This window comes from Helicobacter zhangjianzhongii (assembly GCF_030249855.1).
Taxonomy (GTDB): Bacteria; Campylobacterota; Campylobacteria; order Campylobacterales; family Helicobacteraceae; genus Helicobacter_B; species Helicobacter_B zhangjianzhongii.
The window spans coordinates 1-53,854 of record NZ_JANURN010000006.1; the positions used below are offsets into that span (position 1 = coordinate 1).

The 53,854-nt window shown below is 43.3% G+C and carries 72 protein-coding genes and 1 pseudogene (1 of these 73 cut by a window edge); 41 read left to right on the forward strand and 32 right to left on the reverse strand.

The window, feature by feature from the left end; genetic code table 11:
• Positions 1-105: 105 nt before the first annotated feature.
• From NYG90_RS06790 to NYG90_RS06805, 4 genes are all read right to left on the reverse strand, one after another.
• Complete coding sequence (locus NYG90_RS06790; protein ID WP_285257345.1) at positions 106-246, reverse strand: hypothetical protein; 141 nt, start codon at positions 244-246, stop codon at positions 106-108.
• 171 nt (positions 247-417) lie between these two features.
• Positions 418-675 carry a hypothetical protein gene (locus NYG90_RS06795; RefSeq protein ID WP_285257344.1) on the reverse strand — a complete coding sequence of 86 codons (258 nt, stop codon included), beginning with the start codon at positions 673-675 and terminating at the stop codon, positions 418-420.
• A 134-nt stretch (positions 676-809) separates the two neighbouring features.
• Positions 810-1,493, reverse strand: coding sequence for an MBL fold metallo-hydrolase (locus NYG90_RS06800; protein ID WP_285257343.1), 684 nt, complete (start codon positions 1,491-1,493; stop codon positions 810-812).
• Between the two features lie 42 nt (positions 1,494-1,535).
• The gene (locus tag NYG90_RS06805; RefSeq protein ID WP_115011661.1) at positions 1,536-2,369 is read right to left on the reverse strand and encodes a flagellar hook-basal body protein; all 834 of its coding nucleotides are present in this window, start codon (positions 2,367-2,369) and stop codon (positions 1,536-1,538) included.
• Between the two features lie 345 nt (positions 2,370-2,714).
• Between NYG90_RS06805 and NYG90_RS06810 the strand changes: the two genes are divergently transcribed.
• A complete protein-coding gene (locus NYG90_RS06810) occupies positions 2,715-2,891 on the forward strand; it encodes a hypothetical protein (protein ID WP_285257342.1) in 177 nt (58 codons plus the stop codon).
• 86 nt (positions 2,892-2,977) lie between these two features.
• Here NYG90_RS06810 and NYG90_RS06815 read toward each other — a convergent pair whose 3' ends face one another.
• The 9 genes from NYG90_RS06815 to NYG90_RS06855 form a co-directional block, all read right to left on the reverse strand.
• Positions 2,978-4,222 (reverse strand): HP0729 family protein, encoded by a 1,245-nt coding sequence (locus NYG90_RS06815; RefSeq protein WP_285257341.1) that lies wholly within the window; start codon positions 4,220-4,222, stop codon positions 2,978-2,980.
• Between the two features lie 8 nt (positions 4,223-4,230).
• Complete coding sequence (locus NYG90_RS06820; RefSeq protein WP_285257340.1) at positions 4,231-4,404, reverse strand: hypothetical protein; 174 nt, start codon at positions 4,402-4,404, stop codon at positions 4,231-4,233.
• Between the two features lie 44 nt (positions 4,405-4,448).
• Complete coding sequence (locus NYG90_RS06825) at positions 4,449-4,652, reverse strand: hypothetical protein (RefSeq protein ID WP_285257339.1); 204 nt, start codon at positions 4,650-4,652, stop codon at positions 4,449-4,451.
• On the reverse strand, positions 4,649-4,888 hold the full coding sequence (locus tag NYG90_RS06830; protein WP_285257338.1) for a hypothetical protein: 240 nt from the start codon (positions 4,886-4,888) through the stop codon (positions 4,649-4,651). The genes NYG90_RS06825 and NYG90_RS06830 overlap by 4 nt, the downstream gene beginning before the upstream one ends.
• A 19-nt stretch (positions 4,889-4,907) precedes the next feature.
• The gene (locus tag NYG90_RS06835) at positions 4,908-5,204 is read right to left on the reverse strand and encodes a hypothetical protein (RefSeq protein ID WP_285257337.1); all 297 of its coding nucleotides are present in this window, start codon (positions 5,202-5,204) and stop codon (positions 4,908-4,910) included.
• Between the two features lie 270 nt (positions 5,205-5,474).
• Complete coding sequence (locus NYG90_RS06840; protein WP_285257336.1) at positions 5,475-6,317, reverse strand: hypothetical protein; 843 nt, start codon at positions 6,315-6,317, stop codon at positions 5,475-5,477.
• A 36-nt stretch (positions 6,318-6,353) separates the two neighbouring features.
• A complete protein-coding gene (locus tag NYG90_RS06845) occupies positions 6,354-6,812 on the reverse strand; it encodes a hypothetical protein (RefSeq protein WP_285257335.1) in 459 nt (152 codons plus the stop codon).
• Positions 6,813-7,472, reverse strand: coding sequence for a hypothetical protein (locus NYG90_RS06850; RefSeq protein ID WP_285257334.1), 660 nt, complete (start codon positions 7,470-7,472; stop codon positions 6,813-6,815). It lies immediately after the preceding gene.
• A gap of 105 nt (positions 7,473-7,577) precedes the next feature.
• On the reverse strand, positions 7,578-9,053 hold the full coding sequence (locus NYG90_RS06855; RefSeq protein ID WP_285264871.1) for a hypothetical protein: 1,476 nt from the start codon (positions 9,051-9,053) through the stop codon (positions 7,578-7,580).
• A gap of 29 nt (positions 9,054-9,082) precedes the next feature.
• Between NYG90_RS06855 and NYG90_RS06860 the strand changes: the two genes are divergently transcribed.
• Positions 9,083-9,214 carry a hypothetical protein gene (locus NYG90_RS06860; RefSeq protein WP_285257332.1) on the forward strand — a complete coding sequence of 44 codons (132 nt, stop codon included), beginning with the start codon at positions 9,083-9,085 and terminating at the stop codon, positions 9,212-9,214.
• A gap of 18 nt (positions 9,215-9,232) precedes the next feature.
• Here NYG90_RS06860 and NYG90_RS06865 read toward each other — a convergent pair whose 3' ends face one another.
• The 6 genes from NYG90_RS06865 to NYG90_RS06890 all read right to left on the reverse strand — a co-directional run bounded on the left by NYG90_RS06865 (position 9,233) and on the right by NYG90_RS06890 (position 16,037).
• Entirely contained in the window at positions 9,233-10,375 is a 1,143-nt protein-coding gene (locus NYG90_RS06865; RefSeq protein ID WP_285264872.1) for a hypothetical protein, read from the reverse strand.
• A 110-nt stretch (positions 10,376-10,485) separates the two neighbouring features.
• Positions 10,486-12,003 (reverse strand): coiled-coil domain-containing protein, encoded by a 1,518-nt coding sequence (locus tag NYG90_RS06870; RefSeq protein WP_285264873.1) that lies wholly within the window; start codon positions 12,001-12,003, stop codon positions 10,486-10,488.
• 12 nt (positions 12,004-12,015) lie between these two features.
• On the reverse strand, positions 12,016-13,668 hold the full coding sequence (locus NYG90_RS06875; protein ID WP_285257329.1) for a hypothetical protein: 1,653 nt from the start codon (positions 13,666-13,668) through the stop codon (positions 12,016-12,018).
• A gap of 105 nt (positions 13,669-13,773) precedes the next feature.
• A complete protein-coding gene (locus tag NYG90_RS06880) occupies positions 13,774-13,959 on the reverse strand; it encodes a hypothetical protein (RefSeq protein WP_285257328.1) in 186 nt (61 codons plus the stop codon).
• A gap of 35 nt (positions 13,960-13,994) precedes the next feature.
• Positions 13,995-14,999, reverse strand: a complete 1,005-nt coding sequence (locus NYG90_RS06885; protein WP_285257327.1) for a hypothetical protein — start codon at positions 14,997-14,999, stop codon at positions 13,995-13,997.
• 108 nt (positions 15,000-15,107) lie between these two features.
• Positions 15,108-16,037 (reverse strand): helix-turn-helix transcriptional regulator, encoded by a 930-nt coding sequence (locus NYG90_RS06890; protein ID WP_285257326.1) that lies wholly within the window; start codon positions 16,035-16,037, stop codon positions 15,108-15,110.
• A 150-nt stretch (positions 16,038-16,187) separates the two neighbouring features.
• On the opposite strand from NYG90_RS06890, the gene NYG90_RS06895 reads away from it, so the two are divergent.
• Genes NYG90_RS06895 through NYG90_RS06905 form a run of 3 tightly spaced genes read left to right on the forward strand, consistent with a single transcriptional unit; the run spans position 16,188 to position 17,010 of the window.
• Positions 16,188-16,565, forward strand: coding sequence for an ATP-binding cassette domain-containing protein (locus NYG90_RS06895; RefSeq protein WP_285264874.1), 378 nt, complete (start codon positions 16,188-16,190; stop codon positions 16,563-16,565).
• A gap of 2 nt (positions 16,566-16,567) precedes the next feature.
• Positions 16,568-16,852 carry an ATP-binding cassette domain-containing protein gene (locus NYG90_RS06900; RefSeq protein ID WP_285264911.1) on the forward strand — a complete coding sequence of 95 codons (285 nt, stop codon included), beginning with the start codon at positions 16,568-16,570 and terminating at the stop codon, positions 16,850-16,852.
• Positions 16,853-16,857: 5 nt separating this feature from the next.
• On the forward strand, positions 16,858-17,010 hold the full coding sequence (locus NYG90_RS06905) for a hypothetical protein (RefSeq protein ID WP_285257323.1): 153 nt from the start codon (positions 16,858-16,860) through the stop codon (positions 17,008-17,010).
• 366 nt (positions 17,011-17,376) lie between these two features.
• Here NYG90_RS06905 and NYG90_RS06910 read toward each other — a convergent pair whose 3' ends face one another.
• From NYG90_RS06910 to mltG, 3 genes are read right to left on the reverse strand one after another with little or no spacing between them, the layout of a single operon-like run.
• On the reverse strand, positions 17,377-17,784 hold the full coding sequence (locus tag NYG90_RS06910; RefSeq protein ID WP_285264875.1) for a hypothetical protein: 408 nt from the start codon (positions 17,782-17,784) through the stop codon (positions 17,377-17,379).
• Positions 17,781-18,725: an alpha/beta fold hydrolase gene (locus NYG90_RS06915; protein WP_285264876.1), complete on the reverse strand. Its 945-nt coding sequence runs from the start codon at positions 18,723-18,725 to the stop codon at positions 17,781-17,783. The genes NYG90_RS06910 and NYG90_RS06915 overlap by 4 nt, the downstream gene beginning before the upstream one ends.
• Positions 18,726-18,771: 46 nt before the next feature.
• Positions 18,772-19,743, reverse strand: coding sequence for an endolytic transglycosylase MltG (mltG, locus tag NYG90_RS06920; protein ID WP_115011693.1), 972 nt, complete (start codon positions 19,741-19,743; stop codon positions 18,772-18,774).
• Between mltG and NYG90_RS06925 the strand changes: the two genes are divergently transcribed.
• The 35 genes and pseudogenes from NYG90_RS06925 to NYG90_RS07095 all read left to right on the forward strand — a co-directional run bounded on the left by NYG90_RS06925 (position 19,709) and on the right by NYG90_RS07095 (position 43,601).
• A complete protein-coding gene (locus NYG90_RS06925; RefSeq protein WP_285264877.1) occupies positions 19,709-23,542 on the forward strand; it encodes a YhdP family protein in 3,834 nt (1,277 codons plus the stop codon). The genes mltG and NYG90_RS06925 overlap by 35 nt on opposite strands.
• Positions 23,542-25,563 (forward strand): ATP-dependent helicase, encoded by a 2,022-nt coding sequence (locus NYG90_RS06930; RefSeq protein WP_285264878.1) that lies wholly within the window; start codon positions 23,542-23,544, stop codon positions 25,561-25,563. The genes NYG90_RS06925 and NYG90_RS06930 overlap by 1 nt, the downstream gene beginning before the upstream one ends.
• A gap of 298 nt (positions 25,564-25,861) precedes the next feature.
• Positions 25,862-26,173: a 30S ribosomal protein S10 gene (rpsJ, locus tag NYG90_RS06935; protein ID WP_115011696.1), complete on the forward strand. Its 312-nt coding sequence runs from the start codon at positions 25,862-25,864 to the stop codon at positions 26,171-26,173.
• A gap of 36 nt (positions 26,174-26,209) precedes the next feature.
• Positions 26,210-26,788: a 50S ribosomal protein L3 gene (rplC, locus tag NYG90_RS06940; RefSeq protein WP_285264879.1), complete on the forward strand. Its 579-nt coding sequence runs from the start codon at positions 26,210-26,212 to the stop codon at positions 26,786-26,788.
• Positions 26,789-26,798: 10 nt separating this feature from the next.
• Complete coding sequence (gene rplD / locus NYG90_RS06945) at positions 26,799-27,428, forward strand: 50S ribosomal protein L4 (RefSeq protein WP_115011698.1); 630 nt, start codon at positions 26,799-26,801, stop codon at positions 27,426-27,428.
• Positions 27,429-27,710 carry a 50S ribosomal protein L23 gene (locus NYG90_RS06950; protein WP_285264880.1) on the forward strand — a complete coding sequence of 94 codons (282 nt, stop codon included), beginning with the start codon at positions 27,429-27,431 and terminating at the stop codon, positions 27,708-27,710.
• Between the two features lie 11 nt (positions 27,711-27,721).
• A complete protein-coding gene (gene rplB, locus NYG90_RS06955; RefSeq protein WP_285264881.1) occupies positions 27,722-28,549 on the forward strand; it encodes a 50S ribosomal protein L2 in 828 nt (275 codons plus the stop codon).
• Between the two features lie 9 nt (positions 28,550-28,558).
• On the forward strand, positions 28,559-28,840 hold the full coding sequence (rpsS, locus tag NYG90_RS06960; protein ID WP_285257315.1) for a 30S ribosomal protein S19: 282 nt from the start codon (positions 28,559-28,561) through the stop codon (positions 28,838-28,840).
• 9 nt (positions 28,841-28,849) lie between these two features.
• Positions 28,850-29,170: pseudogene (gene rplV / locus NYG90_RS10550) on the forward strand (50S ribosomal protein L22); the annotation flags it as partial.
• Between the two features lie 182 nt (positions 29,171-29,352).
• Positions 29,353-30,066 (forward strand): 30S ribosomal protein S3, encoded by a 714-nt coding sequence (gene rpsC, locus NYG90_RS06970; RefSeq protein WP_285257314.1) that lies wholly within the window; start codon positions 29,353-29,355, stop codon positions 30,064-30,066.
• Positions 30,067-30,068: 2 nt separating this feature from the next.
• Positions 30,069-30,494: a 50S ribosomal protein L16 gene (rplP, locus tag NYG90_RS06975; RefSeq protein WP_115011704.1), complete on the forward strand. Its 426-nt coding sequence runs from the start codon at positions 30,069-30,071 to the stop codon at positions 30,492-30,494.
• Positions 30,481-30,675 carry a 50S ribosomal protein L29 gene (gene rpmC, locus NYG90_RS06980; protein ID WP_181814222.1) on the forward strand — a complete coding sequence of 65 codons (195 nt, stop codon included), beginning with the start codon at positions 30,481-30,483 and terminating at the stop codon, positions 30,673-30,675. The genes rplP and rpmC overlap by 14 nt, the downstream gene beginning before the upstream one ends.
• The gene (rpsQ, locus tag NYG90_RS06985) at positions 30,672-30,932 is read left to right on the forward strand and encodes a 30S ribosomal protein S17 (RefSeq protein ID WP_115011706.1); all 261 of its coding nucleotides are present in this window, start codon (positions 30,672-30,674) and stop codon (positions 30,930-30,932) included. The genes rpmC and rpsQ overlap by 4 nt, the downstream gene beginning before the upstream one ends.
• Position 30,933: 1 nt before the next feature.
• Positions 30,934-31,302, forward strand: a complete 369-nt coding sequence (gene rplN / locus NYG90_RS06990) for a 50S ribosomal protein L14 (RefSeq protein WP_023930279.1) — start codon at positions 30,934-30,936, stop codon at positions 31,300-31,302.
• A 2-nt stretch (positions 31,303-31,304) separates the two neighbouring features.
• The gene (gene rplX / locus NYG90_RS06995) at positions 31,305-31,532 is read left to right on the forward strand and encodes a 50S ribosomal protein L24 (protein ID WP_115012331.1); all 228 of its coding nucleotides are present in this window, start codon (positions 31,305-31,307) and stop codon (positions 31,530-31,532) included.
• Positions 31,533-31,535: 3 nt separating this feature from the next.
• Entirely contained in the window at positions 31,536-32,081 is a 546-nt protein-coding gene (gene rplE / locus NYG90_RS07000) for a 50S ribosomal protein L5 (protein ID WP_115011707.1), read from the forward strand.
• A gap of 1 nt (position 32,082) precedes the next feature.
• Complete coding sequence (locus NYG90_RS07005) at positions 32,083-32,268, forward strand: type Z 30S ribosomal protein S14 (protein WP_034549599.1); 186 nt, start codon at positions 32,083-32,085, stop codon at positions 32,266-32,268.
• 14 nt (positions 32,269-32,282) lie between these two features.
• On the forward strand, positions 32,283-32,678 hold the full coding sequence (gene rpsH / locus NYG90_RS07010) for a 30S ribosomal protein S8 (RefSeq protein ID WP_115011708.1): 396 nt from the start codon (positions 32,283-32,285) through the stop codon (positions 32,676-32,678).
• Between the two features lie 12 nt (positions 32,679-32,690).
• Positions 32,691-33,227, forward strand: coding sequence for a 50S ribosomal protein L6 (gene rplF / locus NYG90_RS07015; RefSeq protein WP_115011709.1), 537 nt, complete (start codon positions 32,691-32,693; stop codon positions 33,225-33,227).
• 17 nt (positions 33,228-33,244) lie between these two features.
• A complete protein-coding gene (rplR, locus tag NYG90_RS07020) occupies positions 33,245-33,601 on the forward strand; it encodes a 50S ribosomal protein L18 (protein WP_285257313.1) in 357 nt (118 codons plus the stop codon).
• A 15-nt stretch (positions 33,602-33,616) separates the two neighbouring features.
• The gene (rpsE, locus tag NYG90_RS07025; RefSeq protein WP_023930286.1) at positions 33,617-34,057 is read left to right on the forward strand and encodes a 30S ribosomal protein S5; all 441 of its coding nucleotides are present in this window, start codon (positions 33,617-33,619) and stop codon (positions 34,055-34,057) included.
• Positions 34,058-34,075: 18 nt separating this feature from the next.
• Positions 34,076-34,510, forward strand: a complete 435-nt coding sequence (rplO, locus tag NYG90_RS07030) for a 50S ribosomal protein L15 (protein WP_285257312.1) — start codon at positions 34,076-34,078, stop codon at positions 34,508-34,510.
• Between the two features lie 18 nt (positions 34,511-34,528).
• Positions 34,529-35,788: a preprotein translocase subunit SecY gene (secY, locus tag NYG90_RS07035; protein ID WP_285257311.1), complete on the forward strand. Its 1,260-nt coding sequence runs from the start codon at positions 34,529-34,531 to the stop codon at positions 35,786-35,788.
• A gap of 29 nt (positions 35,789-35,817) precedes the next feature.
• Complete coding sequence (gene map, locus NYG90_RS07040; RefSeq protein WP_285264882.1) at positions 35,818-36,573, forward strand: type I methionyl aminopeptidase; 756 nt, start codon at positions 35,818-35,820, stop codon at positions 36,571-36,573.
• Positions 36,574-36,587: 14 nt separating this feature from the next.
• Positions 36,588-36,806 (forward strand): translation initiation factor IF-1, encoded by a 219-nt coding sequence (gene infA / locus NYG90_RS07045; protein ID WP_115011715.1) that lies wholly within the window; start codon positions 36,588-36,590, stop codon positions 36,804-36,806.
• 106 nt (positions 36,807-36,912) lie between these two features.
• Positions 36,913-37,026, forward strand: coding sequence for a 50S ribosomal protein L36 (gene rpmJ, locus NYG90_RS07050; RefSeq protein WP_115011716.1), 114 nt, complete (start codon positions 36,913-36,915; stop codon positions 37,024-37,026).
• Positions 37,027-37,029: 3 nt separating this feature from the next.
• The gene (gene rpsM, locus NYG90_RS07055) at positions 37,030-37,398 is read left to right on the forward strand and encodes a 30S ribosomal protein S13 (protein ID WP_115011717.1); all 369 of its coding nucleotides are present in this window, start codon (positions 37,030-37,032) and stop codon (positions 37,396-37,398) included.
• 21 nt (positions 37,399-37,419) lie between these two features.
• Positions 37,420-37,809, forward strand: a complete 390-nt coding sequence (gene rpsK / locus NYG90_RS07060; protein ID WP_115011718.1) for a 30S ribosomal protein S11 — start codon at positions 37,420-37,422, stop codon at positions 37,807-37,809.
• 9 nt (positions 37,810-37,818) lie between these two features.
• The gene (gene rpsD / locus NYG90_RS07065; RefSeq protein ID WP_285257309.1) at positions 37,819-38,445 is read left to right on the forward strand and encodes a 30S ribosomal protein S4; all 627 of its coding nucleotides are present in this window, start codon (positions 37,819-37,821) and stop codon (positions 38,443-38,445) included.
• Between the two features lie 18 nt (positions 38,446-38,463).
• Positions 38,464-39,477 carry a DNA-directed RNA polymerase subunit alpha gene (locus tag NYG90_RS07070; protein WP_115011720.1) on the forward strand — a complete coding sequence of 338 codons (1,014 nt, stop codon included), beginning with the start codon at positions 38,464-38,466 and terminating at the stop codon, positions 39,475-39,477.
• A gap of 22 nt (positions 39,478-39,499) precedes the next feature.
• Complete coding sequence (rplQ, locus tag NYG90_RS07075) at positions 39,500-39,850, forward strand: 50S ribosomal protein L17 (RefSeq protein ID WP_115011721.1); 351 nt, start codon at positions 39,500-39,502, stop codon at positions 39,848-39,850.
• 44 nt (positions 39,851-39,894) lie between these two features.
• Complete coding sequence (locus NYG90_RS07080) at positions 39,895-40,275, forward strand: rhodanese-like domain-containing protein (RefSeq protein WP_285257308.1); 381 nt, start codon at positions 39,895-39,897, stop codon at positions 40,273-40,275.
• Positions 40,272-41,171: a pyrroline-5-carboxylate reductase gene (locus NYG90_RS07085; RefSeq protein ID WP_285257307.1), complete on the forward strand. Its 900-nt coding sequence runs from the start codon at positions 40,272-40,274 to the stop codon at positions 41,169-41,171. Before NYG90_RS07080 ends, NYG90_RS07085 begins: the two co-directional genes overlap by 4 nt.
• Positions 41,164-42,870: an ABC transporter ATP-binding protein gene (locus tag NYG90_RS07090; RefSeq protein WP_285264883.1), complete on the forward strand. Its 1,707-nt coding sequence runs from the start codon at positions 41,164-41,166 to the stop codon at positions 42,868-42,870. The genes NYG90_RS07085 and NYG90_RS07090 overlap by 8 nt, the downstream gene beginning before the upstream one ends.
• 20 nt (positions 42,871-42,890) lie before the next feature.
• Complete coding sequence (locus tag NYG90_RS07095; protein WP_285257305.1) at positions 42,891-43,601, forward strand: pirin family protein; 711 nt, start codon at positions 42,891-42,893, stop codon at positions 43,599-43,601.
• A 260-nt stretch (positions 43,602-43,861) separates the two neighbouring features.
• Here the strand turns inward: NYG90_RS07095 and NYG90_RS07100 are convergent, their stop codons facing one another.
• From NYG90_RS07100 to NYG90_RS07120, 5 genes are all read right to left on the reverse strand, one after another.
• Positions 43,862-44,170 (reverse strand): hypothetical protein, encoded by a 309-nt coding sequence (locus NYG90_RS07100; protein ID WP_285257304.1) that lies wholly within the window; start codon positions 44,168-44,170, stop codon positions 43,862-43,864.
• Positions 44,171-44,290: 120 nt separating this feature from the next.
• Positions 44,291-44,506, reverse strand: a complete 216-nt coding sequence (locus tag NYG90_RS07105) for a hypothetical protein (RefSeq protein ID WP_285257303.1) — start codon at positions 44,504-44,506, stop codon at positions 44,291-44,293.
• A 28-nt stretch (positions 44,507-44,534) separates the two neighbouring features.
• On the reverse strand, positions 44,535-44,768 hold the full coding sequence (locus tag NYG90_RS07110) for a hypothetical protein (RefSeq protein ID WP_285257302.1): 234 nt from the start codon (positions 44,766-44,768) through the stop codon (positions 44,535-44,537).
• Entirely contained in the window at positions 44,768-45,931 is a 1,164-nt protein-coding gene (locus NYG90_RS07115; RefSeq protein ID WP_285264884.1) for a YcjF family protein, read from the reverse strand. Before NYG90_RS07115 ends, NYG90_RS07110 begins: the two co-directional genes overlap by 1 nt.
• 84 nt (positions 45,932-46,015) lie before the next feature.
• A complete protein-coding gene (locus NYG90_RS07120) occupies positions 46,016-46,258 on the reverse strand; it encodes a hypothetical protein (RefSeq protein ID WP_285257300.1) in 243 nt (80 codons plus the stop codon).
• A gap of 398 nt (positions 46,259-46,656) precedes the next feature.
• On the opposite strand from NYG90_RS07120, the gene NYG90_RS07125 reads away from it, so the two are divergent.
• The gene (locus NYG90_RS07125; protein WP_285257299.1) at positions 46,657-46,881 is read left to right on the forward strand and encodes a hypothetical protein; all 225 of its coding nucleotides are present in this window, start codon (positions 46,657-46,659) and stop codon (positions 46,879-46,881) included.
• On the opposite strand, the gene NYG90_RS07130 is transcribed toward NYG90_RS07125, so the two are convergent.
• From NYG90_RS07130 to NYG90_RS07150, 5 genes are all read right to left on the reverse strand, one after another.
• Positions 46,859-48,073: an ABC transporter permease gene (locus tag NYG90_RS07130; protein ID WP_285264885.1), complete on the reverse strand. Its 1,215-nt coding sequence runs from the start codon at positions 48,071-48,073 to the stop codon at positions 46,859-46,861. The genes NYG90_RS07125 and NYG90_RS07130 overlap by 23 nt on opposite strands.
• Positions 48,073-48,789 carry an ABC transporter ATP-binding protein gene (locus NYG90_RS07135; protein WP_115011732.1) on the reverse strand — a complete coding sequence of 239 codons (717 nt, stop codon included), beginning with the start codon at positions 48,787-48,789 and terminating at the stop codon, positions 48,073-48,075. Before NYG90_RS07135 ends, NYG90_RS07130 begins: the two co-directional genes overlap by 1 nt.
• The gene (locus NYG90_RS07140) at positions 48,786-50,030 is read right to left on the reverse strand and encodes an efflux RND transporter periplasmic adaptor subunit (protein ID WP_285257297.1); all 1,245 of its coding nucleotides are present in this window, start codon (positions 50,028-50,030) and stop codon (positions 48,786-48,788) included. The genes NYG90_RS07135 and NYG90_RS07140 overlap by 4 nt, the downstream gene beginning before the upstream one ends.
• Before the next feature lie 81 nt (positions 50,031-50,111).
• Positions 50,112-52,520, reverse strand: a complete 2,409-nt coding sequence (locus tag NYG90_RS07145) for an FAD-dependent oxidoreductase (RefSeq protein ID WP_285264886.1) — start codon at positions 52,518-52,520, stop codon at positions 50,112-50,114.
• A 5-nt stretch (positions 52,521-52,525) separates the two neighbouring features.
• Positions 52,526-53,854 carry the 3' portion of a glycosyltransferase family protein gene (locus tag NYG90_RS07150; protein WP_285257295.1) on the reverse strand. The gene runs 72 nt beyond the window's last position, so only the last 1,329 of its 1,401 coding nucleotides appear in the window; its start codon lies beyond the right edge, outside the window; its stop codon occupies positions 52,526-52,528.

Genomic DNA, 53,854 nt, shown 5'->3' on the forward strand with positions numbered 1-53,854 from the left:
GGTGTGGGAATGTAGGTCGATGCAGGGATAAGGGAGATTCTTCTTTTGACTTCTTGTGTTTTACTTATTGTTTTTGCTTAGTGTTAGGATAGCTCTTATTACTCATTATATTTTTAGTTTGTTGGTGTGGGCTTGCTTCATAAATACTTTATGAATGCCTAGAATCCGCTTTTGTAATCCTGTCGAGTTTTTCAGCTTTGACTTGTCATTGCGAGCTTTGGCGCAAGACAAAGCATTGTAATCCACTCCCACTCTGTCATCTAAAGTCTTGAAAAAGGCGCGGCAATATTAGAATCCATTTTTCAAACTAGATTCTGGTTGTGCTATGGATCGCCGTGCTTTGCGCTAGCAAAGCTTGGCGATGACGGAGTTTGGGTGTTTTCCTAGAATCCACTTTTGAAAGCCCCGCCACAATCCTTAGAATCGTGCGGTAGTAAAACGGACTTTGTGAAGCAAACCAAGCTTTTTGAAGTAAAACAGACTTTGAAAGTCAAACTCCTTTAAAAGTGGATTCTGGTGGAGAGAATGGATCGCCACGCAGTGTTGGCACACGGCTCGCGATGACAGAAAATAGGCATTAAGGCTAGAATCCACAACGCGAAGTTTCTTTAGAAAACAAGTAAAACGCTCGGCGCAAGCCGATGTTTCTTTAGAAAACAAGCGATAGCGGTGCAAAGCCAAGCTTTTTTAGAAAACGCAGCAGTGCAGACAAAGTGAAGCAGGTTTCTTTAAAATACGGCAGCAAAACGCAATAAATGTAAAAAGTGGATTCTATGATCGCCACGAAAATCCGCTAGGGCAATGCTGGCCTAGATCCTAGGGAGCCATAGAGCGACATTGCCTTGCTCATAGCTAAGATATGTGCTATCTCCGTGTCCGGGGAAAATTTCTATATCATCACCAAGCCCCCCAAACTCCCCCAGCGCACTAAATCTCTGCAAGGAGTCGCGCATATCACTAGGGCTTGAGTATGGAAAATCATATCGCCCGATACTGCGCTTAAAGACAAAGTCCCCACTATACATACTAGAGATTCTACCCGTGCTATCTCTTAGGCACACCACCGAGCAGCCCGGCGTATGCCCGGGGAAATGCAAGTAGCAAATCTCCACCCCACCTAGCATAAATTCACTTCTACCCTTATCGCAGCTCACAAGCACATCATTTGCGCTAAACTCATAGGGAGTAAGCCCTGTCTCAAAGCAATCGCTCTCCAGCATAAAGCCATCATCTCTAGGGCAATACAGCGGGATCTCTGGGCGAGCGGCTTTAAGCTTGGCTACATCAAAGATATGATCAAAATGCCCGTGTGTAAGCAAGATCGCCAAAGGATTTTTGCTAGATTCTAGCACCCACTGCGCACTTCCCATACCTGGATCGATGATAAACTCCCCCTGTGGCGTTTGCACGATATAGCAGTTTGTCTCATAAGGACCAAATGCCTTGCATAAATGCGGAAATCTTTTGAGCACTTTTTTTTCTTGCACATTCATAGCTTACTCCTTACACGACTGCTACACATTACGCTTTATCGCCTAAGCCCGAACCGCAAGCTTGCCAATAGCCTCAGGCGCAAAGTCATCGACAAAGGTGCGCATAGCTTTAGAATACATATCCACTAAGCGATTTGTCTCAATAAGCGCGGTCATTTCTTTGATCGCATTGACATTGCTTTTTTCGATAAATCCTTGCGCGAGAGAGCCATCATTGATAGACATCACGCGATCTTCTATGCGCTCTTGTGGGTAGCTATAAAGATTGTCCCCTACTTTTTGGAGGTATTTTGGATTATCAAAGCTCACAATCGCTAGCGCACCGCCATCTACCGGGGCATTTTGCTCTTCATTAGCACCAGAGCGGAAGAAGAGATTGCCATTTTTATCCGCTTCTACTTGCATACCTTGCCCTATGATGATCCCGCCTTCTCCATCGATACCCACGCGAGATAGCACGCGGAATCCTTGCTTGGTGCTAAGATAGCCTTCATTATCAATAGTGAAGCTCCCATCGCGTGTGTAGCGCACGCCATCTGGTGTTTGTATAGCGAAGTAGGCATTGGGCTTTTGCAGGGCGAAGTCTAATGGGTTTTCTGTCTGGGCGATCGCGCCGCTTGCAAACTCTGTGTATTCCTCGCTGATGATTGGCACGCGGTTTAGATTGCGGTTTTGGTATTGGGCGGCGGCGCGGGTGTGGTCTTTTAGCGGCAAGGTATCTTGAGTCTGCTTGTAGAGTCGCAAGAAATCGCCGATGACTACATCATCGCGCTTAAAGCCATTGGTGTTGAGATTGGCAAGATTGTTTGAGATGACATCAAGGCGGTTAAACTGCGTGATCATACCGCCTGTAGCAGAGTAGTAGCCATTTATCATATCCTATCCTTAGGGCTGAAAGTGTTTGTAGAATCTAAGCAAGTAGTATTCCACCTAGAATCCACTTTTTCAACTTAGGCGATTCAGTCTTGGGCGAGCGATTTCGTAGATTTTGGGGATTTCTAAAGAAACATCGGCTACGCCGAGCGGTATCCCTTGTTTTGGAGGCAACCGCAGACCTTTAGTCTAGCTCTGCCTCCAAAACAAGCGAAGCGAAGTTTCTTTAGAAATCCCCAAAAAACTCCAAAAGCCCCACCGCAATCCTTAGAATCGTTTTACTCTAAAACTAACTTCAATCCTAGAATCCACTTTTTAACCTAAACGCTTTTTCTGTCATTGCGAGCTTTGGCGCAAGACAAAGCGTGGCAAAGCGTAGCTTCTTTAGTAATCCATAAAAGACACAATAAAAAGTGGATTCTAGTAAAGGTTATTTTGCTAGCGCAAAATTATGGATCGCCACGCATCGCTACCCTGCTTACTCGCAATGACGATAGGGGTAGCATAGCACAAGGCTTGCGATGATAATAATGGCAGATGTGACACAAGGCTTGCGATGACAAAGCCAACCTATGCAAGAAGTTGCAATCTAAGACTAAAGCCCTATCAAGCTAGGCTAAGGCTTCTTGCCATAGTAGCAAGCCTACAAGCACGCTTTGTCGCCCTATGCCTAGGATCTGATCGCGCAATGTGCTAGCTTGCTCAATGCTAGCTTGCGTGGCGTGGGCGGCTGGGTTGCGGATCGCTTGGAGAGATTTGATAAATGACTGCAATTTAATAGTAGTAAAGCTGCATAGATCGCGCTTTTTGTCGCCATTATAGAAGCTATTTTTCGCGCCTTTTAGCTTGCAGTTTTGATCATATCGCCACGAGTCTAAGAGAGACTTGGCGTGCTGCAATAGGTGCTTTGTCGTGCCAAGGGCTGGAGTCCTTTTCGCCCTGTCTTCAAGCCACTCTTGCACGCTGGATTCTATCTCTTGCACGCTGTAAGTAAGCTGGGATAAGGGGGATTCTACATTGGCAAGTGTGCTTTGGTATGCCACTAGGGTCGCAAAAAGCGCGCGGTAAAATCGCATAATCTCTTGCTCCATTGATTTAGCATAGAGTAGGACAATGCCTGTGCAGTCATAGAGTGGATTTTCTCTGTTGGCAAGGTATTCTATCTCGGCGTTTATGAGATTATCCATCGTATCTGGCAGCAGTGTGCCAGCAAGCTTACTGCCAAAGATATAGTCGATAAGCCGCTGGCGCACTTGGATTTGCTCAGGAGTCTTAAACATATTGTGGTAGTGGGCTTGCTCTTGGGCGAAGTAGTTTTGATTGGACTTTAGCGTGATGAAAAGCGGGTAGGTGTAGTCGTTGCCATAGATGGCAAAGGTGCGGTTATTGTGCAAGGTGGTGCAATCTGCTAGGAAGCTATCGCGCACGGAGGCAAAGTCATTGCGAAATAGCTCGCGCATATCACTCACCACAAACCACAGCTCCACTTCAAGCCCCTTTTGCTCATAGTAGGCAGGGGCTTTAGCGACTTGATCGCGGGATATGGCAGTAACTTTGCAGGCATAGAGATTGGCATAGTCGCTTAAAAAGAGCTGTAAAGGACTCTCCCTAGAAGTGCTAGTGATAAGCTGCTCCCACTGGGTGCTGGCAAAGGCGGTGCTAGGTGGCTCTAGGATTTGCGCTGGCGCGCTAGGCTCTGCTTGGGCTTTTGGCTCTTGGGCGCGCATTTTGGACTTAATCTTGCCAAAGGCGACACTGCCGTGGGATTTTAGGATTTCTAGGTGGGATTGTATGACGCTGCTTTCATAGTAAGGGTTGTAGAGTATCAAGAGAGCGGTGGGGTTTAGGGATCGCATATTTATCCTTAGTAAAAGTGGATTCTAGGGGATTCATCTTGTGGGCTAGAATCGCGGATTGCTTCATCTCGCAGCGTTGATAGACCTCTAGTCTTATCTTCCTTGCGAGATTTGCAAAGCCACGATTCTAGCTCCACAATCTTAGAATCCCAAGCAGGGGGTGTAAAAGTGGATTCTAGCACAAATGCTGCGCTAAGGCTAGGCTACACACGCAGCCGCGCATATATTATGTAAAGATCTTTTTGCCTAGTGTGCGCAAAGAGTCTAGCCCAGCACTCACGGGGTTGCTATGGGGCTTCATCGGCAAGTGGCATTTGGGGCAGCTCCCCGCACGCATATCTTCTGCTCGGATCATATCGCTTTTAGGCGCGTGGTGCTTGATATAACCGCATTTTTGACAGACATAAGTCCTAGGTCTAGGGGGTATCATCGCTCTCTCCTTAGAAATTTGTAGATGACATAGAGCCAAAATGCCGCGGCAAACCAGCCTGCTATAAACCACGCTGTGCTATGCGGACTGCCATTATACCAAAGCCAGATTGCTTCAAAGCCCAAATAGCTTACTGAAAGCAGCGCGACTATGGTGATAACGGCTATTGTCAAAGTCGCTTGAAATATCAACACAATGGTGGCTATGATAGCCGATACAAGCAAGATCAATGCCATAATCTCTCCTTGCTTCTTGCTAGCTCTTTTTGCTCGCTAGATTGATGATCTTCTCTTTAAAGCTTGGGTCTGTGCGGTATCTAGCAAGCAGGGATTCAATGGCTTGCACAGAGTCCTGTAAGGCTTGCGGGTCGCTTTTGGCAAAGTCTAGGATCTTTTGGGCGATCGCCACACTAGAATCCACTTTTTGCTCTGTGTTGCTGGATTTTAGCTTGGGGAAGTCATCGCTTAGATCATAGATGAGCTTGCCGAGCTTGGCGCAAGAGCTTGGGTGGCTCCATAGAAATTTGAGTAGTTCTTTGAGTAGGGATAGCATTGTAACTCCTTGCATACGAGATAGAATCTACTTTTTGTCATCGCGAGATTCTGCGCTAGTAGAGTCGTGGCAATTCTTTCACACTAGAATCCATTTGTGCGGATTGGATCGCCACGCTTGCTTATCGCAAAGCTCGCGATGACAGAGAATCGCGCGGAGTGAAATCTGCGTGGCAAGCGCAAGCTTCTGTAATCTACAAGCCAAAGTCTAAAAGTGGATTCTAGGTGGCATTGTAGCAAAGAGTGATGACAGGTTTTGTCGCTTGGATCGCTACTTTTCTATGCCATCGTGCTTGCACTCGATACAGAGATAGACTTCTGTTTTGGTGCTTTGTGTGCTGGCTTCTTGGATAGAGTGTTTAAGGCTTGTTTGTAGGCTTAGTGGTAGGGTGTTTAATTGTGCTTGTATATTAAGCATAGATTCTTGCGTTTTAGAAATACTGGTAGAAATGCTCTCTTTTTCTTCATAGCGATATTGGAGGCAGCCGCGCTCTAAAAACTCTTTGATAATGATTTGTAGCTGATTGGGCAGGGCTTCTACATTGATTTTGTTCTCTTCTAGCCATCGCCGCACTTCTTCTACGCTGCATTTAGGCTGGAAGCTTGCCATATTCACTTCTTTGCTGTGAGATTTAGCACTCTCTTGGCTTTGCTTATTGCTAGAATCCACCTTGACTTCACCCCCAACAACCTTATATCTCCCGTCAATTTCTGCGCGTGTTTTTTGCTCTTTTTTATAGCTTTCAAACTCCTCTTTGCTATAGCATACTTTCCAGCTTGAGCCATTGCCTAGCTTTAGGATAAATTGCTTTACTATCGCTTCATACTCTTCCCAATACTGCTGCCCAAAGCTCTCTGCTTCAAAATACACATTTTCATACAGCTCTGATGGGACAAGTGGCTTAATCATCGTGTCATTTTGTAGGGTGGCATACTCTGCTAGAGGCACAAGCTTTCCTTTTGTGTTTCCGCTTGTTGATTTGATATAGTAGCCCTCTAGCTTTGCCAAATTGGACTCGATGTCAAAGTCTTTGGCGATGATGTCCTTGGCTTGTGGGTTGTTTTCTGTGATAGAGATTTCTGTGGGTCTATCGACTAGCATTATTGGCTTCATTGTGATCTCCTTAGAATATGTTTGAATGTGTTTAGGCTATTTTTTTAGCAGATATATAAGCGCAAAAGCCGCCACCACGCCTGCTACAAGTAGCACTCGCTTATTTTGCTTAGCCTTTGCTTGTGCCTTAGCCCTTGCTTGCACTGCTGCTTGATACTCTCTATATAGATCACTAAATCGCGCGATTTCTAGCCCCATAGCCTGCAAGGTAGACTTGATAGACTCTAAGCTCTCATCATCACTCCATAGCACAAGGGCTGGGCGGATCCTGCCTGCTTCATCTCTCTCGGGGTGATCTTGCACACAGAGTAGATAGCGCGAGTCGCTAATAGGCACTATTTGCTCACTATCAAGTGGGGGCAGCCCATCGATAATCTCATAGAGGCGGTTTAAATGCGGCTGAGCTTCATCGCTAGAGAGTAGCTTGCCATTGAGTGCGGTCGTGCTAGGGTGGCTGCCGCCTGTGATTTTAGACTGAATAGTAGCGATGATCATTTATGCTCCTTGTGCGGCTAGGATCATTTCTCTAAGCTCTTCTTGCGGATTTTGCGTCATATCATAGGGGTAGTAGGGGATTTTTGCTTCTTTTAGCTCTTTTTCTATCTGCTCTGCTTGCTCTTTAGAGACTTTGTCTAAATGCGTCCCCACCGCCCGAAAGGCTATACCCTGCGCCTTTGCTTCATCATAATCAGCCTTTATATAGTCTTTGTCATACTTTTGCATATCAAAGACATAGAGCCATACAAGCTTTTTTAGCTGCCTGTTTTTAATCTCTTCATCTTTGTTAAGTAGTGTGAGTCTCTTTTTTGATTTATTATCGCTTGCATCATCTCTGCCTGCGGTGTTGAAAAGTTTCCATTGTGGCGTGAAAAGTCCCTCGCCAATGCGTATGTCTTTTTCACTCCAAGCTTGCGCGGTGCTTTTATGCTCTCCTACAAAGCCCTTGCCCTCTAGGATCTGGAGTATCGTATCCTTGCCAACTCCTGTTTTGCCTTGCAGCAGCACTACTGCTTGATAATACTCCCAAGCGCGCCTGTCTCTATCTCGCTCTTGTCTCTCTGCTTCTGCTTTTTCATCAAGGTGGTCATAGATCTTTTTCCCACCCCATATTGCTCCTAGTAACGCTATCCCTCCCAATATAAATGGTAATGGCATTGTGTCTCCTTGTGATATGTAATATTTGCTTGTAATAAGCGAGATGGCATTAAATCAAAAAAAAAAAAACAGCTTAAAGCTAGGCAAAAGTCGCCAAAATCTCGCCTAAGTGCTATTTGCTGTGAGGGCTGGGCTAGGGGCTAGCTGCTTTGCATAGCTGCTTATTGTGCTGTGTATTTGCTCTTGTATTTGTGTGATAGGAGCTATCAAGCCATAAGAGATCATATGCGAGAGTCGGTCGACCTCTTCTGGTTGGAAAAAGGATTGATCAAGTGCGCTGTGGGTTGCTGCATTAAAAAACTCTTCATAATTGCTAGCGATCTTATCTACCACCTTGGCAAGCTCCTGTAAAAGCGCGTAGGCATTATCGCAAGCTTGCTGTGTGCTTGCCCTAGAATCTATAATACTTGCCAAAAAAGCAGCCAAATCACTAAACCCAGAATCATCGCTTAATCGCTGCTTTTGGCAGGGCTTGCTATCGCTGCAGCTATCTTTGTAAGGGGAGAGAAAATGATCTTGTATCTCTTGTGTAGGGAGATTATCTCTGCCCTGTGTGGCGGCACTTAGATCGTGGCTTGCGATTAGGCAAGAGGCTTGCGAGAGCAGTGCCGGCAGTGTGTAGATACTCCTAGCTCCAGCATAGCTTTGCCCAAGGGAGTCTTTGAGCTTTTGTATCACTGCTTTTTCCTGTGGGCTTGTGCCATTGGCTATTGGCTTTAGTGTATTGGGGGTAGCAGATTTATCAAGCAGCACATAGACTTGTGATTGCTTATTTAGCCCTTGCTTGATCGCCTTTAGCGTGCTGTTTTTAATCGTATCGCTAACTACGAGCAAAACACAATGCGCTTGCTGCAAGGCGCGTGCAGTCTCTTTGCTTAGATTCTTTTCATCTGTGAAGCTTGGTATATCGATAAGCTGCAGATTTTTGCCATTAAGCGTAGTGCTATATATGGCAGTCTCTTGTGTAGAATCTAGTGTGGTGCTTGCCCCATCGCAAATGCGCATAAGCTCAGGGAGTGCTACTCTTCTTGCTTGGGTGTATATGTCTATTTGCGCAGAGGCTAAGAGCGCGCGCTGTGTTCTGGCTTGCTTGCACGCTGTGTTTATGATGAGCTTTTTTGTTTTACTCAAGCCTAGAGATGACTTCATCTTCCCCCAGAATCTAGCGCATTCTAAAGTGTATTGCTGTGTAAGATTCTCAAGCTCTAGGCGAATGTCCTCTAGCTGTTTGCGCGCTTTTTGCATAAGTGCTTTCATCGCTTTTATACGCTCTTGCAAATGAGTGTATCTGCTGATAAATTGCTCTTGCTGCTTGCGCTTAGAGGGCTCTTTAAAGTGGATTCTAAGTGCTTCTAGTAGGGTGGCTTTAGCCTTATGGCTCTGGCTGCAAAGGGCGCAAAGAGCGATTGTAAAAATGTCTTTTTGCGTGGTTTGCTCTCTAGTTTGCTCACTCAAGGTGCTTACAAATGTGTCAAAGAGCCTTTTACTCTCTTGTAGCTTTTGTTTATCACACTCAAAAAGTAGCGGTGATAGTTCATTTACTTGCTTGTGGATAAAGTCAAAAATCTCTTTCTCACTCATATAGACTCCTTCTTATCAATATCTCTAAAATGGCAGTAGATAAAGCACCCTTTAAAGCCTGCAAAAATCGCAGCTATAAAAAGTGGATTCTAGCTTGGCTCGCCATTATGCGTGGGGCAGTGGCTTATGATGTGGTGAAACTATCGCTAGAATCCACTTAGACAAAAGCTCAAGGAAGCTTAGAGAGTGAGTGCTGCGCTATCCCACGCTTCTATGCTGGATTCTAGCTTGGCTTTATCGCCATTAGATTCTACTAGGAGCCTGCTATACTCTCTACCAATATCGTGCAGGATATAAGCATAAATCCCACTTTTCATAGCTCTTGGGGTTTGCTGGTGGATTTTTATAGGCACTGGCATAAACCCAGATACACTAGAAATGTGAGTTTTTGGCTCATCATCTTTGTCATAATCTAGCCCGATTATGCGGTATTTATACGCCGCATCCTTTGCTAGCTTGCTAAGAGCGGTGCTAAAGTTCGCAGGCTCTATGCCAAAAACACTCTGCAAATGCTTCATCATACACACTTGCAGCGGCAGTGTCAGCCCTGTGTTGAAAAGCCATTGATGTCGCCACTTGGTATCGCTCAATTTGTCGTAGATGGGGCTAGGGATTATTGGGAATATGCAGCCCCCACCCCATACAATTTGCTCCTTATCGCCGCTTAAGCTTGTGATCGCCGCTTCATAGAGCTTGATAAGCTCCTTTGCCATATCGCTTGGCGTGTTTTGCTCGCTCTCCGCTTCCTGTGTGGTCTCCCCACTCGACTTGCTTGCTTGTATAAATTGCGCAAAAGGCTTTGCCTTGCTTACGCGATCAAACATCTCCTGTCCTAGTGAAAGCACCTTTAGTAGCTCATCTTGGGTGGGGGAGAAGCTTTCAATATATGCATTTATCTCACGCATTTTTTGGAGCGATTCAGGCTTGTGTGGTGGGTTTAGCATACTAATCCAGCTTGGGCAGTCTGTATCGCTAGCGATTTTTTTGTCTATTTGACTCTCTTTGTTTGCTTGCTTTTCCCTGCTCCCTTTGTCCCCTTGCTCTAGCTTTTCCTTAAGCTCCAAAAACCCCCGCCCAAAGCTAAAGCCACTCATCGCATCGCAATATCGCATAAAAGGTGCTTCGACCTCTTCTATCAATCGCTCTTGTAAGAGCTTTTGCTCGGTGAACTTTGCAGCTCGCTCTCGCTCTTGTTGTGCGTATTCCTCTCTCTCCTCTCGCGCCCTTTTCTGCTCGCGCTCCTTAGACTCTGTATAAAGCTTATACGCCCAATAGCCAAAGCCGCCGAAAGTCGCTATCGCGCCTACTTTTTTCCAATCCATTTGTTGCTCCTTGGTGTGTTCGCATTTGCGTAGTGGCATTGTATAAAAGGGCTATGACAGGTTGTGTCGTAAAATGACGGAAGTAAGTGTATTTCAGGTTTTTTGGTATTTTATCTCCTTATCATCGCTCGCAAGTCTTTGCCCAAATACTCATCAACAGCTTCTATATCCATTTTGCCTACATTCCACCACGCATACACTTCTCTTAAGGCAAGTTGCCCAAAGTTTACCCAGCCTATGAGGTTGGTATGAAGCAAAAATTCAACCGGATTTGCCAGCGGACCACCGCTTCTTATAGTAGCATCGATTCCATCCATAGTGCATAACACTCCGTGTCCTACAAGGAGCATTCTGCGAAGTTCTGGGACACTGCTATTTGGCATACATTCTTTCCATTCTCTGCCGTGATAAAATCGCTGCTTCATCACATACATAAAGCGGATAATAAGTTCGGTAATAACCACAGGTATAGCCATAGTCAAGCCGTGCCTAAAGTCATAACCAGATTCAAAAACCTTGCTTGTAACCACAGCAAAAGTCTCTTGATGCTTCTCTCCAAATCTCCCAAAATCACAAAGCTGAAAAAGATTATAAAAAGGTATAGAGATTCCACTGCCTCTGCCATCAGCCCCACTAGATCCAGTCCAGTCAGAAGCTAGATGCCCAAACCAATTTGCAAACCCACAAAAGATCTTAGCAATAAAATTACCACCTTGTAATTCAAAATTTTCTGTATCTATTGTGATAATTTCTCCATTACTTACAAATGTCGCTGTATTAGTAAATTGATTAAGAATAGAGAAAAAAAGTCCAATAATATCAGGCGAATGTCCTAGGCTTTTTAAGTGGTGATTTTTTGCGGACATATTGCAGACTTTGCCACCTGTATCAGCAGTATGACGATGATCATAATTAACTTTAAATTTTTTTTCCAAAAATCCTATCGCACTTTTTACTGAATTTTCTTTCCCTTCTTTTGGTTTCCAGCCGCATAATTTTGCAAATTTTTTTGTCGCATTGTTAGCCTGCTCATCTATCCAACCACCCAGCTTACTTTCTCCGGGCTTACCCACAAACAAAATATCCACCAAGCCACCAATAAGCCCACAAGCCCCAGCGATGAGATAATCATATTTATCACACTGTGCGTTTTTTATACTAAATTCTTCTTTGATCCGCTTTTGTAGCTCGATTTGCTGAGTCTTGCTCATAAGGTTTTCAAATGGATCTTTGCTTAGGTCAATATGATTGCGTTTGGCATAATCATTAAATGAGTCAATATACTCTCCCCACGACATATTCTCATTAAACACCACGCTATCGAGCTCATCAATAGTATGTAGATCACTATGGATCTCTACTTGCATAGAATCTAGCTCTTTTTGCAAGGATATAAGGGCTTCTTGCTCTTGATTTGAGTCCATTTCTGCCATATTAGGATCTATATCTGCAAGAAGGGCTTCCATATCACTCATAAGAGAATCTAGCTTTTGTCTATTTTGTGCTTGTTCATTTTGCATTATATCAAGCGATTGATGAAGCTCTGTAAGCTTACCTTGTGCTTTACTTATTTGATGCTTTTGGGTAATAAGGGCGTTGCCCTCATCTTTTAGGCGATCTTTATTCATTGTTATCTCTATTTATTTTTTACCCAACAAACTACCAATAGCACTTTTGGCATTATTTGTCGCACTAAAATATCCTATACCCTGTAGAATATCGCCCAATTTTTCTAGTGTATCTGTGGAAAGATTTCTTTTTCTTACAAGCTGTTGTGTTCCATTTTGCTCTTTTTCTTCATAGCAAGAAGTTATAAAGGCATATATTTCTTTTTTAGTAGGCTCATTAGCAAGAGATTTAATGCGAGAAATATCAAGTGTTTGTGGGCATTGCAAAGCTGCTTCCATATTGGCACATTGATTTGACTTGCTATTCATTTGTTTCATTGCTCCCTGCAATTTAGACAAGATCTTGGAGAGTTTTTCTATATCGTCTCTATCATCTTTATGACGCACTATCGCATCATTGAGCTTTTTAACGATAACATTTATATCCCCAATCATAAGCGAAATGCTTTTTTGTGTTTGCTTGATAACTTCGTGAAGCATAAGCTCTCTCGTTTTGTATTTGCTTAACTCATTATTGCTTGTTAGGTATTTTACCCCTTGATATACACCTACACCGATTAAAACTGCTACACCAATGCCCGTCGCCATACTTGATAACCCAAGCATACCGCCCATACCAAGAGAAGCCAGTCCTGAAGTCATACCAGCAGCTGAAAGCCCCATAACAGAGCCAGACAAATATATAGCTCCAATAGGTGCGCCAACGCTTGCTGCTTTTGCCGCAAGATCTTTTGCTGCCTGCTTAATTTTATCATCATCTACATTTTCATAAAGGATTTTAAAGTCATTTTCGACAGCTATTCTAGCAAGCTCCATCTTATCTGTAGATAGACCAAAAATTTCTTTATGTTTTTGTAAAAAATCAGGGTAGCTTACTTGTATTATAGAGCCTTCTTCTGTGCTAAGTGTCGTGCTTGCGTGGATACTAAATATATCTTTAACAAGTGAAATCATAATGGCTTCATAATGGGCTGCTTCCGCATTATCTTTTATAATAGTAAGCAAATCTTGCGTAGAGATTGCAGAGCTCCCAATCTCTGCTATATAACTTCTTAGTTCAAATCTCCCCTCATCATCAATACTAATTCTACCCATCAAAAACATAATCTCAGCCAATTCTTTTTCATCAATTTCACCATCATTATCAAAAGCCATATTGATCAGAATTTTTACATAAGCATTTTTTAACACACTAGGCATTTCTTCTAGTGGTTGCAATAAATTTACCTCTTTAAACTCACTACATTCCGCAATAAGTTTGTTTAAAAACAATTCCAAAGGCTTATAAATGGTAGGCCTAACATCGGTATCCTTTAGTTCTACTACTTCTTCGCCCTTAAAAATCTTAATGCCTTTACTTGTTCTCGTTTTATCTGCTTTGACTTGTTCTACTACTTCAAAATATTCCGCCTTGCTTATCTCCTTATATTCAATGCTTATAAGCGCACTGCTAGTTTTTATCAGCATTTTTTCACCTGTAAAAACTATCCCTTCTTTTGCAGAGCCAAAAAGCGTGCTATCATACAGCGCGATGATTGAACTCATAGAATCTTCACATTCAAAGGCTTTAATTGCATTGTTTAACTTCTTTTCGGGAATATCCGGAGCAACCAAAATGTCCTCAATTACTTTGATATGCTCTTTAATAAAAATATTTGCATCCATTGTGTCTCCTTGCTAAAGTGAAGTTTGCTTATGTTGAAAGCGAGATAGCATTAAATCAAAAAAAAAAAAAACGAGCTTAAATTTAGGCAAATCACGCGCCAAGTGTCAAACGGAGATTCTAGTGAAAACGCGGATTCTAGGGTTTTGTTGTTTATGAATTACTAAAGAAGCTGCGGCTTCGCCTTGCTTTGCCACACCGCTAAAGCGGCTCACAATGACAGGGGGTAGGGCTTGCCTGGGGCTCGAGATGACAAGTAAAAAGGCATTGTTCCTAGAATCCGCTTTTTGCAAAAGTCAATGTCCAAACCAAGCAAGACCAAATCTGCCTAAAGAGCTTCTATACTGGATTCTAGCTTCTCCCTATCCCCCTCGCACTCTTTCAATAGCTCGCCATATCGCTCGCCAATATCGCGCAGGATATGCCAATACACCCCACTTAGTGGCGACTCTGGGCTTTGGTGTGTGGGGAAGCGAAACAATGTAGTAAAGCTATATTGTATCTGTGTCTTCTCGCTATCTAGCCCAAGTATGCGGTATTTATACGCCGCGTCCTTTGCTAGCTTGCTTAGCGCGGTGGTGAAATTCGCAGGCTCTATGCCAAAAACACTCTGCAAATGCTTCATCATACACACTTGCAGCGGCAGTGTCAGCCCTGTGTTAAAAAGCCATTGATGTCGCCACTGCGATATACAATCACTAGAGTCCCACAAATCATCTCTCTCATCGCCGCTTAGGCTTGTGATGACTGCGGCATAGAGACTGGTAAGCTCCTTTGCCATATCGCTTGGCGTGTTTTGCTCGCTCGCCGCTTCCTGTGTGGTCTCCCCACTCGACTTGCTTGCTTGTATAAATTGCGCAAAAGGCTTCGCCTTGCTTACGCGATCAAACATCTCCTGCCCTAGTGCTAGCACCTTTAGTAGCTCATCGTGGGTGGGGGAGAAGTCTGTGATGTAGGCGTTGATTTCTTGCATTTTTTGCTCATCGCTAAGCGATGTTTCGCTAGTAGTAGAGTCGCTAAGATTTGCACTAGAATCTACTTTTTCTTGCTTGCTTTTAAGCTTGGCTTGCAAATCTAAAAATCCTTTTCCAAAGCCAAACTCACCCATCTCTGCGCAATATCGCGCAAAGGGTGCTTCTATCTCTTCGATGATCCGCTCTTGCAAAAGCTCTTGTTTTGTCTCCTCTTTTGCGTGCTTTTTGGCTCTCTGCGCCCTTTTGAAGGCATACTCTTCTTTCTCCTCTTCCTTAGCGTTGTAGTATTTATACGCCAAATATCCCAAGCCACCTAGACCAGCTATGCCTAGCCCTACATTTTTCCAATTTACTTCCATTTACTACTCCTTGTAATGTCATCGCAGAGCAAACTCTGCGTGGTGGCATTGTATAAAATGGCTATGACAGGTTTTGTCATTTAGTGGAGAGGAGGGCTAGAATCCACTTTAATAAGTAGTAGATAGATACTCTTGCAAGATTTGATTAAGCTGCTTTTGCAAATGCGCTGGCTCTAGGATTATGATAAAGGGCAAAAACATTTTGGCTAGATTTAAGATCTCATCATCATAGCTATACTCGCAAGTGATATAAAAATGCGTGGCATCGTGGCTATCTAGGCGGATATTGGAGATGAAGGCTTTGCGCATAAAGTATTCTTTGGCGGTGTTTTGGATCTGTAAGGTGGCGGATTTGGCGTGGGGATTCACCCACTTTGCAGAGCTTTTTTCTACGATGGATTCTATCGCTGGGCTAGGTTTGAAGTGCGCTTCTTCTAGGCGCAAATGCTTGATATGAGTAAAGGTGAAGTGCTTTAGCGTGCCGCTCTCATCAGCGAGCAAATACCATATACCATTATTATTAAGCAGGCGGTAGGGATTGGCTTGGCGGGGTGTGGATTTGTAGCTAAAGTGTATGGTGTGCTGCTTCAAAATCGCCCTAGCAAGCAGCATAAACATATCTTTATGCGCGGAAATATCTTCAAAGCCTTGATTTTTGATAGCAAAGGGGCTTGATTTGGAGGCTATCGGGGCGGGGTCTTTGCTGTGATTATCCCAATAATCTGGCAGCGGGATATGAAGCAAATCGCCGATAAATTTATCATCAAGACTGGGGAAAAGCCCCCAAATCCCACTCACTCTAGCAAACTCTCTAATATCCTTAAACCCAAGCTTGCCTAGGGACTCTGCTTGCAAAAAGCATTTGCCATCCTTGTCTTTTTGGATTGGCAGGAAGCCTAGCCGCTGGTTTATATCGCGCTGGATCGTGCGCAAATCGACATTAAATTCCTTAGCGCATTCTCTCATAGAGATATGCTCGCCATTTACAAGCGCGTGGAAAATCCGCACGATCCGCATTGTCTTTGTATCATAGCTCATTAGCGTCCTCCTGCCTAGATGAAGCGGCATTGTAGCACAGCCTGCACGCGTGAAAAACGAGTTTTACCAAAGATTTACAGAAATATCTGTGTATTTTACATACGCTACGCATAATATCACCACAACTGCTTTAAGCTCATAAGGACAGCAATGCACGCGATGATTGATATGAAAGACTTGACGCTTGGCTATCGCAAGGAAAAGATTCTAAAACACTTCAACCTGAAAATTAAAAAAGGTGAGTTTGTGGGGATCATCGGTCCTAGTGGAGCGGGGAAAAGCACACTTTTGATGAGTATCGCTGGGGGGATTAAGGTCTTTAATGGGCATTTTAATGTGCTAAAGCACGATATGAAAAAGCTAAAGAAAAAGGAGCTTACACAAATCCGCCAAGAAATCGGCATCATCTTTCAGGGATACTGCCTTGTAGATAGGCTAAGTGTGCTAGATAATGTCATTAGCGGTATGCTAAAAGATCTGCCTATGCCGCGAGCCTTTATCCGCGCGGCGGGCAGCGGCAGAGAGTAGCTATCGCAAGGGCGTTAATGGGAAACCCCAAGATTATTTTAGCCGATGAGCCAATTTCAGCCCTTGATGTGAAAAGTGCTACAAAGGTTATGGAGATCCTAAAAAAAGTCAATGAAACCTATGGTGTCAATGTCATCACAAACTTACACCATTTAGAGTATGCAAAAGAATATTGCAGCCGTATTATCGGCGTAAATGGTGGGCAGCTTGTGTTTGATGGGAAGCCAAAGGATTTGGATTCAAAAGCGATTGATAGGATATATCATAATGAAGAGGTGCTAGCGTGAGGGATTTGGCTTTTTCTAAAGGGGATTCGGTCTTGGGTAATCATTCCGCAGATTTAGCAAATTTTAGGGCAACCGCAGACTCTAGCTCTGCCCTAAAATCCTTAAAAAGCCCCACTAGCAACACCGCAATTCTTAGAATCGTGTTGCTCTCAAACTAATTTTACTCCTAGAATCCACTTTTTACACTAAACGCTTTTTCTGTCATTGCGAGAAAATCCGCAAGGATTTTCGTGGCAATCCACAAAAAACAAAACCAAAATCCTAGAATCCTTTGCTAGCTTTTTTACAATTCTTACTTAATCCTAGAATCCACTTTTTGAAAAGTGGATTCTAGTAAAGGTTATTTTGCTAACGCAAAATTATGGATCGCCGCGCAATCGCTACCGCGCTTGCTCGCGATGACAGAGATATTTCGCCTAAAGGCTCAATATGACAAGAGAAGGGCGTTATACGCAAAAAGTGGATTCTAAGATTAGGGCTAGAAGCAAATAGATTTTAAGGCGTGTAATTGTGCGGATATGGATCTAGGGCTTAGGCTTTAGTAAATCTTTGAGCCGTAGCTCTTCTTGGCGGGCGGCGATATATTGTCTGTGGGCGATTTTTTGCGCTAAGGTGGCTTGGTGGATCGCGCTTTTATCGCTAGATTCTTTTGCTTGTGCTAGGGCGATATTAGCACTAGTGAGCTGGGATTTGGTATAGGTGATATACTCTGCAACCTCTGCTAAGATCTCTGTATCATCGCAATGCTCTAGCAAGCGAGCTAGATCATCGCGCGCTTCTTGTAGCTTGGCTGGATCTTTGCTGGCTTTTTGCTCATAGGCATTAAGCCCATCTTGGGCTTGCTGGATTTTATACTCACAAATCGCGCCTGCATAGAGTGATTGGAGCAATGAGCAAAGCCCAAAAAGCAGCCCACAAGCGCGCTTCATCATAGCCCTTTAGACTCTAGCCATAGCAATACATCTGCTATGACCTGCTCTTTTATCGGCTCATTTAGCACCTCGTGCCTAGCACCCCCATAGAGCAAAATATCCACATCATCAAAGCCTTGGGATTTTAGGTGTGTGCGCGCCTTTTTCACCCCTATGCCAAAATGCCCGCTTGCATCATCGCTCCCGCTGATAAACAAAATAGGCAAATGCGGATTTTTGGGATTAGGATAGCTGCCATAGACTTCTTGCATACCCATAAAGAGGTGTAAAAAGCTCTCTATATCAAAGTGGAATTGGCATTTAGGATCATCTCTATATGCCTGCCTTACTTCTTCACTAGAGCAGAGCCAGCCTAAGCCATCGCTAGAATCCTTTTTGAATCGCTTATTAAATCCGCCAAAAAGAGCCTTGGTGAAGAATTTTTGCCCAAAGGTTTTTGCCCCAAAAAATCGCAAAAGTTTCGCGAGAGCTATGCCGTATTTGAGATCCTCATCAAATGCTGGCGAGCCACTAAGGATAAGTCCGCTTAGCTCTTCACTATAGAGCGAGACATATCGCCTAGAGAGTAGCGATCCCATAGAGTGCCCTAGCAGCACAATGCGCGCATTTGCATACCGCTCTTTAAGCAAGCAAGAGAGCTTGTAGAGATCATAGCTCGCGCGACAGAATCCATCTTCACCCATTGAGCCAAGTGTAATGCCATTGTCGCTATTAAGGCTCTCTCCGTGTCCTCTATGGTCGCTTACTGCTACGATATAGCCCTTTTGCGCAAGTGTGTTTGCTACCCACTCATAGCGGTCTTTATGCTCGATCATTCCGTGGGCGATTTGGATAATTATAGGGCTAGAATCCACTTTTGCAGGCCCATAGAGATCATACGCCACTTGCCCAAAATCTGAGGCAAAGCGGAGGTTTTTGTGTGTTGTGATTGTTGATTGCATAGCTGCTCCTTAAGTGTTGAAGTAATTGTAGCAATAACCTTGGTCGTTATTTATCAAAATTCTCTCTATGCTCTTTGAAAGTCTTGCTGAAAGAGTGCGTGCCGTTTTTGTTGCGCACGAAGTAGAGATAATCCACCTGTGCTGGCTCAAACACCGCCTTAATCGCCTCAATGCTAGCACTGCCTACTGGGATTGGCGGGATACCTTTGTTGCGGTAGGTGTTGAAAGGCGAGCTGTCGTTGCGTATGCGCTCTGGCGTTACTTTGCTATGGGAGTATTTGCCATAGTTGAGTGAGCCGTCCATTTGTAAGGGCATATTGAGCTTTAGGCGGTTGTAAATCACAGCGGCGATTATGGGCATTTCTTGCGTATTGGCGGCTTCTTTTTGAATGATTGAAGCCATAGCGATATGCCTAAACCACTCATCTTGCTCATATCTTCCCAAATATTTGCGCGCTAGGTCCTCGTGGATCGCTAGGGATTGCTGGATAAGTGAGCGCATAAGGCTATCTTCTGTGGCGTTGGCGTGGATTTTGTAAGTATTTGGCAAGATCACGCCCTCTTCATAAGGCGCATAGCGCAAGTAGGATTCTAGGAGTTTGTCTTCATTTAGGTCAAGCTGCACGCCAATATCTATGATGAAAAAGTGCAGTGTCTCTCCGGGGATTAGCGTAACGCTCTCTTGGGCGGCTTTGGCAGAGGTGAGTGCGTAGAGAAAATCCCCCTTTGTGATCACGCCATTATGCACAGCATAGCTTATGTCAATCACGCCACTTTGAGGCGTGCCAAGTAAGCGCAAAATATGCCTATCAAATTGCGTAATATCCCAGCCATTTTTGCCTAGCTGTGTTATAATCGCGCTTATTGAACCTTGTGGCACGACAACTACCGCGCTAGTAATAGGTGTGCTAGTAATGCTAGTAATAGGTAACCCCAAATAAAAAAAGATCGCTAAGATAATGAGAAAAACGCCGTCTAAAAGAATGCTGAGTATATTTATCATTTTGTTTGTTACCATATTTACCCTTGTTGGTGGTTTTAAGATTCTATCTGATGGGATTGCAATCGATAAGCTGCGCTTTGCTGATATACAAATACGCGGATTGTATCTAAAACTCAATAATAAATTCTCCCTAGAAGTTCAGGAATTGGATCTAGCAAAGGTGATGAGCAAAAAGCCTGAGAAAAACGCAAAGCCATCTTTGCAACCTACGCTGAAAGAGATAAGTGATTATGTCAAATACGCGCTATGGGGGTTGGCATATTTTGAAAATCTGCGGATAGAGAAGATTGTCTTAAGTGATGAGTATGTCGCTAGCGTGTTTTATGATGGGGAGCATTACGCGCTATCTTTCCCCAAGCTACAAGCGGTGTTTAATGTCCAAAATCAAGGCAATACAATCGAGCTTAATATCCGCAAGCTACAAGTGTTTGAGCCAGATGTCGAGGTAGCTGGGCGGATCATCTACTCTGGGGCAAGCGGGCAATTTAGCTTTGGTGTTTCTCTCGCACCTTTGCTGATTGACTCTGGCAATGATGACACACATATATCTGCTAGTAAATCCACAAGCAAGCTCTTTTTGCAAGGCACAAGCGATTTTAAACGCCTTGTGCTAAAGGCAAAAACATCAAAAATCAACGATTTGCGCTCTATAAGGACCATCATCGCCCAGAGTGCTAAGGATCTGCTGCCTGCTTTAGATATATGGCTTTTTAATGCGCTTAGGTTTGATACCATAGAGCTAGAGCAAGCGAGCTTTGATGTGGCACTGCACGAAAAGCAGTTTATAAAATCACTCATAAACAACACCAAGCTCACACTCTATGCCACAAAGCCCACTTATGCGCTTGACCCAGCTCTAGCACCCTTTAGCGCAAATCGCGCTAAAATCCAAGTAGAAAATGGCAAGGCAGCACTTGAGATGATAGCCCCCAAGCTAGAATCCATCGACCTAAGCGGCTCTAAGCTAGAGCTTGCGCTTATGGATTCTGTGCCTACGCTTTCTATCTTTGCCACTTCTAAGAAGCTGCTTTATACGCAGGCACTGCGGGATTTGCTTGCATTTTATGGGGTGCAGCTGCCAATTGATCGCATTAGTGCAGATATGCAGGCAAATCTTGCTATCCATATCCCCTTTGGTGATGATGCTAAGGTGGAGCTAGGGGGGAAAGTATCCGCACAGCAGGTGGTGCTGCGCTCTGGGGGGCTAGATTTTGTCAGCAAGAATGCTTCAGTCGTCATTGATATAAACCCAAAAAGTGGGAGCAATGCCATTGATATATGGACACAAAATATTAGCTATGAAAATCTCTTTGACATTGATGTCAAAGCTCATATCGATCTAGCATTAAAGCGACTTAAGACAAATTTATTTGTGCATTCCTTGCGGGTTAGCACCAATCCAGAAATCAATCAACGCCTTATCGACTCGCAAGATTCTGCACACAAGTCTCACAAGCAAGTCCGGCTGGATTCTACTCTAGATCCTAGCTCACGGGAGCTTGTGCGCGTGGGCAGAGCCTTTAGCCTAGATTCTAGCCTAGAATCCAAAAATGCGCTAAATGCGCCAAGCGTGCTAAATGCGCTAAATGTGCAAGGTGGCGATGTGTGGCAACGAGATTCTATCAAGCCATTTACGCCTAAGGAAATGCTTGCTTATATGGCGCATTTTGCTTCCGTTGCTAATGGCGATATGAAGCCATCGCTAGAATCCACCCAAGATTCTAGCCAAGATTCTACTAAGGATTCTAGCCAGCTAGATACACATAAAACTTCGCAAGACCCAGCCCCTAAAGAATCTAGCGCACAAAGCGCACAAGAAATAGAATCTAAAAATGCGGATTCTAGCAAGGGATCTTTAGCGATAGATCCTGCTCCTGCCACAGATCAAGCAGTAGAATCTACTGCAGATTCTGCCACAGACCAAGCCGCAGAGGTGCTAGAGCCTAGCAAGCCTGATGTCTCCCTAGCCCCCAAAGAAGAGATTATAGACTTTTCTACGCCTGATCACTCTATAGAAGAAGCACAAGACCAAGAAGCAAATCCGCGCGAGCTAGAGAGCCTAGAATCCATTTTGCAAGACTCTCCAAGTGATAGCAAGGGTGTCAATACATCTAAGCAAGAGCAAAGAGCGCAGGGTGAAAATCACCCAGAATCCGCCCAAGCAGAATCTACTAGCGATGTATCTGCCCAAGAAGAGATAGAATCTAGCCCCGAGATAGAATCCACCTCCAATACCTCAAGCCAAGCTCTTGATCCCGCGCAATCACCTAGTGCCAATCCGCAAGACCAAGATCCGCAAGACCCCGATCACGCCAAGCCAACCAACCACGCTAGAATACATAGTAGAAACGGCATAGAGCTTGACTTCACAAAGCCTATGAGTGAGCAAGAAATGCGCGAAAAAATCATTGCCCTAATCAAACACCAAGATGAGCAGAAATTCACCTATGATATTTTCAAAGCCACGCAGCAAACACTTCCGCAAATTGATGTGGAGATTGACTTCTCAAGCGATCCTGTCAAAGTGAGTGTCCCAGCTCTTGATGTGTATGTGCAGCTATCTAGCGATGGTATCCGCGCTAATGTGGTGGATTTTGGCAAGTTCGCGCCTTTTTCTCCGCTTATGCAATATCTTGGGCTTTCATCAGGGAGTGCGGTAGTGGATCTAAAAAGTGCGCAAGATTTATCTTTCCAAGTGCGTATTGCTGATTTTCCTACATTTTTGCTCTCTAAAGATAAGACGCCATTGCATACATTTACTTTCAATGGTAGCTATGCAAATAATAAGCTACAAGTCCTTAGCGATGATGGGCTAATCGGGCTTGATTTGTATGACAATACAATCATTGCAAATTTTAAGGATATTGATGTGAGTATTGATGGCTTGCTCGCTAGCAAAATCCCAGCGATCCAAGAAGCCTTTAGCACTTCTAGTGAGAAAAAGGCGGTTTTCACAAAAGAAGAGATTTTACTTGAGAGTGAGTTTTTACGCGCTAAGCGTAGATATGAGCGGCAAAATGGCATTAAACCTAGGATCATCGCAATCCAAGCGCAGAATATCACAGGATTTTTCAAAGATGTTGTGATCCCATTTGATGACTTTAATGCCAAAATCCGCGATGATCGCATTAGTGCTGATGCGACTTATAAAAATGGCATTGCGAATATTGACATTATCCACGGCAATACCATCATCAAAGCGGGGAATTTTGGTGCAGAGTTTTTAAATCGTGTTGTTGGGCGGCATATCGTTGATGGAGGGTTGTTTGAGCTTAGTGGAATCTATAAAAATGACATTTTTAATGGTGATATTTATATGCAAAACACAAGCTTTAAGGGATTTGCGATCGTGCAAAATGTCATTGGGCTTATTGATACAATCCCATCTCTTGTGATGTTTAGAAGCCCGGGTCTTAGTGCTAAGGGCTATGAAGTGAAGCAGGGCAACATTAAGCTAGCTCTTAATACGCAGTATGTCGGCTTAGAATCCATAAATCTCATCGGCAAATCTATGGATATGCAAGGCGGTGGCTTTATCGAGCTTGAGAGTCAAGAAGTGGATATGGGACTCTCTATCTCCACGCTAAAAAATCTTAGCGGGATTTTAAACAAGATTCCTATTGTAGGGTATTTGCTCCTTGGCAAAGATGGCAAGGTAACTACCCAAGTAAGCGTGCGAGGCACTATCCAAGATCCTAAGACACAAATTTCTCTCGCACAAGATTTGCTAAAGACACCATTGCAAGTGCTTAAACGCGCCTTTACGCCTGTGGATATGGTGATTGATGAAATTATTAAAAGTGTCGATCGCTAATGCCCTTACAGAATCTAAACACAGAGCAATATGCTGCAGCCACTGCACCTATGGGGCATAATCTCATCATCGCTTCTGCTGGCACGGGGAAAACTTCTACCATTGTGGGGCGGATCGCGCATTTGCTAGAGAGCGGCGTGCAAGCAAGTGAGATTCTACTGCTAACTTTTACTAACAAAGCTTCCCAAGAGATGATCGCGCGCGTGGCAAGTCGCTTTGGTGAAGTGGCAAAGCAGATAGAGTGTGGGACATTTCACGCTGTGAGTTATCGGTTTTTGAAAGATAAATATGCCATATCTCTAAAGCAGCCTAAAGAATTGAAAGTGCTATTTAAAAGTATCGCAAAATCGCGTGTCTATCAGCATCAAACAAGCACGCCACCTTACTCTGGGGAGTATTTGTTTGATTTATATTCACTCTATCTCAATTCGCGCAATAATGAGAGCTTTGAAGAGTGGCTTGGAGCGCGTGGGAGTGATCATAGTGCATATATTGATATTTATGAAGGGATTTTTGCAGAGTATCACGCGCTTAAAAAATCACATAATTATATGGACTATAATGACTTGCTTTTGGAATATGCCAAAGAAATGCGCGGCATAGAGTGTCCTTATAAAGAGATTTTATGCGATGAGTATCAAGATACCAATCCCTTGCAAAATTATGTAATCCACGCGCTAAATCCTAAAAGTCTCTTTTGCGTGGGGGATTATGACCAAAGTATTTATGCCTTTAATGGCGCGGATATTTCTATTATTTCAAGCTTTACAGAGACTTATGTGGATTCTAGGGTTTTTACTTTAAGCAAGAATTATCGCTCCACGCGCTATATCCTTGATCTTGCTAATCGCGTGATAGAAAAAAACGAGCGCATTTACCCCAAAGAGCTTGAGGTAATCAACCTGCAAGAGCCCATCGCGCCAAAGCTGCTTATTTACAATGAGCTATTTGAGCAGTATCAAGGCGTGGCGCAAAAGATCCTCACAGCCAATTATCCGCTTGATGATATTGCCATCATTTTTCGCAATAACTCTTCAGCAGATGGCTGCGAGGCATTGCTACGCGAGCTTAATATCCCCTCAAAGCGCAAGGGTGGAGTGAGCTTTTTTGATGCTAAAGAAGTGGCTCTAATGCTTGATTTTTGCTCACTTTTGTATAACCCAAAAGATATGATGGCATATATTCATATTTTGAGCTATGGCTCTGGGATTGGGGACTCTATCGCTAGGGAGCTATATGAGGGGCTATTGCGCTTGGGGAATGGCGATGCAAAAAGGGGGTTGCTAGCACCGGATTCTAGTGTTAGGGCATTTGAAAAGAGGGCTAAAAACGCGCAGCTAGGGCTGTTTGATGACTTTTTTGCATTGCAAGATGTGAAGAAGTTTGATAATGTCGTGCAGGGTAATTTTGTAGGGCATCCGATTTTATCACACCCAAAGCTAAGCTTTGATGGTGCGAGATTTTTGAGCGATTTTTATGCGGCGGTGGAGCGATATGACTATACCACTAAGCCTAAAGACTTGATTTCTATGCTTGCTTCAAGTCAGCTGTATCAATATATTGTCGAGCTGCTTTGTGCAAGGCGTGCGAAAAATAAAGATGGCAGTGTTGATATAGAGCGCAAAACACAGGCAAAAGATGCCATTATGCGTAAAATTATTTTGCTGCAAGATATTGCGAAAAACTACGAGAATCTAGGGCGATTTTTGAATGCTATGGTGCTTAGTAGCGGTGAAAATACACAAGGAAGCGGTGTCAATCTCCTAACAATCCACGCGAGCAAGGGACTAGAATTTGGTATGGTTTTTATCATTGATTTAATGCAAGGGCGTTTTCCTAATCTCAAACTTATCGCTAAGGGTGGTAGTATCGAAGAGGAGCGCAGGCTGTTTTATGTAGCAATCACGCGAGCTAAAGAAATCCTCTATCTCTCTTATGCCAAAAAAGATGAGATAAAAAACATTAGCTATGAGCCATCACTTTTTTTGTATGAAGCAAAGCTTTTGCAGCAACAAGCTTAAGCTATTGTGGTTGCAAAGGCTTTGCCCCTGTCAAGATTATTTATCTTAAGGAAGCAATAAGCTGGATTGGACAGGTCTGGGAATATATCCTTTTTATAAGGAAATATTTTTTTCTTTTTTTGCCTAAAAATAGGCAAAATGCTTGACTATTTTTGTGTTTTTTATCTATAATCTCGGTTTCAAATTTCATACATTGCATTTATGGCAGTGGGTTCTTTATGGGTTTTTAGTAAAGAAGATAGCCAGAGAATCTTTGTTTTAGAGTTTGATAAATCTTTCAATGACTTAAGGAAAATCTATGGAAAAAATTCGATTGAAGCTAAAGGCTTATGATCATCGGGTTCTTGATAGATCTGTTGCTTCTATTGTCGAGGCTGTGAAACGCACAGGTTCTGAAATATGTGGTCCTATCCCATTGCCTACTAGGAGTAGGAAATACACGGTGTTGCGATCTCCACATGTAAATAAAGATTCTCGAGAGCAGTTTGAGATCCGCGTGCATACTAGAATCATTGATATTATGTCTGCCACGCCGGATACTGTTGAAGGGCTAATGAAGCTTGACTTGGCTCCAGAGGTCGATGTAGAAGTAACTTCTATGAGCAAGTAGCTTAAGAGAGAATTGATATATACGCAAGGATTTGAGATGGAATTTTTAGTGCAAAAGATAGGTATGAGTAGGACTATCGGCAGTGTCAGCACGCCTGTTACGCTTCTCAAGGTTTTGCAAACCAAGGTATGCGAGATAAAGGACAATGGACAGGCGATAGTGGCTTACTCTAAAGGCAAAATGCAAAATAAAAGTATTATGGGGCAGCAGAAGAAATACAATCTTAGCAAGGAATACAATCGGTTCGCTACTTTAGCGGTGGCAAATACAGAGGTTGGTGATCTTGATATGGCTTCTCTTGAGAGTGCGCAACGCTTGAAAGTGTCTTTTAACACAAAGGGGCGTGGGTTTAGTGGGGCTATGAAACGATGGAATTTCCAAGGTGGTCCTGCTGCACACGGTAGTCGATTTCACAGGAGACTTGGGTCAATTGGGAATCGTGAGTGGCCAGGTCGCGTTCAGCCCGGGAAAAAAATGGCAGGACATTATGGTGATGAAAAGGTAACAGTTCAAGCACAGATGCTTTCTTTTGACAAGGAAAATGGCATTGTTGTGCTAAAGGGTTCTGTTGCTGGGCATAATGGTGCATTTGGCAAGATTACTATCATTAAATGAAGGGTGAGAAATGAGTAGTGCAGTAGTGTTAGATAAATCATTTAAAAAGACAAGTGAGATTGCCTTGCCTGATAGTTATAAGGGCATTAAGGAGCACAATCTCTACTTGTATATTAAGTCATATTTAGCTTCTTTGCGTGCAAACAATGCTAAGGCTAAAAGACGCGGCGAAGTGAGTGGAGGTGGCAAGAAGCCTTGGGCACAAAAGGGCGGCGGACGCGCAAGGGCTGGTAGTATTACTTCTCCAGTATTCGTTGGTGGTGGTGTCGCTCACGGTCCAAGCAATAACCGAAACTATGATCTTAAGATCAATAAAAAGCAAAAAAGACTTGCGCTTGAATATGCCATTAAGCAAAAAGCCCAGAGTGGCAAGCTATATATTGTGGATTCTCTAAGTATTGAAAGCGGCAAGACAAAAGATGCCTATGCTGTGTTTAAGACTCTCAATGAGCGCAGTGTGCTTTTTGTGTCTCACTCTATTCGTGATGAGAAGACATTTTTGGCTTATCGTAATTTGCAAGATTGTTATTTTATCGAAGCAAGTGAGATGAATGCCTATCTTGTAGCTGTTTTTCACGCAGTAGTGATTGAAAAAGCTGTGTTTGATGCATTTTTAGAATCTGGAAGTAAGGGGAAGTAAATGGCTGATATAACAGATATTAAATCCATTCTTTATACGGAAAAATCTTTGTCTCTTCAAGAGAGTGGGGTTTTGGTTGTGCAGACATCAACGCGTGTTACCAAGAATCAACTCAAAGAGGTCTTTAGGGAATATTTTGGCGTTGTCCCGGTGAGCGTTAATTCTTTGCGTCAAAATGGCAAGATTAAGCGCTTTAAGGGTCGAGTTGGACAGAGAAATTCTTATAAAAAGTTTTATGTGAAGATTCCAGAGGGTGCGAAGATTGATTCGCTCACAGCATAGAGGAGTAAAGTATGGCAATTAAAACATATAAACCATATACCCCAAGCCGTAGGTTTATGAGCAATCTTAGCTCTAATGACATTACGGCAAAGCCCAGTGTGAGAAAGCTATTGATAAAACTTCCCGTGTCTGCTGGAAGAAATAATAATGGTAGGATTACTAGTCGGCATAAAGAAGGTGGCGCAAAGAAATTGTATCGCGTGATTGATTTTAAGCGTAATAAATTTGGTATCCAGGGGCGTGTTGCAGCAATTGAGTATGATCCATATAGGAATTGTCGCATTGCTTTGGTAGTTTATCCCGATGGTGATAAGCGTTATATACTTCAGCCTAGTGGCTTGCAAGTTGGAGATGCAGTAATCTCTGCAGAATCTGGACTTGACATTAAAACCGGATATGCAATGAAGCTAAAAAATATCCCCATTGGGACAATTGTGCATAACATAGAGATGCATCCGGGAGCAGGTGGGCAACTTGCTAGAAGTGCTGGATCAAGCGCACAGATTATGGGGAGAGAGGGTAAATATGTGATCTTGCGCTTGCCAAGTGGAGAGATGCGTTATGTACTTGATGAATGTATGGCGACTATAGGTGTTGTTGGTAATGAAGATTTTATTAACATATCTATAGGTAAGGCTGGTAGGAATCGCCATCTAGGTGTGCGTCCGCAAACGCGTGGTAGTGCTATGAACCCAGTAGATCACCCACATGGTGGTGGTGAGGGTAAAACAGGCTCTAGTGGGCATCCTGTTTCTCCTTGGGGAACACCAGCTAAAGGATATAAGACTCGTCGCAAAAAGGCGAGTGATAAGTTGATTATCTCAAGAAAGAAAAAGTAAGGAATAACGATGGCAAGATCAATTAAGAAAGGTCCTTTTATTGATGGGCATTTGGCAAAGAAAGTAGCGAAATCTCGAGAGACCAAAGACAACAAACCTATCAAAACTTGGTCTCGTAGAAGCACTATTTTGCCGGATATGATAGGTTTGACTTTTAATGTTCATAATGGTAGGGCGTTTGTCCCCGTATATGTAACAGAAAATCATGTTGGTTACAAGTTAGGTGAGTTTGCCCCTACGCGAACTTTTAAGGGACACAAAGGCAGTGTTCAAAAAAAGATTGGCAAGTAGGAGTGTAGTATGAGTAGAGCATTATTGCGTTTTGTTAGATTGTCTCCAACTAAAGCTCGTTTGGTGGCAAGGGAGGTGCAGGGTATGAATGCTGAGATTGCATTGGCAAGCTTAGAATTTACCCCCAACAAGGCAGCCAAGTTGATTGCCAAAGTGATTGCTTCGGCTATTGCAAATGGTGGCTATGATGCGAAGGGTGTTGTTGTGCATTCTTGTCGTGTTGATGCTGGTCCTGTATTGAGAAGGTTTATGCCTAGGGCTAGGGGTCGTGCGACACCTATACGCAAACCCACTTCACATATTCTCGTGGAAGTTTTGTCTCAGAGTGAGATTAATGCTCTGCAGACAAAAAAGCCTAGCAAAAAAACGGTCGCTAATGCTAGTGTGGGAGATAAAAAAGGTAAGAAGGTAGAAGGTAAGCCAGCCGACAACAACAGTAGCAAAAAGGTTGTTTCATCTGCTGCTAAGCCAAAATCTCAAGCGAAAAATCAGAAACTGAAGGATAAATAACCATGGGACAGAAAGTTAATCCAATAGGACTTAGATTAGGTATCAATAGAAATTGGACATCTCGTTGGTTTCCTAATACGCAAACTGCTCCGGACAATATTGTTGAGGATCATATTATTAGAAAGTTTCTAAAGAAAGAGCTTTATTATGCAGGTATTAGTGAAATTATTATTGAGAGAGCTGCGGCTAAGATTCGTATAACTGTCGTAGCTGCTCGTCCTGGTCTTATTATAGGGAAAAAGGGTGCAGATATTGAAAATAAGCGTGAGGCACTGAAACATCTCATTAAAAAAGATGTATCAATCAATATTAAAGAAGTCAAGAGACCACAGGCAAATGCCCAGTTAGCAGCAGAAAATGTAGCTATGCAGCTTGAAAAGCGTGTGGCATTTAGACGCGCTATGAAGAAAGTTATGCAAGCGGCAATGAAATCTGGTGCAAGGGGTGTGAAAATCAAAGTATCCGGTCGTTTGGCTGGAGCAGAGATGGCTCGAACAGAGTGGTATATGGAAGGCAGAGTTCCGCTTCATACTTTGCGTGCTAAAATTGATTATGGATTCGCCGAAGCTTTTACTACCTATGGGATTATTGGAGTTAAAGTGTGGATATTTAAGGGTGAGATTCTACAAAAAGGTATTCAGCCTGATAGACGCGATGAAGATGGCGAAGAGGATTCGCGAGGGTCTCGGTCAAAATCTAGAAGAGGGGGACAATAAATATGCTAATGCCCAAAAGAACAAAATATAGAAAGCAGATGAAAGGTCGCAATCGCGGTAAGTCTATGCGTGGATCTTCTTTGGCTTATGGAAATATAGGTATCAAGGCTCTTGAGCTTGGCAGGATAGATTCTCGTCAAATAGAAGCAGCTCGTATTGCCCTTACTAGACATATCAAGAGAACAGGAAAGGTTTGGATACGGGTTTTTCCAGATAAGCCTTTAACCGCAAAGCCTCTTGAGGTGAGAATGGGTAAAGGAAAGGGTGCGGTCGAGAAGTGGGTGATGAATATCCAGCCGGGTAGAATTATCTATGAGATTATTGGTGTTGAAGAAAGTATGGCGCGAGATGCTTTGGCATTGGCACAGAGCAAACTTCCTTTTAAAACAAAAATCATAACTAGCGAGAGTGAAAATGAAATTTATTGATTTGAAAGATAAGGATTTGGTAGAGCTTCATAAGATTCTCAAAGAGAAAAAGTCTGAGCTTTTTGAGTTACGCTTAAAGCTTAAAACGGGGCAGCTGACTAATCCTAGTCAGATTGCAATGGTAAGAAAGGATATTGCTCGAGTCAATACGGCAATATCGGCAAAAAAGGATAGTAAATGAGCCAAACACAGTCACATAAAAGAGTGATACAAGGTAGGGTTATTTCTCGTGCAGGAGACAAGAGCGCAGTTGTTTTGGTGGAGCGCAAGGTTGTCCATCCAAAGTATCGCAAGATTGTTAAGCGTTTTAAAAAATACACCATTCACGATGAGAAAAATCAGGTGAAAGTTGGCGATGAGATTGTAGCTATAGAGTGTAAGCCTATTTCTAAAACTAAGTCTTTTAATCTCAAAGAGATCGTATCGGTAGGAGTGTAGTATGATACAGAGTTTTACACGCTTAAATGTAGCGGACAATAGTGGTGCAAAAGAAATTATGTGCATCAAGGTGCTTGGCGGTAGTCATAAGCGTTATGCCAGTGTTGGTGATGTGATTGTTGCATCTGTAAAAAAGGCGATCCCTAATGGAAAGGTGAAGAAAGCGCAGGTCGTTAAAGCTGTTGTAGTTAGGACAAAAAAAGAAATCCACAGAGCTAATGGCTCGCTTGTGCGATTTGATGATAATGCAGCAGTGATTCTTGATGCAAAAAAGGAACCTATTGGGACAAGAATTTTTGGTCCAGTAAGTAGAGAAGTGCGATATGCAAATTTTATGAAGATTGTATCGTTAGCTCCGGAGGTGTTGTAGTGATAAAGTGTAAGATAAAAAAGGGCGATATGGTTAAGATTATCGCTGGAGATGATAAGGGAAAAGTGGGAAAAGTGCTTGCTGTATTCCCCAAGAAGTCGCTAGTTGTTGTCGAAGGTTGTGCTCTTGTGAAAAAGGCTATTAAACCTACTGATGATAACCCCAAAGGTGGTTTTGTAACTAAAGAAAAATCTATACATATTTCTAATGTCAAGAAAGATGGGGAGTAGATTATGTTTGCGTTGAAAAAAAAATATAATGATGAGATAAGAGAGCAGCTTAAGAGTGAGCTTAATATTAAGAATCCTATGCTACTTCCAAAACTAGAGAAGATTGTGATTAGTGTCGGTGCTGGAGATTATGCTAAAGATTCTAAGATTATGCAAAATATAGCGGATACGATCTCGTTGATCGCAGGACAAAAGGCTATTATTACAAAGGCGAAAAAGTCTGTTGCAGGTTTTAAAATGCGTGAAGGTATGCCTATGGGCGTTAAGGTAACTTTGCGTGGAAAACAGATGTATAACTTCTTAGAAAAACTTATTGTAATTTCTTTGCCAAGGGTCAAGGATTTTCGAGGTGTTCCTAGAAATGGATTTGATGGGCGCGGTAATTATAGCTTTGGTTTAAATGAGCAACTTATGTTTCCGGAAGTTGTCTATGATGATATTATGGTAACGCACGGTATGAATATCACCATTGTTACTTCGACACAAGATGATAAAGAGGCATTCAAGCTCTTAGAGTTATTTGGTATGCCATTTGCAAAAGGGAGATAGTATGGCAAAAAAATCAATGATCGCAAAAACCAATAGAAAAGCGAAATTTAGTGCGCGAGCATATACTCGGTGTAGAGTGTGTGGGCGACCACATTCTGTTTATAGGGATTTTGGGCTCTGTAGAGTTTGCTTGCGTAAGATGGGCAATGAGGGCTTGATTCCCGGTCTACGCAAAGCTAGTTGGTAAAATAAGGAGTAGTTATGGTAAATGATATTATTGCAGATTCTTTGACAAGAATTCGTAATGCCTCTATGAGAAGACTAGAATCCACGACTTTGTATTACGCCAAGATTGTGGTTTCGATTTTAGAGGTTTTTAAAGAAAAGGGATTTGTTAAGGGATATAATATAACCGATAAAGATGGTAAGCAGTCAATTCTCGTGCAGCTTGCTTATGATGAGCGTGGAAAGTCTATGATTAATGAGATAAAGCGTATTAGCAAACCTGGTCGTAGAGTTTATAAAGCTCGTAGTGAATTAAAGAGATTTAAGAACGGATATGGGACAATAGTTGTAAGCACAAGCAAAGGTGTAATATCCAACGATGCGGCATATAGAGCAAATGTTGGTGGCGAAGCCTTGTGTAGTATTTGGTAATAGGAGAATATTATGTCAAGAGTTGGTAAAAGACCTATTGGTATTCCGGATTCTGTGCAGGTCAATATCGATGGTAGTAAAATTGTATTTAAGGGTGTTAAAGCTACAAAAGAGCTTGATACTTTTGGAAGAGTGAAGGTAGAATTAAAGGATAAGGAGCTTATCTTTTATGCCATAGATTCTGCTCCGCAGTCTAGAGCCTTTTGGGGTACATATAGGGCTTTGGCAAATAATATAGTTATCGGTTTGACACAGGGCTTTACAAAGGTCCTAGAAATCAATGGTGTTGGCTATAAGGCTGCCGTAGTTGGCAATACTCTTGAGCTTGCACTTGGTTTTTCTCATCCAATCAAGTATCCTATACCTAGTGGTGTGGAAATGACTCTTGATAAAAATCAACTCACTATTAAGGGAGATGATAAACAGCAAATTGGGCAAATTGCAGCTGAGATACGAGAGTTTAGACCACCTGAACCTTATAAAGGCAAGGGGATTAAGTATATTGATGAGACAATCATACGAAAAGCTGGTAAGACAGCGAAAAAATAAAATATAAGGGGCTAGTTATGACTGATAAAGTTTTAGCATTGAAAAAAAGTTTGCGACTTAAGAGAAAGGCACGCATACGAGATAGAGTGAGTGGTGTGGATTCTCGTCCTAGGATTAGTGTTTTTAGGTCAAATAAATATTTATATGCACAAGCCATTGATGATGTAAAGCAAGTAACAATTGCTACTGTTGATGGGAGAAAACTTAAGCTTGGCAATAATAAAGAACAGGCAAAGGAGATTGCTGTCGTATTCGCTCAAGAATTAAAAAGTAAAGGTATCAACGAGGCGGTTTTTGATCGCAATGGGTATTTGTTCCACGGTGTTATCCGTGCATTTGCTGATTCTTTGCGAGAGCAAGGTATAACGCTATAACATTAAGGAAGGCATATGAAAATTGATAGAGAAGAGTTTAGTGAGGTTGTTGTAAATATTGGGCGTGTAACGAAAGTTGTGAAAGGTGGGCGCAGGTTTCGTTTTAATGCTCTTGTGGTTGTTGGTAATCGCAATGGTATGGTTGGATTTGGTTTGGGAAAAGCAAAGGAAGTGCCAGATGCCATTAAAAAGGCGGTAGATGATGCCTTTAAGAATGTCATCAAAGTTAATATTAAGGGCACTACCATTGCTCATGATATTGAGTATAAATACAACGCTAGTAGGATTCTACTTAAGCCTGCTAGCGAAGGGACGGGCGTTATTGCTGGTGGATCAGCTAGACCTGTTATTGAGCTTGCTGGGATTAAGGATATTCTTACTAAATCTTTAGGTTCTAGCAACCCCTATAATGTCGTTAGAGCTACTTTTGATGCTCTGGCGCAGATTAAAGCATAATTTAATAAGGAGATCGTTATGGCTTCTTTACACGAAATTAAACCAGCCAAGGGAAGTGTAAGAGATATTAAGAGAGTAGGAAGAGGGCAAGGAAGTGGTATGGGCAAGACATCGACGCGTGGTGGCAAAGGTCAAACAGCTCGAGCTGGATATACAGCTAAAAGAGGGTTTGAAGGTGGGCAGCAGCCTTTGCAACGCCGATTGCCAAAGGTTGGTTTCACAACAAAAATCCAAAAACCCTACACCATCAATGTGGATAGAGTCAAAGCAGTGGCTGGGCTTAGTGAAATTACTATAGAGAGTATAGAGAGCATACATAAGCTTCCTGGTTATGCGAAGACTACGCATTCAGGCGCTCAGTCCAAGGTCCTTGTTAAACTTATAGGATCCGGTGCTTCAGCACTTGTTGGCAAAGTAAAAGATGCTAGAGTTGCTGTAAGTAGGCAACGATAGTGGCTCAAGAGTTTTATTATGAATAAAGCGATTGTTAATAAGATTCTTATCACTTTAGCTTTTTTGTTTGCTTATCGTGTGCTTGCATACATTCCAATACCAGGAGTTGATGCAGCGGTGATTAAAGATTTTTTCCGCTTAAGCAGTAGCAATGCATTGGGACTCTTTAATATGTTTAGCGGTGGTGCTGTGGAGCGTATTAGCATTATTACGCTTGGTATTATGCCTTATATTACAGCTTCTATTATTATGGAGCTTTTGGCAGCTACTTTTGCTCCACTTGCAAAGATGAAAAAAGAGCGTGATGGTATGCAACGATATATGCAAATTATTCGTTATGTTACTATTGTCATCACGGTTATTCAAGCTATTAGCGTATCGTTTGGTTTGCGTAGTATTGGCGGAGGTCCTAATGGTGCAATTTTGATTGATATGAAAGAATTTTTGCTGATTTCTGTGTTTGTGATGCTTGCTGGGACAATGCTACTTGTGTGGATTGGCGAGCAGATTACCCAAAGAGGAGTGGGTAATGGGATAAGTCTCATTATCTTTGGTGGTATTGTATCTGGGATACCGAATGCAATTGGATCGACATTCAAGCTTGTTAATACGGGTGAGATTAGTGTATTGAGTCTTATTGTTATTGGCGTGATTATTGTAGCTACTATTTGTTGTATTGTGTATATTGAGCTTGCCGAGAGGAGAATCCCTATCTCCTATGCGCGTAAAGTTATTATGCAAAATCAAAATAAGCGCATTATGAATTACATTCCAATCAAGCTAAACCTAAGTGGTGTAATACCTCCTATTTTTGCTTCTGCATTGCTTGTGTTTCCTTCTACGATTTTGCAGGCTTCGAGTAATCAATATCTCCAACTTATTGCGGATATTTTGAGTCCTAGCCATTATTTGCATCATATTTTGATGTTTGCATTTGTTGTGTTTTTTGCATATTTTTATTCTTCTATTGTGTTTAATGCCAAGGATATTGCAGATAATCTTAAGCGTCAAGGAGGGTATATTCCGGGAATGCGTCCAGGTGAGGGGACTTCATCATTTTTGAATTTTGTCGCAAATAATTTGACCCTATGGGGTTCATTGTATCTTGCCGTTGTTTCTACTTTGCCTTGGGTGTTGGTCAAGCTCTTAGGTGTGCCATTCTATTTTGGTGGAACGGCTGTTTTGATTGTCGTGCAAGTTGCCATCGATACAATGCGTAAGATTGAGGCACAAGTTTATATGAATAAGTATAAAACACTAAGTGCGGTAGGATTCTAGGGTTTAGAGAGTGATGGACGGGTATTGTTGTGGCTATAGCGATTCGTAGCAAGAAAGATCTTGTTGCTTTGGCAAAGTCATCAGTAATTGTGGCGCAGACCTTGGAGCTTGTATCTAAGAATGCGATGCCCGGAGTTAGTCTTTATGAGCTTGATAGAATTGCAGAAGATTATATCTTGTCTCAGCAGGCAAAGCCGGCATTTAAAGGATTGTATGGGTTTCCAAATGCTACTTGCTTATCTCTTAACTCTGTGATTATCCACGGGATCCCAAGTGATTACAGATTGCAAGAAGGCGATATTTTGGGGATTGACTTGGGTGTAGAGTGTGATGGTTGGTTTGGTGATGGGGCTATTACGGTTGGTATTGGCAAGATAGATTCTAAAGATGAGCAGCTGATTGCTTGTGCCAAAGATGTTTTATATGAAGCGATAGATTTTTGCCGACCTGGCATTCATTTTAAAGAATTAAGCTTATTTTTGGAGCAAGCGATAATAAACAGAGGTTTTGCTCCATTGCTTGGATTTTGTGGGCACGGCATAGGGAGAAAGCCACACGAAGAGCCAGAGATACCAAACTATCTAGAATCCCCAAATTCCAAGCAAGGTCCAAAGATTAAAAATGGAATGGTGTTTTGCATTGAGCCTATGGTGTGCCAGCTTGATGGGACTCCAGTGATTTTGGATGATAAATGGTCGGTTGTTGCAAAGGATATGAAAAATGGCAGCCATTATGAGCATACGATAGCTATGATCGATGGCAAGGCAAGGATTTTAACTCATTAGAAAAGGAGTAGGCGTTGGCAAAAGATGATGTGATAGAAATTGATGGTAAGGTGATTGAAGCCTTGCCAAATGCGACATTTAGAGTGGAGCTGGACAATGGGCATATTGTTTTATGTCATATTGCAGGAAAGATGAGAATGCACTATATTAAGATTTTGCCCGGAGATAGGGTGAAGCTAGAATTAACGCCCTATAGTTTGGATAAGGGCAGGATTATATATCGCTATAAATAAGCCTGCTTTAAACTATATTCGGATATAATCCGCGTTTTTAGTTTTGAATAGGGTATGTTACATAGCGTGATATGCCCATTATCCTAAAAGTAATTAAGGAGATTGTATGAAAGTTCGACCATCGGTCAAGAAAATGTGTGATAAGTGTAAAATTATCAAACGAAAGGGCATTGTGCGAGTGATTTGTGCTACCCCTAAACATAAACAGAGACAAGGATAAACAATGGCGAGAATTGCTGGTGTAGATTTGCCAAAAAAGAAGAGAGTTGAGTATGCGCTCACATATATTTATGGCATTGGGCTTAAGAGTTCAAGAGATATTCTTAAGGCTGTGAATATTTCTTTTGATAAGCGAGTTAATGATCTCAGCGAAGATGAAGTATCTATGATTGCTAAGAAAATTCAAGAAAGCTATATGGTTGAAGGTGATTTGCGCAAAAAGGTGCAGATGGATATTAAGGCTCTTATGGATCTTGGTAGTTATCGTGGTTTGAGACACAGGAAAGGGCTTCCTGTCCGCGGTCAGACAACAAAAAACAACGCGCGCACGCGAAAAGGTAAGCGCAAGACTGTTGGCTCTAAAAGCTCGTAGTTATAGTATCAAGGAGACATAATGGCAAAAAATACAACAAAAAAGCGTGTTGTTAAAAAGAATATTGCGCGAGGGATCGTGTGTATATCGGCTACTTTTAACAATACAAATGTAACTGTTACAGATGAAATGGGCAATGTGCTATGTTGGGCTACGGCTGGTGGTTTAGGGTTTAAAGGAAGTAAAAAATCTACTCCCTATGCCGCGCAACAAGCAGTTGAAAGTGCTTTGGCTAAGGCTAAAGAGCACGGGATTAAGGAAGTTGGCATTAAGGTGCAAGGACCTGGCAGTGGTAGAGAAACTGCTATTAAGAGCGTGGGGGCTATTGAAGGCATTAAGGTTTTGTGGTTGAAAGATGTAACGCCATTGCCACATAATGGCTGCAGACCACCAAAAAGAAGAAGAGTGTAAGGGGATAAAATGGCACGATATAGAGGACCGGTTGAAAAATTAGAACGACGATTTGGAGTTTCTTTGGCTTTAAAAGGCGAGAGAAGATTGACAGGAAAGAGTGCGCTTGAAAAGCGACCTTACGCTCCGGGGCAACACGGACAAAGAAGAGGGAAGATTTCTGAATACGGCTTGCAGCTTCGTGAAAAGCAAAAAGCTAAAGTAATGTATGGCGTTTCAGAGAAGCAATTTCGCTCTATTTTTGTCGAAGCAAATAGACAAGAAGGCAACACGGGTGAGAATCTTGTTAGACTTATTGAATGCCGTCTTGATAATGTTGTTTATCGTATGGGGTTTGCTACTACGCGTCGTTTCGCTAGACAGCTTGTTACACACGGACATATTTTAGTGGATGGCAAGCGACTTGATATTCCATCATATTTTGTGAAGCCTGGACAAAAGATTGAAATAGTTGAAAAGACCAAAAATAATCCACAAATTGTGGCAGCCATTGATCTTACGGCACAAGTGGGAATTGTTCCTTGGGTGGATATAGATAAAGACAAGCGTTTTGGTATTTTTACGCGCTATCCGCAGAGAGAGGAAGTTGTTATTCCTATTGAAGAGCGTTTGATAGTTGAATTATATTCGAAATAATAGTTAGGCAGGTGATTTATGGATATTTTTAAAACTATTCCCCACATTCCCAATGAGATTAAGATAGAAGATTTGGGTGAAAATCGCATTCGCGTGAGTGTGTGGCCTTTTGAGCCAAGCTATGCGATTACTTTTGCTCATCCTCTAAGACGCTTAATGCTCTCTTGCACGCCTGGGTATGCACCTGTTATGTTGCATATTGATGGTGTTGCGCACGAGTTTGATTCTGTGCGTGGCATTGCTGAAGATGTTACGCCATTTATTGTTAATTTGAAAAACATTCGCTTCACAAACAAGGGGTCGGACATTAAGGACACTGTTCGTGTTAATTATGAATTTACTGGTCCTATGGAGCTTCGTGGTGCGAATTTAGCAAGCGATGAGATTGATGTGGTCAATAAAGATGCCTATCTTGCTACAATCAATGAAGATGCTAAGTTTAGATTCTCTCTTGTTATTAAGCGTTCTATTGGTTTGAAGCCTAATGACTTGGTGAGAAAGGATAAAGATTTTACCGGTGAGATTGGTTTGATACCGCTTGATGCGTATTTTACTCCTGTGAAGAGTGCTGTGTATAGAATAGAAGATGTTCTTGTGGAAGATAACCCCAATTTTGAAAAAATTGTGTTTGAGATTGAGACAGATGGGCAAGTTGCGCCAATTGATGTGTTTAAAAATGCCATAGCTATGGCACAAACACAGCTTAATATTTTTGGTCAAGATGTGGCGGTTTTGAATCCAGATTCAAATACACCTGCAGAAGATATTGTTGATATTAAAAATCTTCTTGTGAAAATTGATACACTCAACTTTAGCACTCGTTGCTTTCATTGCCTAGATAAAATTGGTATCCAATATATTGGCGAGCTTGTTATGATGAGTGAAAATGATTTGAAAAATATCAAGAATCTAGGGAAGAAGTCTTTTGATGAGATTGCTGAAAAGTTAAGCTCTTTTGGCTACCCTATTGGGACATCTTTGAGCGCAGAAGTGCTAGAAGCGTTTAATAAAAAAATTGGTCGATCAAAATAGTTGATTGATTTAAGGAGTAAAGATGAGACATAGACACGGATATAGAAAGCTTGGTAGAACAAGCTCTCATAGAAAAGCATTGCTGAAAAATCTAGCGATAGCTTTGATTGACAATGGCAAGATAGAGACAGGCGTATTTAAGGCAAAAGAGCTTCAAACTTATATTGAAAGGCTTGTTACTACTGCTAGAGTTGGTGATTTTAATGCTCATAGGCTAGTTTTTGCATATTTGCAAAATAAAGCTGCGACAAAAAAGCTAGTAGCTGAAATAGCACCGAGATACAAGGATCGTAAAGGTGGATACACACGCATACAAAGAACTAGGACGCGGAGAGGTGATGCATCACAAATGGCGTTTATTGAGTTTGTCTAGGTAGAGAAAAGCTACTGCAGTAGTGTTGATAGAGTGTAGAAGCTATGAGTGATACACCTAGTAGTGATTTTCAGTATTCTCCTATCCATAAGAGCCAAGCTAAGCTTGCTTGCTCTGCAAATCTTCTAGCATTATTGGAGCAGATTCCAGATATGCAAATCATCGACATACGAGACTCGCAAGATTATGCTTTAGACCACATAGGTATTGCTAGAAATATTCCTATGCAAGACTTTGCTAGCTTATCGCAAGAGATTTTAGCTAATCCGCAGACAACTTATATGCTCCATTGTTATAGCGGCTATACGGTTTCTGTGTATGGCTCTTATCTTGTAGAGATGGGTGCAAAGAATGTGTATTATTTTGATGAGAGTTTTTATGAGCTTAAACAAGCGTTACAAAACCACCATAAGCAAGAGCAATGACACATATACAATCATCTACGGATCCAGCACAGCAAGTAACCCCCACGCAAGATACTACTATGCAAGCTATTATTATAGTGGGCTATGGTGCTATGGCACAGGCTATTGCTAAGGGATTAAATGGCATATATCCTTTAGAGATTTGTGGCAGAGATAGCACAAAGGCAGAGAAATTTATCGCCGAGCTAGGTTTGGTAAATGCTAAGGCTATCCCGCTAGAATCCAGCTCCAATAATCAAGTCAAATGCAATCGCGCTAAAGCTTCTATGGAGTGCAAAGCCTCTATTGTGCCTGCCCAAGATAAAATCGTGCTACTTTGTATCAAGCCTTATGGGCTGGGTAGTTTTAGCTATTTGGGTAAGGCTAAGGCTGTGTATAGTGTGCTTGCTGGCGTGAGTGTCGCTACACTGCAAAGCCACATAAGTGCGCAAGCATATATCCGCCTTATGCCAAATATCGCTGCTCTTTGTGGGTTAAGCGCGACCACTGCTTTTTGTCTCAATGCCAATAGAAATCAGGTAAAAAAGATTTGCGAGAGTTTTGGCAGTGTGGTATTTGTAGAAGATGAGAAACTCATTGATGCTAGCATTGCTACAAGCGGTAGCTCGCCTGCTTTTCTCGCGCTTATCGCTCAGGCGTTGGTGGATTCTGGGGTGCGTGCAGGGCTTGGTAGGATAGACTCCCTAAAGCTTGTGAAAGAGAGCTTTGTGGGTGTTGGGGCATTGCTTGATCGATATACTCCACAAGAGCTGATTGAGCAAGTAACCACACCCGGAGGCACGACCATTGAAGGACTAGCCGCGCTAGAATCTAGCGGTGTGCGTGGCGCGATTATGCGTGCTTGCCAAGCAAGTGTCTCTAAAGCTATCGGTGCAAAAACAACCCAAAATGACTAAGCAAAAAGCTAAAACAATGAGCTATGTCTCTATGCTGCGTGCTATGCTCACAAGGCGCGATAAGATTATTTTGCTTTTTTTGTTTATCGCTACGGTGTTTTTCTCTGTGATGGAGACCATTAGCATTAGTATCGTTATGCCCTATATTACTTTTGCATCTAATCCTGATTTAATCCTATCTCAAGATATTTCAAAGCGCATTTATGAGCTATTGGAGTGTAGCTCATCGACGCAGTTTATGATATTTTTTAGCGTGATTTTGATCGCATTTTATCTCTTTAGAATTGTGTATGGCGTGGCGTATAATTACGCGCTTAATCGCTTCGCATTCCGCAAATATCACTTTTTTGCCTATCGGCTTTTTTGTAAGGCAGTGGATCTAAACTATGCTGATTTCACGCGCAAAAAGACCGATACCATTCGCCACGCCATTACAGATTCTGCGCTTAAAGCGTCTTTTTATGTGCAGTATTGGCTGCAGATGTTTGCAGAGATTTTTACGATCGTGCTGATGTATGGACTACTGCTGCTTACTAGCTGGAAGATGACCTTGGTGCTAAGTGCGATTCTAGGTGTGCAGGTGCTGCTTATTACGCGATTTATCGGTGGCAAGATTAAACAAATGGGCACGATACGCAACACTATGGATATGCGCTTCCACGAGATTATTTCTAAAACTTTTGGGAATTTTAAAATCATCAAACTCAAGGGCAATCAAGAAGATGTGCAAAAAGAGTTTGAGAGTGCTAGCCACACGCGCATTGGTGCGGAGATTCTCGCGCAAACTCTTCTGCCTACACCCAAGCTCATTTTAGAGACGATAGGCTTTAGCGTGCTGATTGCTAGTGTGGTGTATATTTTGGTGCGATATGACTCTGCTGCGGCAGTGCTGCCTATCATCTCTATGTATGCGCTAGCGTTGTATAGGATTTTGCCTGCGATGACAAAGCTCTTGCAAAATTACAATATGATGGGGTTTTATGGTGTGGCGGTGCAGCAAGTCTATGAGGATTTGCTTTATCATACAGACTATGAGGATAATGCCCCTTGTCAATTTGCTAGCAGCATTGAGCTGCGCGGTATCGAGTTTGGCTACAAGCCTAATAAACCTATCATCAAGGATTTTAATCTCATCATCAATAAGGGCGATAAGGTAGCATTTTGCGGAGAAAGTGGCGCGGGCAAAAGCACGCTAGTAGATCTTATCATCGGTATTTATAAGCCCCAAAAGGGCGAGATTCTCATCGATGGAGTAAAAATTGATAATCACAACCTCCGCAGCTGGCGCAAGAAAATCGGCTATATTCCACAGACAATTTATCTTTTTGATGGTAGTGTGGCGCAAAATATCGCCTTTGGCAGTGAGCTTGATGAGCAAAGAGTCATTGAAGCGTGCAAAAAGGCAAATATTTATGACTTTTTATGCGAGCACGATGGCATTGATACGCGCGTGGGTGAGGGGGGGATCTTGCTAAGTGGGGGGCAGAAGCAGCGCATAGGGATCGCAAGGGCGATTTATGATGATCCAGAGATTTTAGTCCTAGATGAAGCCACAAGCGCGTTAGATTCTGCGACAGAGGCAAGGATTATGGAAGAGATCTATGGCGTAGCTAAGGACAAAACACTGCTAGTAATCGCCCACAGGCTTAATACAATCGAGCATTGCGAGCGCAAAATCGAGCTAACTAGAATCCACTAACCCCAACCAAAAGGAGTAATATGCTAACACTACGCAAGGCAAATGAAAGAGGGCATTTCAATCACGGCTGGCTTGATACTTATCATAGCTTTTCGTTTGCAGGGTATTATGATGAGAGATTTATGGGATTTAGCGCGCTGCGTGTCATCAATGAAGACAGAGTAGAGCCAAGTCAGGGCTTTGGGACGCACTCGCATAAGGATATGGAGATTTTAACCTATGTGCTAAGCGGGAGCATCGCGCACAAAGATAGTATGGGTAATGAAGAGCGCGTGCCTAGCGGGGAGTTTCAAATAATGAGCGCGGGCAGTGGCGTTACGCATTCGGAGTTTAATCTTTTAGATGAGCCGCTGCATTTTTATCAAATTTGGATTAAGCCAAATGAGCTGGGCATCGCTCCACGATATGAGCAAAGGGCTTTTGACACAAGCAAGGGCAAGACGCTTATTTTATCCCCAAACGCCGAGCAAGACTCACTCAAAGTCTATCAAGATATGCGATTGTGGCTGTATAGGGATATTGCAAATGAGACTTTTAGCTTTGATAGTGGCAAAGAAAATAGTAGGAGGGCATATATCCAAGTGGTGCGAGGCAAGCTAGAGATAGGATCTAGCCAAACCAAGCCATTTACCATAGAGACAAGCGATGGCGTGATGTGCTGCGCAGAATCCACTTTTAGCCTAAAGGGCTTGGATTCTAGCAATGAAGTGCTGATTTTTGACTTGCCTTAGTGGATCTAGCCTAAGGCGCGGTCCTAGAATCCACTTTTTATCACAAGCCCACACTGCCCATTTTCTCTCACGCGCGAGCCAACTCCCCTATCATCATCGCGAGCCTTGAAAAAGGCGTGGCGATCCATAGCCAAACCGCGCAAATCTAGAATCCACTTTTTGATTATAGATTACTAAAGAAGCTGTGCTTTGCCACGCGGCGCAAGCGGTGCTTGCAAGTGAGAGAAAAAGGGCAATAGTGAAAAAGTGGATTCTAGAGCTTATAGGAGCTTGATGTAAATAAGTAGCATTAGAGAGAGATTCGCAATCACACACACCCATAATAATATTGTGCGTTTTTTTGCTTTGGCTGTAATTGCGGATTTATGTTGCTGTATCAATAAATCTGCTTTAGCAAGATCTGTTTCTAATTGATCAACCAGAGCTTTTGTCTCTCTTAGTTTGTTGTTTGCGTAGTTGCGAATTGCCTTATTGGCTGCTTTACGCTTTGGCTTATCTAGCCAGCTTTTTGCCTTATTGGCTGCTTTGGCTGCTAGTGGTATCAATGAGAGCCATTCACTCCCTGTCATTTATCTTTTCCCTTAAAGATAGAGCCTATAAGCCCAATTTCTTTTTCACCAAGGATTTTTAGGCATTCATTAGGCTCAAGGTTTCTTAGTTTGTTGATTTCTTCTTCTGCTTCTTTTATTTTATCTTGTAGCGTTTTTATATGTTTTTTTAAGATCTTTGCAATTTTTTTCCATAGAGTCAAGAGCATTTTTGGCATCTTGTGGGGCATTTTCTCTTCGCGCTTCTATCAATGCTCTTTCTTCACGGATTCTAGAGTGCAGGAGTGTAATATTATCGCCCCAAGTGTTTTTATACTTCTCTATCTCTGCTAGCTTTTGTTCTATATCTTGCAGCATTGCGGTTTAATCTTTGCTTTATGCCTAGCTAGCTATCACGCTTTGATAGAAAAGCACAGAGTAAAAACAGCAGAGCAATGCCACCGCCGATGATCCAAATCACTTCAAAAGGCTCGCCGATATACCAGTGGTAGCCTTGCTCTAGCCCCTTGATGATAGCAGCAAACATTAGCACCACCAGCCCAATAGCCATCAAAGCACCACCAGCCCATATCACAAGCATCAAAACAATGATCCAAAAAATAAAGGTCAAAATCCCCATTATTTCTCCTCTTTATCGTATTCGGCTTTCGCGCTATTTACATAGCTTTTAAACATATCTGGCGTGAGGTCTGTAATTATGCTTGTGAGATGATCAAAATTTTTATCAAGGTAGGCAAGATAGGCATTGCCTATTACTTTAGTCGAGCCAACAGCGATTGTAGCATTGATCACTCCGCCTGCTATGCTCCCAGGACCGGGGATAAACTTAAGCAGATTTCCTGCAATCTGCGCTAAAAAGCGCACCCCAAACGCCGCGCTTACGACAGAAGCAAGCGTGGCGACAAGCTGGGCGGCATTTTCCTTCTTCATATCAATGCCAAAAATACTATTGATATGAAGAATCATATAAACCTGCAAGCCTGTCAAAATCCCTATATTAGAAAATGGTATAGGTGCGGCACCAGACAAGCTTGATGATACGGCATAGCGGTTGATGATGGTTTTCGCATAGGCTAGATTGGCTTTGTGCCGTTGCTCCTTGTCGTGGGCTTGGAAGCGTGCTAGGGCGTTTGCCTGTGCTTCTCCCATAAGTTTATAAGATTTGTCTAAAAGCTCGTTAAGCCCCTTTGGCTTTTGCAAGTTGCCATCATCATCTTCTATCTCTAAGGCTCTAGTGCGCTCTATGTGAGTCTCACCTAGCTTAAGCTCTTTTTGCACAAACTCCTTGAAGCTTTTGCCATTTTCATCTTTGTCTTGGGAGGCTTTAGTGATCGTGGCGATTATGGGGAAATTTTGGGATTTGATAAAGTCAAAGAGATCCTTTTCTGCTGGCTCTAGTCGGCGTGAAGGCTCTGCGATACAAAACCACACGATATGGATCTGCTCTTGCGGATCTTTGGCGTGATTTTCTTGCAAGAAGCCCTTCACTGCTTCAATCGTGCTAGGGTCTCCTAGCTCTAGCCCCTTGGTATCATAGATGGTAAGATCTGGCAAGCTAGCAGAAGTGTGAGCTGTGATCGCTTGGGTGATAGGGCTGCCCGTGCCTGTTTTAGCTAGATTTTCGCCAAATATCGCGTTTATCAGCGTGCTTTTGCCATTGCCGGTTTTGCCTGCGATTAGGATATTTAGCTTGGTGGTAGAATCCTTTTTGATTGTGTTGTAATGACTCAATGCTCCTGTGAAAAGCTTCTCGTAGTCTATTTGGGTTTGTTGTGGTGTCATACGATCTCCTTCGTGTAAAAGTGTATTAAATCAAAAAAAAAAAAAACGAGCTTAAATTTTGCGTATGCGTGCTTGTGAGGGCATTTAGCCAATCTTTTGCCAAATGCGCTCTATATACCCTATGATAAGCCCTAAATAAATTGGCGATACAAGGATATTTGCAATTATCACAAAAAGCCCAAGCCCCTCCATAAAGCTCTGTGGCATTCGCCATTCTTGTATGCAGGGATAGCCTTGAACGCATAGATATAGGCATAGTGAAAGCTGCAGCAAATAAAGTGTCGCTATGGCAGCAAGTGCCAACCATTCCAATGCGAACCATTTCATAGCTGCTCCTTTGGTGTGGTGTATGGGATTGTATCCCACTAGGCTGACAGGTTTTGTCATAGAAGTTACTAGCAGATACAGCAAAAGTGGATTCTAGGGGTAGGCGATTCAGTCTTGGGCGAGCAATTCACGCCATTGAAAAAATTTAGGGCAGTCACTGTCGCCAAGATAGCTCCTACCCTAAATTTTTTCAAAGCACGCAAAGCCCCACCGCAAAGCGAAGCTTCTTTAGAAAACAAGCGACAGCGGTGCAAGGCGTGGGCACGCAAGCAGGTTTCTTTAGTAATCCTTAGAATCGTGCTAAGACAAACAACCTTAAAAAGTGGATTCTAGCAACGCCGCAAATCCAAAAACCTAGAATCCACTTTTGACAAAAACGCTCAAAGATTAAGCCGCAAGTGGCAGGATTTTGCAGCAACAACGCAGGGGCTGAAAGCGTGCTTGATAACCAAGCCCGCAGGATTCTAGGATTTTTGACAAAAACGCCCACAATGTGTTTTGTAGTCAAGCAGATAGGCGGCAGGATTCTAGTCCAAAACAAGCGAAGCGAAGTTTCTTTAGAAAAGCCAATGCCAAAACCAAGCCAAATCCTCTCCCTTTTTACTCATATCGTAGGGCGTTAATAGGATCTTGCATAGAAGCCTTTTTGGCAGGCAAGTAGCCAAAGATTATGCCAATTAGCACAGAGATACCAAATGCCATAAACGCCACGCCTATATCAAACACAAATGGCAGCACCATTATATAGCTAGCAAGCAACGCGCCAAAAAATCCAAGCACGATCCCAATGCACCCACCAAGCGAGCTAAGCACTATGGATTCTACAAGAAACTGCATAAGCACTTCACTCTCTAGCGCGCCGATGGCAAGCCTAGTGCCGATCTCTCTGGTGCGCTCTGTTACAGAGACAAGCATAATATTCATAATCCCAATCCCACCCACAAAGAGACTCACACTTGCAATCGCCCCTAGAAATAGGGTCATTGTTTTGGTTGTTTCTTCCATAGCTTTTGCCATCTCTTTGGTATCCCAGATGTCAAAAAGCTCTCTTTGCCCCTCTTGTGGCGGGCGGATTTGGAGCATTATCTGCCGTAGCCTTGCTACAAAGCTTGTGCTATCTACTCCATCATCAAGCGAGATAAGCACTTGGGATATGAAAAACGGACTACTAGCCCCAAAGACAAAGTTTGAAAAGGCTTTTAAAGGCATAAGTATTACATTATCTTGATCATTGCCGCGGAAGCCTTGACCTTTGGATTCTAGCACGCCTATGATCTCACACATACTATCGCGGATACGCACTCTAGCTCCTAGGGGATTTGCTTGGGGGAATAGCTCTTTTACCACGCTTTGCCCCACTAGGCACACACGCGCCCCTGTGCTATACTCTCTCTCATTTATAGCACGCCCAGAGTCCAGCTCCCACGCACTAGCGAGTAGATAGTCTTCATCAACTCCGCTAATTTGCGCTTGCGTATGCTTCCCGCCGTGTCGCACAAGCGTTTCGCTATATGCCACAGGGGCTACTGCGCGTGCGAATGCTAGATTATGCTTGATAGTAGCCACTTCTGCATTGCTAAAATTGCGCCTTAAGCTACTTCCGCCGCTCCCAAATCCACGCGCAGGGTTTAGGACGATGACATTGCTGCCTAGGTTTTTGATTTGATCTTGGATATTTTGCTTGACGCCATTGCCGATAGCTATCATCACGATGACGCTTATCACGCCGATAATCACCCCTAGCATTGTCAAAAACGCGCGCAAGAGATTGCGGCGGATTTGTTTAAAAGCTAGGAGGAAGGAGTTTAGCAGCATTATTTATCCATTTGGCTGGGTGTTTGGGGGCTAATGCTAGAATCCACTTTTCTCTCCTGCTGGATTTGCCCATCAAGGAAGTGTAGCTCCCTTGAGGCATAGCGTGCCATATCGTGCTCGTGCGTTACCATAAGGATTGTGATGCCTAAATTTTGATTAAGCTCGCTAAGTAGCTGCATAATCTCCACACTGCGCTTAGAATCCAGATTTCCCGTGGGCTCATCAGCGATGAGAAACATCGGCTCTTGCGCGATCGCCCGAGCGATCGCCACGCGCTGCTGCTGCCCTCCACTTAGCTCATTGCTTAGATGATGCGACCACTCTTTTAGCCCCACCATTTCTAGGGCTTGCAGGGCTTTTTGCTCTCTTTGGTGCTTGTGGATCCCGCGGTATAAAAGCGGCAGCTCGACATTCTCTAGCGCGGAGGTGCGTGAGAGCAGATTGAAGCCTTGAAAGATAAAGCCTATGTAAAATCGCCGTAGCAAGGCTCTTTGCTTGCGTGAAAGGCTGGTTACATCTACGCCATTAAAGACATAGCGACCGCTTGTGAGTGAATCTAAGCAGCCAAGGATATTTGCGGTGGTGGATTTCCCAGAGCCAGAAGGACCCATAAGCGCGACAAACTCGCCTTGCTCTATGGCGAGATTGACCCCGCGCATAGCTTGGTAGCCTGCCTTGTAGGTTTTATGCGCATTTTCTAGGAGGATAAAGCTCATTGCTTTTGGCTTGCTTGTGTGATGATTTGGGTATTTTCTGGGAGCTTTGGGCTAAGGATTTGGGCATTTATACCATCATTTATACCTACTTCTACTTCTATGGGGCTTGGCACACCATTTTCTAGGATATAGATGGTTTTGCTAGGCTTTTTGCTAGCTTTTGCGCTACTTTTGCGCGGCGGTGGTGGAGTGGAGAAAGAAAAGGATCTTTTGCTAGCCTCTTGCTTTGGCGGCTCGAAAAAGAGCGCGCTTACAGGGATTGTCTGCACATCTTTTTGTGTTTGGATAATGATATTTGCACTAGCACTCATACCCGGGCGAAGCAGCTTGGCTTGGTTATTGACTAGGATTCTAGTCTCATAGCTTATGATGTTGTTGCTAGTATCTTGCGTGGCAGCGTAGCTTACGCGATCGACTTTAGCACTAAAGTCTGTATCCGGATAGGCATCGACACTAAAGCGCACGGCTTGCCCGATTTGCACCTTGCCTATATCAGCTTCAGCGACATTGACGACTAAACTCATCTCTTCAAGGCTTTTTGCTAGCTTAAAGAGCGTGGGCGTTTGAAAGCTTGCTGCCACGGTCTGCCCCGGATCAATACTGCGCTCTAGCACGATACCATTGATAGGGCTTAGGATTATGGAGTTTTTTATATCAATTTCACTGCTTTTGACATCTGCTTGTATGTTTGCGATATTTAGGGCATTGACTTGCGCACTGCTTAGGGCGTTTTCATACTCTAGCTTGGCGGTTTGTAGCTCTAGCTTTGAGGGGGATTTGCCTTGTGTGCGCTTATATAGCTCTTGCAGTCGGTCGTAGTTCCATTTGGCTTTTTCTAGGGTTATTAGGCTAAGCTTGTGCTGGGCTTTGGCGGATTCTAGGGAGGCTTTTTGCTTGTTTAGGGTTTGATTAAGCTTCTCTGGATTTATGGTCGCTAGCACCTGTCCTTCTTGCACGCTATCATTTATATCGACAAGCACCTCTTGGATACGCCCAGAGATCTGGCTACCTACCTCAACGGTATCAATGGGCGAGAGCGTGCCAGCAGCAGAGACGATTTGCGTGATTGTAGCAGTCTTTGGCATAGCGGTTTTGTAGATGTATTTGGGCGTGCTAGGATAGAGCCACCAAATGATCCCCCCAGCCACTAGACAGATAAGCGCGATAGATAGAAAAAGCCATTTGCGCTTTGTGTGCTTGGGGTAGAGCTTGGCATACATATCCTTGGCTAAAACACTCACGACATATCTCCTAGATACTTAGCAATGTGGGTAAAAATTGTAGCAGATTATAAACGCAGAATGTGAAGCGATGATGAAGTGCTAGAAATGCTTATGCAAGCAGGCAATGATCTCATAAATATTATCGATTTTGCCGCCCATAATGGTGCAAAAGCCCGGTATCCCATAGTCTTTGGCAAAGATTATGGGTCTGCCATCATCGATTTCATTGTGCGTGCGGAGTGTCTTTATCTCATAGAGGGAGTCGATGTATTGCAGCTTTGATAAGCTTGGGATATAGCGCATAGCATCGTGGCGCATAAGGGGGAATTTGGATTCTAGCTTGTATGGGGTTGTAGGGCTAGGGTGCAAGAGAGAATCTAGCAAGGCATAAGGATCAGTATTGCCTAGTGCGGTGCTTGTCGTGCCACTCCACGCGCAATGCGGCGTATAGCGGACATGGCTTAGTGTGTAGCAATCTCTAGCAGGGTAGGGCATAAGGGAGAAAAACGCCCCATCCATAATGGTAAAGCTTATTTTAGACAAAGACTCTGGCGGGCGCACCAAAGCCATTTCTGTAAGCTCGTATTTGAGCGGGAGGGGCTGGAGATTTGATCTGTGCAAAAGGGCGTTGATCCCAGCATAAGTGCAGTTTAGCACAAGTGGGGCGTGGAAGATCTGCTCTCTTTGCGCGCTAGATTCTAGCACGCTCACCCCCACCTCCCCTTGATCGCTAAAGACTCGCAGAGCCTGTGTGTTTAGCGCGATTTGGATGCGATTTTTGCATAGGCTTTCTTGTAGGATTTGGCGCAGGATATTGGCGTTAAAGGCATATTCTTGCACGCAAAACACATCTTCTATCAGCGCATTATCGCACAATGATCGCGCCATATCACTTGCTGGCTCAATGGGGATAGAAAACTGCTTAAAAAGCCGATAAAACTGCGTGGCAGAAGTTTTGGAGCCGTATTTGGCTATGGCATAATATTTTTCAAAGCTGCTATCAATCGCAGGAGCAAACTCATCGCAAAATCGCGCAAAATGCCTAGCACTGCTTAGGGCGGTGCTAAGGGAGCGTGGGTAGTGGTAGCCATTATGCACGCGGGCTTGATTATGCACACTAGCACGCAGGAGCAAATCGCGCTCTTTTTCTATGAGAAGAAGCTTTTTGTGCGTGCGCGACATTGAGCTTGCGATATATGCGCCAAAGAAGCCGCCGCCGATGATAATGCAGTCGTAGTGTGTTGCAGCTTTTTTGGTTATGGGCGATTCAGCTTTTGGGCTAGAATCGTGGATTGCTTCGCCGTGCTTGTGCGATAGACCACCAAGTCTTATCTCCGCGCACGGCTTGCAAAGCCACGATTCTAGCTCCAAAATCTTAGAATCGCTGGGGCTTTGGGTTTGCGTGGCTTCATCGTCATTGCGAGACACTGCGCTAGCAGTGGCGCGGCAATCCACACATTCTGCGCTAGCAGAATGGCTTTCCCTAGAATCCGCTTTTTTACTCTCATTGTAAGCTTTGCTTTGCCAAGTGTGGCAATCCCCAAAATCTACGGAATGACTACCCAAAACAAGCGAAGCATTCGGCATTAGCCGATGTTTCTTTAGTAAAGCTGAATCTAGCAAGCAGGCTGTCCTCTCACATATATTTGTATGCGCCACATAATGCACATTCTTAGCTAGATTATCGCTTGCTATGAAGCTCATAAATGTCGCTAGGCTATGGGCGAGATTATCCCCCTCATCAAAGATAGGCAGGCTGGATTCTAGGGCGTGGTCTGGGCTAGAATCCACATAAGAGAGTGGGGCTGGATCTAGCATATTGACTTGCAGGCAGGACTTTTTGCCAAAGAGCCTTAGCACTCTTTGGCGTTTGTGGCTAAGCAAGGAGCATTCTAGCGATATGGGGATAGATCTCTCCGCTTGCTTTGCGCATAGCCTAAGCCTAGCACTTAGCTTTTTTTGATCTAAAAACACGCATTCTTGCACTTCTACATCTGTGATAATGCCAAGCTCTTGCATTAGAGCAAAAACGCTTAGATAATGCACCCCTAGCACTTCAAGCACGCTTTCATTTTCATAAAATTTCCCATATTGGGTGATTGTGGCGCAGATGGATTCTAGGGGCAAGCCTTGGCAAAGTAGCAGCGCGTGGCGGATCGATGGGCTTAGGGTGTAGATATAGTCGGTGAAAAGCACGCGGCTATGGGCTGTGGCTAGGGATACAAGCTCGCTGTATTCTTGGGCGTTGCTGGTGGCTGGCTTTTCTATGAATGTATGGCAGTGGGCTTGCAAGGCGGCTCTAGCTAGCTCAAAGTGCGAGTGCAAGGGCGTGGCGATGAAGCATAGATCTGCTTGGCGCAAAAGGGCAGGGAGGTCGCTTGTAGAGGTGTTGGCTATGGCTAGGATCTCGCAGTGCTTGGCGATATAGGGGCGTAGAATCTGCCCAAAGTATCCGCTGCCTATAAGCAGGGCTTTGTTGAAATTATGGGATTGTTGGCGTGGCTGCATTGGCTTTAGCTTTTATGGGCTAGGATCGCGCGGCGCAAGTGGCGTAGGCGGTAGATTTCTTTTAGGTAGATTCTAGCAAGCTTGGCTACTTGCACCTTTGAGCCTAGTGCGTCATCTTCCCAGCGCACGGGGATTTCTTCAATCTCTATGCCTAGGGCTTGGGCTTGGATAAGCATTTGTGCGCAGTAAAACCAGCTAGGATCATCGCTGCATTGTTGGCGCAAGAGTGCGGCTATATCGGCGCGGTAGAATTTAAACCCACACATCGCATCGCTAAAGCTTGTGTGTAAGGCGGCTTTGATGATGGTGTTGAGTGTCTTGGAGGTGAGCTCGCGCAGGAGCTTGCGTCCTATGACTTGCGAGCCTTGAAGCAGTCTTGAGCCTACGACTATGGGGTGTCCTTGGCATAGCTTGTCATAGACTTCAAGCAGGTGAGTAAGGTCGGTGGATAGGTCAATATCCATATAGCCGATAAACTCGCAAGGGCGTGGGAGGGAGGCGTTGTGATCTATGCCGGCTTGGATGGCGAGACCTACGCCTTTTTGGTTTAGGCGGAGGTATTGGATTTTTATGGATGGTTGGGCTTTTTTGGAGGGTTGGGCTTTGCGTGGTTTTGGCGTTGGCTTTTGGACTAGAATCGCGGATTGCTGCGGCGAGTCGGCGGTTACATACGCCCAAGTATGCGCCCTTGACTCGCCTTGCAAAGCCACGATTCTAGCCTCAAAATCCTGCCGCCTATCTACTTGGCTACAAAACACATTTTGAGCGTTTTGGGCAAAAATCCTAGAATCCTTTGCAGGCTCATTTAAATTTGCTTCGGTGCTAGAATCCTCGTTTGCTGCCGCCTTCGACTTGCTCATATTTGTGGCGTTTTCCCTAGAATCCACTTTTATGCTGTCATTGCGAGCGGACTTGTCCGCGTGGCAATCCATTGTTTCACGACTAGAATCCTTATTTTGTGTATGGATCGCCACGCTCGCTACACTCGCTCGCGATGACAATTCTTGCGTGGCTTGTTTCTCTGCTTGTTTCTCTTCAAAGATTCTAGGATTTCTAAAGAAACCTGCTTGCGTGCCCCCGCCTTGCACCGCTGTCGCTTGTTTTCTAAAGAAGCTTCGCTTTGCGGTATTGCTTTCGCAGTTTTTTGGGGATTTTAGGGTAGAGCTAGACTTGCGGTCTGCGGTTGCCCTAAAATCCCCAAAATCTGTGGAATGACTGCCCAAAGCTGAATCCCTTGTTAGCGACAAAGCGATTTCTTGCGTAGCATCACTAGATCCATTATCAATAATCGTAAGCACACAGGGGATATTATGCTTGATCACAAATGCCGCAAG

Excerpts from the sequence above, each read along its gene's own strand:
- NYG90_RS06850 (WP_285257334.1), bottom strand. The coding sequence starts at position 7,472 with ATGCCATTACCATTTATATTGGGAGGGATAGCGTTACTAGGAGCAATA.
- NYG90_RS07005 (WP_034549599.1), top strand. The coding sequence starts at position 32,083 with ATGGCAAAAAAATCAATGATCGCAAAAACCAATAGAAAAGCGAAATTT.
- rpsE (WP_023930286.1), top strand. The coding sequence starts at position 33,617 with ATGAAAATTGATAGAGAAGAGTTTAGTGAGGTTGTTGTAAATATTGGG.
- mltG (WP_115011693.1), bottom strand. The coding sequence starts at position 19,743 with ATGGTAACAAACAAAATGATAAATATACTCAGCATTCTTTTAGACGGC.
- NYG90_RS07095 (WP_285257305.1), top strand. The coding sequence starts at position 42,891 with ATGCTAACACTACGCAAGGCAAATGAAAGAGGGCATTTCAATCACGGC.
- NYG90_RS06830 (WP_285257338.1), bottom strand. The coding sequence starts at position 4,888 with ATGGCATTGATCTTGCTTGTATCGGCTATCATAGCCACCATTGTGTTG.
- NYG90_RS07090 (WP_285264883.1), top strand. The coding sequence starts at position 41,164 with ATGACTAAGCAAAAAGCTAAAACAATGAGCTATGTCTCTATGCTGCGT.
- rplE (WP_115011707.1), top strand. The coding sequence starts at position 31,536 with ATGTTTGCGTTGAAAAAAAAATATAATGATGAGATAAGAGAGCAGCTT.
- NYG90_RS07115 (WP_285264884.1), bottom strand. The coding sequence starts at position 45,931 with ATGACACCACAACAAACCCAAATAGACTACGAGAAGCTTTTCACAGGA.
- rpsK (WP_115011718.1), top strand. The coding sequence starts at position 37,420 with ATGGCAAAAAATACAACAAAAAAGCGTGTTGTTAAAAAGAATATTGCG.
- rplB (WP_285264881.1), top strand. The coding sequence starts at position 27,722 with ATGGCAATTAAAACATATAAACCATATACCCCAAGCCGTAGGTTTATG.
- rpsD (WP_285257309.1), top strand. The coding sequence starts at position 37,819 with ATGGCACGATATAGAGGACCGGTTGAAAAATTAGAACGACGATTTGGA.
- NYG90_RS07135 (WP_115011732.1), bottom strand. The coding sequence starts at position 48,789 with ATGAGCTTTATCCTCCTAGAAAATGCGCATAAAACCTACAAGGCAGGC.
- NYG90_RS07070 (WP_115011720.1), top strand. The coding sequence starts at position 38,464 with ATGGATATTTTTAAAACTATTCCCCACATTCCCAATGAGATTAAGATA.
- rpsJ (WP_115011696.1), top strand. The coding sequence starts at position 25,862 with ATGGAAAAAATTCGATTGAAGCTAAAGGCTTATGATCATCGGGTTCTT.
- NYG90_RS06835 (WP_285257337.1), bottom strand. The coding sequence starts at position 5,204 with ATGCTATCCCTACTCAAAGAACTACTCAAATTTCTATGGAGCCACCCA.
- NYG90_RS07100 (WP_285257304.1), bottom strand. The coding sequence starts at position 44,170 with ATGACAGGGAGTGAATGGCTCTCATTGATACCACTAGCAGCCAAAGCA.
- rplC (WP_285264879.1), top strand. The coding sequence starts at position 26,210 with ATGGAATTTTTAGTGCAAAAGATAGGTATGAGTAGGACTATCGGCAGT.
- NYG90_RS06860 (WP_285257332.1), top strand. The coding sequence starts at position 9,083 with ATGGCAGTAGATAAAGCACCCTTTAAAGCCTGCAAAAATCGCAGCTAT.
- NYG90_RS07110 (WP_285257302.1), bottom strand. The coding sequence starts at position 44,768 with ATGGGGATTTTGACCTTTATTTTTTGGATCATTGTTTTGATGCTTGTG.
- NYG90_RS06925 (WP_285264877.1), top strand. The coding sequence starts at position 19,709 with ATGCTGAGTATATTTATCATTTTGTTTGTTACCATATTTACCCTTGTT.
- NYG90_RS07130 (WP_285264885.1), bottom strand. The coding sequence starts at position 48,073 with ATGCTGCTAAACTCCTTCCTCCTAGCTTTTAAACAAATCCGCCGCAAT.
- rplQ (WP_115011721.1), top strand. The coding sequence starts at position 39,500 with ATGAGACATAGACACGGATATAGAAAGCTTGGTAGAACAAGCTCTCAT.
- rpmC (WP_181814222.1), top strand. The coding sequence starts at position 30,481 with ATGAAATTTATTGATTTGAAAGATAAGGATTTGGTAGAGCTTCATAAG.
- NYG90_RS06895 (WP_285264874.1), top strand. The coding sequence starts at position 16,188 with ATGCACGCGATGATTGATATGAAAGACTTGACGCTTGGCTATCGCAAG.
- rplN (WP_023930279.1), top strand. The coding sequence starts at position 30,934 with ATGATACAGAGTTTTACACGCTTAAATGTAGCGGACAATAGTGGTGCA.
- rplF (WP_115011709.1), top strand. The coding sequence starts at position 32,691 with ATGTCAAGAGTTGGTAAAAGACCTATTGGTATTCCGGATTCTGTGCAG.
- NYG90_RS07120 (WP_285257300.1), bottom strand. The coding sequence starts at position 46,258 with ATGAAATGGTTCGCATTGGAATGGTTGGCACTTGCTGCCATAGCGACA.
- NYG90_RS07105 (WP_285257303.1), bottom strand. The coding sequence starts at position 44,506 with ATGCTGCAAGATATAGAACAAAAGCTAGCAGAGATAGAGAAGTATAAA.
- rplP (WP_115011704.1), top strand. The coding sequence starts at position 30,069 with ATGCTAATGCCCAAAAGAACAAAATATAGAAAGCAGATGAAAGGTCGC.
- NYG90_RS06840 (WP_285257336.1), bottom strand. The coding sequence starts at position 6,317 with ATGAAGCCAATAATGCTAGTCGATAGACCCACAGAAATCTCTATCACA.
- NYG90_RS06875 (WP_285257329.1), bottom strand. The coding sequence starts at position 13,668 with ATGGATGCAAATATTTTTATTAAAGAGCATATCAAAGTAATTGAGGAC.
- rpsH (WP_115011708.1), top strand. The coding sequence starts at position 32,283 with ATGGTAAATGATATTATTGCAGATTCTTTGACAAGAATTCGTAATGCC.
- NYG90_RS06815 (WP_285257341.1), bottom strand. The coding sequence starts at position 4,222 with ATGCGATCCCTAAACCCCACCGCTCTCTTGATACTCTACAACCCTTAC.
- NYG90_RS06910 (WP_285264875.1), bottom strand. The coding sequence starts at position 17,784 with ATGATGAAGCGCGCTTGTGGGCTGCTTTTTGGGCTTTGCTCATTGCTC.
- NYG90_RS06865 (WP_285264872.1), bottom strand. The coding sequence starts at position 10,375 with ATGGATTGGAAAAAAGTAGGCGCGATAGCGACTTTCGGCGGCTTTGGC.
- NYG90_RS06870 (WP_285264873.1), bottom strand. The coding sequence starts at position 12,003 with ATGAATAAAGATCGCCTAAAAGATGAGGGCAACGCCCTTATTACCCAA.
- NYG90_RS06805 (WP_115011661.1), bottom strand. The coding sequence starts at position 2,369 with ATGATAAATGGCTACTACTCTGCTACAGGCGGTATGATCACGCAGTTT.
- rpsS (WP_285257315.1), top strand. The coding sequence starts at position 28,559 with ATGGCAAGATCAATTAAGAAAGGTCCTTTTATTGATGGGCATTTGGCA.
- NYG90_RS07085 (WP_285257307.1), top strand. The coding sequence starts at position 40,272 with ATGACACATATACAATCATCTACGGATCCAGCACAGCAAGTAACCCCC.
- rpsC (WP_285257314.1), top strand. The coding sequence starts at position 29,353 with ATGGGACAGAAAGTTAATCCAATAGGACTTAGATTAGGTATCAATAGA.
- NYG90_RS06930 (WP_285264878.1), top strand. The coding sequence starts at position 23,542 with ATGCCCTTACAGAATCTAAACACAGAGCAATATGCTGCAGCCACTGCA.
- rplD (WP_115011698.1), top strand. The coding sequence starts at position 26,799 with ATGAGTAGTGCAGTAGTGTTAGATAAATCATTTAAAAAGACAAGTGAG.
- NYG90_RS06915 (WP_285264876.1), bottom strand. The coding sequence starts at position 18,725 with ATGCAATCAACAATCACAACACACAAAAACCTCCGCTTTGCCTCAGAT.
- NYG90_RS06885 (WP_285257327.1), bottom strand. The coding sequence starts at position 14,999 with ATGGAAGTAAATTGGAAAAATGTAGGGCTAGGCATAGCTGGTCTAGGT.
- rplO (WP_285257312.1), top strand. The coding sequence starts at position 34,076 with ATGGCTTCTTTACACGAAATTAAACCAGCCAAGGGAAGTGTAAGAGAT.
- rplR (WP_285257313.1), top strand. The coding sequence starts at position 33,245 with ATGACTGATAAAGTTTTAGCATTGAAAAAAAGTTTGCGACTTAAGAGA.
- rpsM (WP_115011717.1), top strand. The coding sequence starts at position 37,030 with ATGGCGAGAATTGCTGGTGTAGATTTGCCAAAAAAGAAGAGAGTTGAG.
- rpmJ (WP_115011716.1), top strand. The coding sequence starts at position 36,913 with ATGAAAGTTCGACCATCGGTCAAGAAAATGTGTGATAAGTGTAAAATT.
- NYG90_RS06950 (WP_285264880.1), top strand. The coding sequence starts at position 27,429 with ATGGCTGATATAACAGATATTAAATCCATTCTTTATACGGAAAAATCT.
- NYG90_RS06800 (WP_285257343.1), bottom strand. The coding sequence starts at position 1,493 with ATGAATGTGCAAGAAAAAAAAGTGCTCAAAAGATTTCCGCATTTATGC.
- NYG90_RS07145 (WP_285264886.1), bottom strand. The coding sequence starts at position 52,520 with ATGCAGCCACGCCAACAATCCCATAATTTCAACAAAGCCCTGCTTATA.
- secY (WP_285257311.1), top strand. The coding sequence starts at position 34,529 with ATGAATAAAGCGATTGTTAATAAGATTCTTATCACTTTAGCTTTTTTG.
- NYG90_RS06890 (WP_285257326.1), bottom strand. The coding sequence starts at position 16,037 with ATGAGCTATGATACAAAGACAATGCGGATCGTGCGGATTTTCCACGCG.
- rpsQ (WP_115011706.1), top strand. The coding sequence starts at position 30,672 with ATGAGCCAAACACAGTCACATAAAAGAGTGATACAAGGTAGGGTTATT.
- NYG90_RS06845 (WP_285257335.1), bottom strand. The coding sequence starts at position 6,812 with ATGATCATCGCTACTATTCAGTCTAAAATCACAGGCGGCAGCCACCCT.
- NYG90_RS06855 (WP_285264871.1), bottom strand. The coding sequence starts at position 9,053 with ATGAGTGAGAAAGAGATTTTTGACTTTATCCACAAGCAAGTAAATGAA.
- NYG90_RS07080 (WP_285257308.1), top strand. The coding sequence starts at position 39,895 with ATGAGTGATACACCTAGTAGTGATTTTCAGTATTCTCCTATCCATAAG.
- NYG90_RS06825 (WP_285257339.1), bottom strand. The coding sequence starts at position 4,652 with ATGATACCCCCTAGACCTAGGACTTATGTCTGTCAAAAATGCGGTTAT.